We start from the raw sequence: 56627 nt of genomic DNA, 5'->3' as shown, positions 1-56627 counted from the left end.
GATCCTGCCCGTCGAGGACATGCCGTTCCTCCCGGACGGCACCGCGGTGGACATCGTCCTGAACCCGATGGGTGTCCCGGGCCGCATGAACGTCGGCCAGGTGCTGGAGGTCCACCTCGGGTGGATCGCCAAGCAGGGCTGGAACGTCGAGCTGGCCGAGGGCGACCTGTCGTGGGTCGACCAGGTCCCGGAGATCGCGAAGTCGTCGACGCCCGGCGTGCCGGTCGCGACGCCCGTGTTCGACGGCGTGCCGGAGGAGACCCTGACCGGTCTGCTCGGCTCGACGATCCCGAACCGCGACGGCGAGCGGATGGTCGGTCCCGACGGCAAGGCCCGCCTGTTCGACGGCCGCTCCGGCGAGCCGTTCCCGGACCCGGTGGCCGTCGGCTACATGTACATCCTCAAGCTGCACCACCTCGTGGACGACAAGATCCACGCCCGGTCGACCGGCCCGTACTCGATGATCACGCAGCAGCCGCTGGGTGGTAAGGCGCAGTTCGGCGGTCAGCGCTTCGGCGAGATGGAGGTGTGGGCCCTCGAGGCGTACGGCGCGGCCTACACGCTGCAGGAGCTCCTCACCATCAAGTCGGACGACATCCCGGGCCGCGTGAAGGTCTACGAGGCCATCGTCAAGGGCGAGAACATCCCCGACTCGGGCATCCCGGAGTCCTTCAAGGTGCTCCTGAAGGAGATGCAGTCGCTCTGCCTGAACGTCGAGGTGCTGTCGAGCGACGGCGTGTCCATCGACATGCGGGAGAACGACGACGAGGTGTACCGCGCGGCGGAGGAGCTGGGCATCGACCTGTCCCGCCGCCCGAACGCGGCCAGCTCCGTCGACGAGATCTGACGCCGAGCGTCCGCCGGCCCCCCAGGGGGCCGGCGGGCCGCCCGCACCCCTTGCAGCAACTCCATTCCGCCGGTCAGCGCCCCGCGCGACCCGGCAAGCGAAGGAAGTAGGACCCCTTGCTCGACGTCAACGTCTTCGACGAGCTGCGCATCGGCCTGGCCACGGCCGACGACATCCGGACCTGGTCGCACGGCGAGGTCAAGAAGCCCGAGACCATCAACTACCGCACCCTCAAGCCGGAGAAGGACGGGCTCTTCTGCGAGAAGATCTTCGGCCCCACCCGGGACTGGGAGTGCTACTGCGGCAAGTACAAGCGCGTGCGCTTCAAGGGCATCATCTGCGAGCGCTGCGGCGTCGAGGTGACCCGTTCCAAGGTGCGTCGTGAGCGCATGGGCCACATCGAGCTGGCCGCGCCCGTCACGCACATCTGGTTCTTCAAGGGCGTGCCCTCGCGCCTCGGCTACCTGCTGGACCTCGCCCCGAAGGACCTCGAGAAGGTCATCTACTTCGCGGCCTACATGATCACGTGGGTCGACGTCGAGGGTCGCCAGGAGGACCTCCCGAACCTCCAGAACGAGATCGACCTGGAGCGCAAGGAGTACGTCGACCGCCGCGACGACGCCATCAACACCCGCGCCCAGAAGCTCGAGGCCGACCTGGCCGAGCTCGAGGCCGAGGGCGCCAAGGCCGACGCGCGCCGCAAGGTGCGCGACTCCGCCGACCGCGAGATGGCGCAGATCCGCAAGCGCTCCGACGCCGAGATCGACCGCCTGGACCAGATCTGGGACCGCTTCAAGAACCTCAAGGTCGCCGACCTCGAGGGCGACGAGCTGCTGTACCGCCAGCTCCAGGACCGGTTCGGCAACTACTTCGAGGGCTCGATGGGCGCCGCGGCGATCCAGAAGCGCCTGGAGTCCTTCGACCTCGAGGCCGAGTCCGAGAACCTGCGCGAGATCATCCAGACGGGCAAGGGCCAGCGCAAGACCCGCGCCCTGAAGCGCCTCAAGGTCGTCAACGCGTTCCTCACCACGACCAACTCGCCCACGGGCATGGTCCTGGACGCCGTCCCGGTCATCCCGCCGGACCTGCGTCCGATGGTGCAGCTCGACGGCGGCCGCTTCGCGACCTCCGACCTGAACGACCTGTACCGCCGCGTCATCAACCGGAACAACCGCCTCAAGCGGCTCCTGGACCTGGGCGCGCCGGAGATCATCGTCAACAACGAGAAGCGGATGCTCCAGGAGGCCGTGGACTCGCTGTTCGACAACGGCCGTCGTGGTCGCCCGGTGACGGGCCCCGGCAACCGTCCGCTGAAGTCGATCTCCGACATGCTCAAGGGCAAGCAGGGCCGGTTCCGCCAGAACCTGCTCGGCAAGCGCGTCGACTACTCGGGCCGTTCGGTCATCGTCGTCGGCCCGCAGCTCAAGCTGCACCAGTGCGGTCTGCCCAAGCAGATGGCGCTCGAGCTGTTCAAGCCGTTCGTGATGAAGCGCCTGGTCGACCTGAACCACGCGCAGAACATCAAGTCGGCCAAGCGCATGGTCGAGCGTGCCCGCCCGGTCGTGTGGGACGTGCTCGAGGAGGTCATCACCGAGCACCCCGTGCTGCTGAACCGTGCGCCCACGCTGCACCGTCTGGGCATCCAGGCGTTCGAGCCCCAGCTGGTCGAGGGCAAGGCGATCCACCTGCACCCGCTCGTCTGCGGCGCGTTCAACGCCGACTTCGACGGCGACCAGATGGCCGTGCACCTGCCGCTGAGCGCGGAGGCGCAGGCCGAGGCCCGCCTGCTCATGCTGTCGAGCAACAACATCCTCAAGCCGTCGGACGGCCGTCCGGTGACCATGCCCTCGCAGGACATGATCATCGGCCTGTTCCACCTGACGTCGGACAAGGACGAGGCGCTCGGCGCCGGTCGCGCGTTCTCCTCGGTCTCCGAGGCGATCATGGCGTTCGACCAGGGCAGCCTGGACCTCAACGCGGTCGTCAAGATCCGCATGGAGGAGCTGGTGTTCGGCGCCGGCCAGGAGCCCGAGGGCTTCGTGGACGGCGAGCCGTTCCTGTTCGAGACCTCGCTCGGCCGGGCCCTGTTCAACGAGCTGCTGCCCGTGGACTACCCGTACGAGAACGGCGTCGTCGACAAGAAGCGCCTCTCGGTCATCGTCAACGACCTGGCCGAGCGGTACCCGAAGGTCGAGGTCGCCGCGTCGCTCGACGCCCTGAAGGAGGCCGGCTTCCGCTGGGCCACCCGCTCGGGCGTCACCATCGCCATCTCCGACGTGGCGGCGACGAACGACAAGGCCGAGATCCTCGCGGAGCACGAGGCGCGCGCGGCGAAGGTGCAGGGCCAGTACGACAAGGGCCTCATCACCGACGACGAGCGTCGTCAGGAGCTCATCGAGATCTGGACCCAGGCCACCGACAAGGTCGCCAAGTCCATGCAGGAGAACTTCTCCGCCCGCAACACCGTGTTCCGCATGGTCGGCTCCGGTGCGCGTGGTAACTGGATGCAGGTCCGGCAGATCGCCGGTATGCGTGGTCTCGTGGCGAACCCGAAGGGCGAGATCATCCCCCGCCCGATCAAGGCGAACTACCGCGAGGGCCTGTCGGTCCTCGAGTACTTCATCGCCACGCACGGTGCCCGCAAGGGTCTGGCGGACACCGCGCTGCGGACCGCCGACTCGGGCTACCTGACCCGTCGTCTGGTCGACGTGTCGCAGGACGTCATCGTCCGCGAGGAGGACTGCGGCACCGAGCGCGGCCTCACCATGCCGATCGGCGTCCCGGGGACGGGTGGCGCGCTGCGCCGCCACGACAAGGTGGAGACCTCGGTCTTCTCCCGCACCCTGGCCACCGACGCGGAGATCGACGGCGAGATCATCGGTCGAGCCGGCGAGGACATCGGCGACGTGCTGCTGGACCGCCTGCTGGCGGCCGGCGTCGAGTCGCTCAAGGTCCGCTCCGTGCTGACCTGCGAGTCCCGCGTGGGCACCTGCGCCAAGTGCTACGGCCGCTCGCTGGCCACCGGCAAGCTCGTCGACATCGGCGAGGCCGTCGGCATCATCGCGGCCCAGTCGATCGGTGAGCCCGGTACCCAGCTGACGATGCGGACCTTCCACACCGGTGGTGTCGCGTCGGCGGAGGACATCACGCAGGGTCTGCCGCGTGTCCAGGAGCTCTTCGAGGCCCGCACCCCCAAGGGTGAGAGCCCCATCGCGGAGTTCTCCGGCCGCATCACGATCGACGAGGCCGACCGGACGCGTCGCATCGTGCTGACGCCGGACGACGGCTCGGAGGAGATCGCCTACCCGATCACCAAGCGCTCGCGCCTGCTGGTCTCGGACGGCGACCACGTCGAGGTCGGCACGCAGCTCGTGCAGGGTGCGGTGGACCCGAAGAAGGTCCTGCGCATCCTCGGTCCCCGCGCCACCCAGAAGCACCTGGTGGACGAGGTCCAGGAGGTCTACAACTCCCAGGGCGTGGACATCCACGACAAGCACATCGAGGTCATCGTGCGGCAGATGCTGCGTCGCGTGACCGTGCTGGACTCCGGGGACACGGACCTGCTGCCGGGCGAGCTCGCCGAGCGCGGCCGCTTCGAGGACGCCAACCGCCGTGCGGTCGCCGAGTCGGGTCAGCCCGCCTCCGGCCGCCCGGAGCTCATGGGCATCACGAAGGCGTCGCTCGCAACGGACTCGTGGCTGTCGGCCGCCTCCTTCCAGGAGACGACCCGCGTCCTCACCGAGGCCGCGATGTCGGGCCGCAGCGACCCGCTGCTGGGCCTCAAGGAGAACGTCATCCTCGGCAAGCTCATCCCCGCCGGTACGGGCCTGCCCCGCTACCACCAGGTGGCGGTCGAGCCGACCGAGGAGGCCAAGGCGGAGCTCTACCCGTCCTTCGGCTACGACGAGATCGACTTCCCCGCCCTGGGCCTCGGCTCGGGCGAGGCGATCCCGCTCGAGGACATCGACTTCGGCGACTTCCGCTGATCTCGAGCTCCTGATCCGACCCGAAGGGGTCCGCCGCGCTGGTCGCGGCGGGCCCCCTCGGGCGTGGGGGACGTGAACCGGTGGTGAACCGCGCACGACCCCGGGAACACCGCGGCCCTGCCGGGTGTTGACCCCCACGAGCCCACCTCCCGGCCCGCCACCCAGTTGCTTTGACGGTGCGCGGACGCACCGGTAACGTGGGACACCGTGCCCGCGCCGTCGGGCCCTCGCGCGCGCTCGACATGGTCGGGCGCAGGCTGGCGAACCCCAGACCGCACCTCAGACCCCGGGAGACCGGGGGCCGGTGTGCGGAGCAGGAGGGGGACGACACGCCCGGGTGCGGGGGTCGGTTCGGGACGCAAGACCCCTCCGGGGTAGTCGCACGACGGGCGACGATCCGGGCCACGCCGGCCGTCCAGGGTGACGGGGAGCCGGTCAGACCAGAGTTCACCTAGCGACGGAGACGTAGTGCCTACGATCCAGCAGCTGGTCCGCAAGGGCCGGACGCCGAAGACGAACAAGTCGAAGACCCCTGCGCTGCAGGGCAGCCCGCAGCGCCGCGGCGTCTGCACCCGCGTGTACACGACCACCCCGAAGAAGCCGAACTCGGCTCTCCGGAAGGTCGCGCGCGTCAAGCTCTCCTCGGGCATCGAGGTCACGGCCTACATCCCCGGTGAGGGCCACAACCTGCAGGAGCACTCCATCGTGCTCGTCCGCGGCGGTCGTGTGAAGGACCTCCCCGGTGTGCGGTACAAGATCATCCGTGGCGCGCTGGACACCCAGGGCGTGAAGAACCGTAAGCAGGCGCGCAGCCGCTACGGCGCGAAGAAGGGCTGAACCGATGCCTCGTAAGGGTCCCGCCCCCCGCCGTCCGCTGATCGTCGACCCCGTCTACGGCTCGCCGGTCGTCACGCAGCTCATCAACAAGGTCCTCCTCGACGGCAAGAAGTCCGTCGCCGAGGCCATCGTCTACGGCGCCCTCGAGGGCGTCCGCGAGAAGACCCAGGGCGACCCCGTCGTCGTCCTCAAGCGCGCGCTGGACAACGTCCGCCCGTCGCTCGAGGTCCGCTCGCGTCGTGTCGGTGGCGCGACCTACCAGGTCCCGGTCGAGGTCCGCCCCGTCCGCCAGACCACCCTCGCGCTGCGCTGGCTCACCGACTACTCCCGCGCCCGTCGCGAGAAGACGATGACCGAGCGTCTGATGAACGAGATCCTCGACGCGTCCAACGGCCTCGGCGCCGCGGTGAAGCGTCGCGAGGACATGCACAAGATGGCCGAGTCCAACAAGGCGTTCGCCCACTACCGCTGGTAATCCCAGCAGTAGGGCGGACCCCACTACCGAGGGGCTGAACCTGTGGCACTGGACGTGCTGACGGACCTGAACAAGGTCCGCAACATCGGCATCATGGCGCACATCGATGCCGGCAAGACCACGACGACCGAGCGGATCCTGTACTACACGGGCGTCAACTACAAGATCGGCGAGACCCACGACGGCGCCTCGACGACGGACTGGATGGAGCAGGAGCAGGAGCGTGGCATCACGATCACGTCCGCTGCTGTGACCGCCTTCTGGAACAAGGGCAAGTCGAACGAGACGCAGATCAACGTCATCGACACGCCCGGTCACGTCGACTTCACGGTCGAGGTGGAGCGCTCGCTCCGCGTCCTCGACGGCGCGGTCGCGGTGTTCGACGGCAAGGAGGGCGTGGAGCCCCAGTCGGAGACCGTCTGGCGCCAGGCCGACAAGTACGAGGTCCCCCGCATCTGCTTCGTCAACAAGATGGACAAGCTGGGCGCGGACTTCTACTTCACGGTCGACACCATCGTGAACCGCCTCAAGGCCAAGCCGCTGGTCATCCAGCTGCCGATCGGTGCCGAGAACGACTTCATCGGCGTCGTGGACCTGGTTGAGATGCGCGCGCTCGTGTGGCGCGGCGAGACCGAGATGGGCGCCAAGTACGAGGTCGAGGAGATCCCCGCGGACCTCCAGGACCGCGTCGAGCAGTTCCGCAGCGAGCTGCTCGAGGCCGTCGCCGAGACCGACGACGCCCTCCTCGAGAAGTTCCTCGGCGGTGAGGAGCTCACGGTCGCCGAGATCAAGGCCGGCATCCGCAAGCTCACCATCTCCGGCGAGGCCTTCCCGGTCCTGTGCGGCTCGGCGTTCAAGAACAAGGGCGTCCAGCCCATGCTCGACGCCGTCGTCGACTACCTCCCGTCGCCCCTCGACGTCCCGGCCATCCAGGGCCACGACGTCAAGGACGAGGAGAAGGTCATCGAGCGTCACCCGGACGCCAACGAGCCGTTCTCGGCCCTGGCGTTCAAGATCGCCGCGCACCCGTTCTTCGGCAAGCTCACCTTCATCCGGGTCTACTCGGGCAAGGTCGTGCAGGGCGCCCAGGTCATGAACTCGACCAAGGGCAAGAAGGAGCGCATCGGGAAGATCTTCCAGATGCACGCCAACAAGGAGAACCCGGTCGACGAGGCCACCGCCGGCCACATCTACGCGTTCATCGGCCTGAAGGACGTCACCACCGGTGACACCCTCTGCGCCCTCGACGCGCCGGTGGTCCTCGAGTCCATGACCTTCCCGGAGCCCGTCATCGACGTGGCGATCGAGCCGAAGACCAAGGGCGACCAGGAGAAGCTCTCCACGGCGATCCAGAAGCTCGCCGAGGAGGACCCGACCTTCCGCGTCAAGCTGGACGAGGAGACCGGCCAGACCGTCATCGGCGGCATGGGCGAGCTCCACCTCGACATCCTCGTCGACCGCATGCGTCGCGAGTTCAAGGTCGAGGCCAACGTCGGCAAGCCGCAGGTGGCGTACCGCGAGACGATCCGCCGCACGGTGGAGAAGATCGACTACACGCACAAGAAGCAGACCGGTGGCTCCGGGCAGTTCGCCAAGGTCCAGATGACCTTCGAGCCGCTCGAGTCCGAGGACGGCTCGATGTACGAGTTCGTGAACGCCGTGACCGGTGGTCGCGTGCCTCGCGAGTACATCCCGTCCGTGGACCAGGGCATCCAGTCCGCGATGCAGCTGGGCGTGCTGGCCGGCTTCCCGCTGGTCGGGATCAAGGCCACGCTGCTCGACGGTGCCGCGCACGACGTCGACTCCTCGGAGATGGCGTTCAAGATCGCCGGTTCCATGATCCTCAAGGAGGCCGTCCGCAAGGCGGACCCCGTCCTCCTCGAGCCGATCATGGCCGTCGAGGTCCGGACGCCCGAGGAGTACATGGGTGATGTCATCGGCGACGTGAACTCGCGCCGCGGCATGATCCAGTCCATGGAGGACGCGACGGGCGTGAAGGTGATCCGCGCCCAGGTTCCTCTCTCCGAGATGTTCGGGTACGTCGGTGACCTGCGGTCGAAGACCCAGGGTCGCGCGGTGTACTCGATGCAGTTCGACAGCTACGCCGAGGTTCCTCGGAATGTTGCCGACGAGATCATCAAGAAGACCCGGGGCGAGTAGTCCCACAGGTCGAACCGAGTACGACCAATCAACCCGACCCGTAGGACCGCACGTCCGCGGGGGGCGATGAGCCCCCCCGCATCGTTCGGCAATCTCTACACCAGAGTCCTGAGGAGGACCCAGTGGGCAAGGCGAAGTTCGAGCGGACCAAGCCGCACGTCAACATCGGGACCATCGGTCACGTCGACCACGGCAAGACGACGCTGACCGCTGCCATCTCGAAGGTGCTGCACGACAAGTACCCGGAGCTGAACCCCTTCACGCCGTTCGACGAGATCGACAAGGCGCCCGAGGAGAAGCAGCGCGGCATCACGATCAACATCGCGCACGTCGAGTACCAGACGGAGAAGCGTCACTACGCTCACGTCGACGCGCCGGGTCACGCCGACTACATCAAGAACATGATCACGGGTGCGGCGCAGATGGACGGCGCCATCCTCGTGGTCGCCGCGACGGACGGCCCGATGGCCCAGACGCGTGAGCACGTCCTGCTCGCCCGCCAGGTCGGCGTGCCGTACCTGCTCGTCGCGCTGAACAAGTCCGACATGGTCGAGGACGAGGAGATCCTCGAGCTCGTCGAGATGGAGGTCCGCGAGCTGCTGTCGTCGCAGGGCTTCGACGGCGACGAGGCCCCGGTCATCCGGGTCTCCGGCCTGAAGGCCCTCGAGGGCGACGCCCAGTGGGTCAAGTCGGTCGAGGACCTGCTGGACGCCGTGGACGAGTCCGTCCCGGAGCCGGTCCGTGACATGGACAAGCCGTTCCTCATGCCGATCGAGGACGTCTTCACCATCACCGGTCGTGGCACCGTCGTCACCGGCAAGGTCGACCGCGGCAAGCTGCAGATCAACTCCGAGGTCGAGATCGTCGGCATCCGCCCGGCGCAGAAGACCACGGTCACCGGCATCGAGATGTTCCACAAGCAGATGGACGAGGCGTGGGCCGGCGAGAACTGCGGCCTCCTGCTCCGTGGCACCAAGCGTGAGGACGTCGAGCGCGGCCAGGTCGTCGTGAAGCCGGGCTCGATCACGCCGCACACCGAGTTCGAGGGTCAGGTCTACATCCTGGCCAAGGACGAGGGCGGGCGTCACAACCCGTTCTACTCGAACTACCGTCCGCAGTTCTACTTCCGCACCACCGACGTCACCGGCGTCATCACGCTGCCCGAGGGCACCGAGATGGTCATGCCCGGCGACAACACGGAGATCTCCGTGACGCTGATCCAGCCCATCGCGATGGAGGAGGGCCTCGGCTTCGCCATCCGCGAGGGCGGCCGCACCGTCGGGTCGGGCCGCGTCACCAAGATCATCAAGTGATCTGAGCCCCTCAGGGGCGACGTGATCGACCGGGAGGGCCCGGGTGCTTCGGCACCCGGGCCCTTCTGCCGTTCCCGGGCGGGTGTCGCCCGGACGGGGGAGCGGGGACGCCCGGTCGGAGCAGCGGGGCTGTGACCTGGGGCACGACCGGTCACCCGGCGCCCGGCGCGGACGATGGGACCTTCGTCCCCACCTGCGTCCCGAGGAGTCCGCCGTGCCTGCTGGCCGATCCACCCCCACGCCGTCAGCCCGGTTCTCCGGGATCGCGGCGAAGATCCTGCTGTGCGTCGCCATCATGGGCGCGGTCGCCGTCGCCACGGGTGCGGTCGCCCTCGCGCGCCTCGGGTCCCTGGACCAGCAGATGCAGCGGATCCAGAGCGAGAACGTCACGCGGCTCGACGCGCTGGTCGGCATCCAGCAGTCGCTGGCCGCGACGTACAAGGGCACCATCCGGTACACCACCCCGGGCGAGACCTTCGGGTCGCAGACCGCGCTGCAGCAGACCCTCGACGCCGAGGCCGGGGTCTCGGACTCGTTCGCGGCGTACGCCGCCGTGGTGGACACCGACCCGACGTGGCAGGCCAACGTCGACCGGTTCGACGCCGCCTGGTCCGCGTACCTGGACCTGTTCAACACCGAGGTCCTGGGGCAGACCGCCCCCGCGGGCTACACCTCCCCGGCGCCGACGGCGCTGGTCGCGGCGTTCGACGGCGCCGAGACCGAGCTCGCCGAGGCGGCCGACGCGCTCGGCGAGTACGAGACCACGCTGACCACCGAGGCCTCGGCCGCGGGTCACGCGCAGGCGCAGCAGTCGCAGGTCGTCGTGGTCGTGCTGCTCGTCGTCGGCCTCGCGGGCGCGGTGGTCGCGTCGCTGCTGGTCGGCCGGTCCACCGCGCGCCGCGTCGGCCAGGTCCGGGACGTGCTCGTCGCCCTCGCGGACGGCGACCTCACCGAGCGGCTCGTCCCCGCGGGCTCCGACGAGGTCGGCCAGATGGGCCGCGCCGCCCAGGCCGCGGCCGAGAGCCTGCGCGGCACGGTCTCCACCCTGTCGCAGAGCTCGACCGCGCTGTCCCAGGGCTCCGCGGCGCTGCTGGAGCGCGCCGAGGAGATCGCCGGGACCTCCGAGGCCACCACCGGCCAGACCCGCGCGCTGGGTGTCGCCGCCAAGGACGTGTCCGCCAACGTGCTGACGGTCGCCACGGGTGCCGAGCAGATGGGCGCGGCGATCCGCGAGATCTCGCAGTCCGCGCAGGAGGCCGCGCGCGTCGCCAACCAGGCCGTCGCCACCGCCGAGACCACCAACGCGACCGTCGGCAAGCTCGGCGACTCGTCCGCGGAGATCGGCAACGTCATCAAGGTGATCACCACGATCGCCGAGCAGACCAACCTGCTGGCCCTGAACGCCACCATCGAGGCGGCCCGCGCGGGTGAGGCCGGCAAGGGCTTCGCCGTCGTGGCGAGCGAGGTCAAGGAGCTCGCGCAGGAGACCGCGAAGGCCACCGAGGACATCGCGACGCGTGTCCAGGCCATCCAGGGCGACTCCGCCGACGCGGCCGGCGCCATCGCGGAGATCGCCGAGGTCATCGCCCGCATCAACGACTACCAGGCGACGATCGCCAGCGCCGTCGAGGAGCAGAACGCCACCACGACGGAGATCAGCCGCAGCATCGCCCAGACCGCGGCGGGCGCCACCCAGATCGCCAGCGGCATCGACGACGTCGAGTCCCAGGCCGCGGTCACGTCGGCGAGCGGCGAGGCCACCCGCCAGCAGGCCGAGACCATGGCCACCCTGGCGACCACCCTGGAGCGCGAGGTCACCCGCTTCCGCCTCTGACCCAGGTGCACGAGACACGTCGGGGGTGCCCTCACTGGGGGCACCCCCGACGTGTCTCGTGCACCCGGGGCGGACCGCTCGCAAGCCAACCTGTGGATAACCGGCCTACCCGTGTTTTCGCGCGGGAAGGTGGGCGCGTGGACAGGGACGTGCAGGTGCTGACGCCGGAGGACGAGCCGCGCACCGGGCTCTCGGGCGAGGACCTGCGGGATGCGCGCGACGCCGGGTCGCTCGTGCGCGTGCGGTACGGGGCCTACGCGGACGCGGACGGGTGGGCGGCGCTGGACGCCGACGGCCGCTACCGCGCCCTAGTGGTCGCCGCGTCCCGGCGGATGCGGCGCGCGGTCTTCAGCCACGCGTCCGCGGCCGCCCTGTGGCGGCTGCCGCGCCTGGGCGCCTGGCCGCAGTTCGTCGAGGTGCTCGTCGGGGCGTCCTCGACCGTGCGGTCGTCGCGCGGCGTCGTCCGGCACCGGACGGCACGTCGGCCCGCCGTCGTGCTCCAGGGCGGCGTGCACGTGACGGAGGCCGCGCGCACCGTCGTCGACCTGGCCCGCCGCGACCGGTTCGCCGGGGCCCTCGTGGCCGCGGACCACGCGTTGCGTACCGGCATCGCCACGCCGGACGAGCTGCGGCGGGAGTCGGAGGCCGCAGGGGGCGAGCCCGGCGTGCGCCGCGCCCGTCGGGTGGTCACGGAGGCACGCGCGGAGGCGGAGTCGCCGGGGGAGTCGCTGAGCCGTGCGCGCATGATCGAGCTCGGCGTGCCGCCACCGGTGCTCCAGCACGAGCTCCGTGACGCCGACGGCCTCGTCGCGCGGGTCGACTTCTGGTGGGAGCATCTCGGCCTCGTCGGAGAGTTCGACGGTCGCCTGAAGTACCGGACGGACGGCGTGCCCGACCGCCGCGCGGTCGAGGATCGGCTCTGGGCCGAGAAGCAGCGCGAGGACAGGATCCGTGCGCTGGGCCTACGGGTGGTGCGGTGGACCTGGGCGGACGCCCTGGACACCCCCCGCCTGGCGACCCGCCTCGCCACGGCCGGCCTCCGCCCGGCACCGTGACCACGACGGTGCACGAGACACGTCGCCGGTGCCCGCGCTGAGGGCACCGGCGACGTGTCTCGTGCACCCTGGTGGTCAGTGGGGGGTCGCGCGCTCGGCGCCCGCGCCCGTCAGGGCGCGGACCTCCATCTCCGCCTGCTTGCTCGCGTCCGCGTCGGGGCGGGTCATCGTGCCTAGCCAGCCGGCCAGGAAGCCGACCGGGACGCTGACCAGCGCGGGGTTGGACAGGGGGAACCACGCGATGTCCGCGCCCGGGAACATCGCCGTCTCCGAGCCCGTCACGACCGGGGAGAACACGATCAGCACCAGCGCCGAGACCAGGCCGCCGTAGATGCTCCACACGCTGCCCCGGGTGCTGAACCGCCGCCAGTACAGCGACAGCAGGATGGACGGCAGGTTCGCGCTGGCCGCGATGGCGAACGCCAGCGACACGAGGAACGCGACGTTCTGCCCGTTGGCGAGCACGCCGCCGACGATGGACACCAGCCCCACGACGACCGCGGTCGTCCGGGCGACGCGCACCTCCTTCTCCGGGCTCGCCTTCCCGTCCTTCAGGACGCCGTTGTAGACGTCGTGGGCGAACGACGCCGCCGCGGTGATGGTCAGCCCCGCCACCACGGCGAGGATCGTCGCGAAGGCCACCGCGGCGATGACCCCGAGCAGCAGCGTGCCGCCGAGCTCGTAGGCGAGCGCGGGGGCCGCGGAGTTGGCCCCGCCGGGCGCGGCGAGGATCTCGTCGACGCCGACCAGGTACGCCGCCCCGAACCCGAGGATGAGCGTGAACAGGTAGAACGCCCCGATCAGCCCGATCGCCCAGGTGACGGACCGCCGGGCCTCCTTGGCGGTGGGCACCGTGTAGAACCGCATGAGCACGTGGGGGAGCCCGGCGGCGCCGAGCAGAGCGCCAGCGCCAGGGAGATGAACCCGAGCTTGGACGCCTCCGAGCCGCCGTACTGCAGCATCGGCGCGAGGATGGCGTTGCCCTCGGGGTGGTCGGCGGCCGCGCGCTCGAGCAGCCGGGACAGGCTGCCGCCGTTGAGCACGAGCACCCACACGGTCATCGCCCCGGCGCCGACGATGAGCAGCACGGCCTTGATGATCTGCACCCAGGTCGTGCCCTTCATCCCGCCGACGAGCACGTAGACGATCATGAGCGCGCCGACGACGGCGATGACGAGCGACTGCCCCAACTGGTCCTGCACCCCGAGCAGCAGCGCGACGAGCCCGCCTGCCCCGGCCATCTGCGCGAGCAGGTAGAAGAACGACACCGCGAGCGTGGAGATCGCGGCGGCGGTGCGCACGGGGCGCTGCCGCATCCGGAAGGACAGCACGTCGGCCATCGTGTACTTGCCGGTGTTCCGCAGCGGCTCCGCGACGAGCAGCAGCGCGACGAGCCACGCGACGAGGAACCCGATGGAGTAGAGCAGCCCGTCGTACCCGTAGACGGCGACGGCGCCGACGATGCCGAGGAACGACGCGGCGGACAGGTAGTCGCCGGCGATGGCGATGCCGTTCTGCCGCCCGGAGAAGGCGCGGCCGCCGTGGTAGAAGTCCCCGGCCTCGCGCGGACCCCGGGAGACCCGGACGACGATGACGAGCGTGACGACGACGAACGCCGCGAAGATGGCGATGTTGACCCAGGCGTTGCCGACGTCCATCAGGCCCTGCCCTCCAGCCCGTGCCGCAGCGCCTCGGCGGGCGGGTCGAGCCGCCGGTCGGCGTGCCGGACGTACAGCCAGGTGATGAGGAACGTCGAGGCGAACTGGCCGAGGCCGAGCAGGAGGCCGACGTTGAGCGCGCCCACGACGGGCCTGGCCATGAGGTCGACCGCGTAGGTCGAGAGCAGGACGTACAGCAGGTACCAGGCGAGGAACGCCGCGGTCATGGGGAACGCGAACCGCCGGAACCGGCGGCGCAGGTCGGTGAACTCGGCGGACGCCTGGACCTGCTCCCAGTCGACCGGGTCGGGCTCGGGTCCGGGTGCGCGCCGGGGTTCGGGATCGGGGTGCTGCGACATCGTCGTCGCCCTTCCGTCGTGGACCCGCCCCCTCGCGGGTCCCTGCGCACGACCCTGACGGGCACCCCCACGGGTCCGCAACCCGTACCTGGCGCGCGGGCGGTCCGCGGGGGAGGATGGTGGGGGCCCTCCGCCGCGTGATCACGCGGGTGTGACGCAGGTCCGGTTGGACCTTTCGGCCCGGCCCTGGCACACTAGACAAGTTGCCCGACGACGGGGGTGCCTGCGCGCGTGCGCTCAGGACCCCGGGTCGACCGGGCAGGGACGCGTTGCGAGCCCAGCTCCAGCCCGGGGTCACCCGGCGTCGGGATCGCTCACCACCAACGACCTCGTCCCCGCCACCGCGCCCCGCGCACCGGCGGAGGACCGGCGTGAAGGTACGTCGCAAAACGCGACACGCCCGAGCGCGGGGGTCGGACCCCTGCAGTTCGAAGAGAGAGAAGAAGACGACGCCATGGCGGGACAGAAGATCCGCATCCGGCTCAAGTCCTACGACCACGAGGTCATCGACAGCTCGGCGCGCAAGATCGTCGACACGGTGAGCCGCGCTGGTGCGACGGTCGTGGGCCCGGTGCCGCTCCCGACGGAGAAGAACGTCTTCGTCGTCATCCGGTCGCCCCACAAGTACAAGGACAGCCGCGAGCACTTCGAGATGCGCACGCACAAGCGGCTCATCGACATCATCGATCCCACGCCGAAGGCGGTCGACTCGCTCATGCGTCTCGACCTGCCCGCCGACGTGAACATCGAGATCAAGCTCTGACGCTGGGAAGGAACTGATCTTCATGGTTACCCAGCAGAACGCGCGCCCCGTCACGGCGGTGCTCGGCACGAAGCTCGGTATGACGCAGGTCTGGGACGCCGACGGCCGTCTCGTCCCCGTCACCGTGGTCGCTGTCGGCACCAACGTCGTGACCCAGGTGCGCTCCGCTGAGGCCGACGGCTACGCCGCGGTGCAGCTGGCCTACGGCCAGGTGGACCCGCGCAAGGTCACGAAGCCGCTGAAGGGCCACTTCGAGAAGGCCGGGGTCACCCCCCGCCGGCACGTGGCCGAGATCCGCACGTCCGACGCCTCCGAGTTCACGCTCGGCCAGGAGATCACCGCGGAGGCCTTCGCGGCCGGCGCGCTGGTCGACGTGATCGGCACCACCAAGGGCAAGGGCACCGCCGGTGTCATGAAGCGCCACGGGTTCTCCGGTGTCGGCGCCTCGCACGGTGCGCACCGCAACCACCGCAAGCCGGGCTCGATCGGTGGCGCCTCGACGCCGTCGCGCGTGTTCAAGGGCCTGCGGATGGCCGGTCGCATGGGCGCCGCCCGCCAGACCACCCAGAACCTGACCGTGCACGCGGTCGACGCCGAGAAGGGTCTGCTGCTGCTCAAGGGCGCGGTTCCGGGCCCGAAGCGCGGCATCGTCGTCGTGCGTACCGCAGTGAAGGGGGCATGAACCCATGTCCGAGACGCTGACCGTCGACGTCGTCGACACCACGGGCAAGAAGGCCGGCACGGCCGACCTGCCCGGTGAGGTGTTCGACGCGCAGACGAACATCCCGCTGATCCACCAGGTCGTCGTGGCGCAGCGCGCCGCGGCGCGCCAGGGCACCCACGACACGAAGACCCGTGGCGAGGTCCGTGGTGGCGGCAAGAAGCCGTACAAGCAGAAGGGCACCGGCCGCGCCCGTCAGGGCTCGACCCGTGCGCCGCAGTTCGCCGGCGGTGGCACCGTCCACGGCCCGACCCCCCGCGACTACACGCAGCGGACCCCGAAGAAGATGAAGGCCGCGGCGCTCCGCGGTGCTCTCTCGGACCGCGCGCGTGCCGGCCGCGTCCACGTCGTGACCGGCTTCGGCATCAACGAGGCCCCGTCGACCAAGGCCGCCCTCGCGGTCCTGGACCAGCTGTCCGGCCGCAAGCACGTCCTCGTGGTCGTGGAGCGGGACGACGAGCTGGCGTGGAAGTCGCTGCGGAACGTCGAGCGGGTCCACCTGCTCGTCGCCGACCAGCTCAACACCTACGACGTGCTCGTCTCCGACGACGTCGTGTTCACCCAGGGCGCGCTCGACACGTTCCTCGCCGGTCCCACCAAGGGCCGCGGCGCCAGCGCCGTCGCGACGTCGTCCGAGGCCGAGGAGGACGCCAAGTGACCACCGTCGCCAAGGACCCCCGCGACATCCTGATCGCGCCGGTCGTCTCCGAGAAGAGCTACGGCCTGCTCGACGAGGGCAAGTACACCTTCATCGTCGACCCGCGGGCCAACAAGACCGAGATCAAGATCGCGGTCGAGCAGGTCTTCTCCGTGAAGGTCGACTCCGTCAACACGATCAACCGCAAGGGCAAGTCCCGGCGGACTCGTGCTGGCCTCGGCAAGCGCAAGGACACGAAGCGCGCGGTCGTCACCCTCCGCGAGGGCACGATCGACATCTTCGGCGGACCGGTCGGCTGACCGGGCCCGAGAGCAGATTGAGGACAGATCCCCATGGGAATCCGTAAGTACAAGCCGACGACGCCGGGGCGCCGCGGCGCGAGCGTCGCCGACTTCGTCGAGATCACGCGCTCCACGCCGGAGAAGTCGCTCGTCCGCCCGCTGCACAAGACGGGTGGTCGCAACTCGACCGGCCGCGTCACGATGCGGCACCAGGGTGGCGGGCACAAGCGCGCCTACCGCGTGATCGACTTCCGTCGTCACGACAAGGACGGCGTGCCGGCCAAGGTCGCGCACATCGAGTACGACCCGAACCGCACGGCGCGCATCGCGCTCCTGCACTACGCGGACGGCGAGAAGCGCTACATCATCGCGCCGAACAAGCTGAAGCAGGGCGACGTCGTCGAGAACGGCGCGGGTGCTGACATCAAGCCCGGCAACAACCTGCCGCTGCGCAACATCCCGACCGGTACGACCATCCACGCCATCGAGCTCAAGCCCGGTGGCGGCGCGAAGATCGCCCGCTCGGCCGGTGTCTCGGTGCAGCTGGTGGCGAAGGACGGCCCGTACGCGCAGCTGCGCATGCCGTCCGGCGAGATCCGCAACGTCGACCTGCGCTGCCGCGCGACGGTCGGCGAGGTGGGCAACGCCGAGCAGTCGAACATCAACTGGGGCAAGGCCGGCCGCATGCGCTGGAAGGGCAAGCGCCCCTCGGTCCGTGGTGTCGCGATGAACCCGATCGACCACCCGCACGGTGGTGGTGAGGGCAAGACGTCCGGTGGTCGTCACCCGGTGAGCCCCTGGGGCCAGCCGGAGGGCCGCACGCGTCGTCCGAACAAGCCGAGCGACAAGCTCATCGTCCGTCGCCGCCGCACCGGCAAGAAGCGCTGATAGGGAGCCGGGAGAATGCCTCGCAGCCTCAAGAAGGGGCCCTTCGTCGACGGGCACCTGCAGAAGAAGGTCGACGCGCAGAACGCGGCCGGCTCCAAGAACGTCATCAAGACCTGGTCGCGCCGATCGATGATCACGCCCGACTTCCTGGGTCACACGTTCGCGGTGCACGACGGTCGCAAGCACACGCCGGTGTTCGTCACGGAGTCGATGGTCGGGCACAAGCTCGGCGAGTTCGCTCCGACGCGGACGTTCCGCGGCCACGAGAAGGACGACCGGAAGGGCCGTCGCCGCTGACCCCCGGGTCAGCAGAGCGACTGCCCTGACGGCAGAGACAAGAAGGCAGGACAGCAATGGAAGCCAAGGCGAAGGCGCGGTTCGTCCGCGTCACGCCCCAGAAGGCCCGGCGCGTCGTGGACCTCATCCGTGGCAAGCAGGCCGGCGAGGCCGTGTCGACGCTGAAGTTCGCGCCGCAGGCCGCGGGCGAGACGGTCCTCAAGGTCGTCGAGTCCGCGATCGCCAACGCCCGTGAGGGCGCCAAGCGTGCCGGCGAGCGCTTCGACGAGGGCAACCTCTACGTCGCGGAGGCGTACGTGGACGAGGGCCCGACGCTCAAGCGGTTCCGCCCCCGGGCGCAGGGCCGTGCGAGCCAGATCCTCAAGCGGACGAGCCACATCACCGTGGTCATCGCTGAGCGTGAGACGAAGGGAAGGGCCTGACAGTGGGACAGAAGGTCAACCCGCTCGGGTACCGCCTGGGCATCACGACCGACCACCGTTCGCGGTGGTTCGCCGACTCGACCAAGCCGGGTCAGCGGTACCGGGACTACGTCCGCGAGGACGTGCAGATCCGCAAGCTCATGGCCACGGGCCTGGAGCGCGCGGGCATCGCGAAGGTGGAGATCGAGCGCACGCGTGACCGCGTCCGCGTCGACATCCACACCGCGCGCCCGGGCATCGTCATCGGTCGCCGCGGCGCCGAGGCGGACCGCATCCGCGGCGAGCTCGAGAAGCTCACGGGCAAGCAGGTCCAGCTGAACATCCTCGAGGTCAAGAACGCCGAGATCGAGGCCCAGCTGGTCGCCCAGGGCATCGCCGAGCAGCTGGCGAGCCGTGTGTCCTTCCGTCGTGCGATGCGCAAGGGCATGCAGTCCGCGCAGCGCGCCGGCGCCAAGGGCATCCGCGTGCAGGTCTCCGGCCGCCTCGGTGGCGCGGAGATGAGCCGCACGGAGTTCTACCGCGAGGGCCGCGTGCCCCTGCACACGCTCCGCGCGAACATCGACTACGGCTTCTTCGAGGCCCGCACGACCTTCGGCCGCATCGGCGTGAAGGTCTGGGTCTACAAGGGCGACATGACCGAGCGCGACTTCGCTCGCGAGCAGGCGACGCAGGCGCCCCGGCAGAACCGCGGCCCCCGCGGTGACCGTGGCGACCGCGGCGGCGACCGTGGCCCCCGTGGCGGCGGCCGTCGCACCGAGCGCACCGAGGCCCCCGCGGCCGAGGCCGCCCCGGCTGCTGCCGCTGCGGAGACGTCGGCTCCTGAGACCGGAACGGAGGCCTGAGCCGTGCTGATCCCGCGCAGGCTGAAGCACCGCAAGCAGCACCACCCGGGGCGCTCCGGCGCCGCGACCGGTGGCACCGCGATCTCGTTCGGCGAGTTCGGCATCCAGGCCCTGGAGCCGGCGTACGTCACGAACCGCCAGATCGAGGCTGCTCGTATCGCGATGACCCGCCACATCAAGCGTGGCGGCAAGGTCTGGATCAACATCTACCCGGACCGTCCGCTCACCAAGAAGCCTGCCGAGACCCGCATGGGTTCCGGTAAGGGTTCGCCGGAGTGGTGGATCGCCAACGTCAAGCCCGGCCGAGTGATGTTCGAGCTCGCCGGCGTCCCGGAGCCCCTGGCTCGCGAGGCCATGCGCCGCGCGCAGCACAAGCTCCCGATGAAGACCCGTTTTGTGGTTCGCGAGGGTGGTAACTGATGGCTATCGGCACCAAGGACCTGGCTCCCACCGAGCTGGACGCCTTCGACGACGAGCGCCTCGTGGCCGAGCTGAAGAAGGCCAAGGAGGAGCTGTTCAACCTGCGCTTCCAGTCGGCCACCGGTCAGCTCGAGAGCCACGGCCGCCTGAAGGCCGTGCGTCGCGACATCGCGCGGATCTACACGATCCTGCGTGAGCGCGAGCTCGGCATCCGGACCGCGCCCAGCGCGAGCGAGTGAGGGACTCGATGACTGAGAACACCAACGAGACCACCACCGCCGTCGCGGAGGCTCGCGCCTACCGCAAGACGCGTCGGGGCTACGTGGTCAGCGACAAGATGCAGAAGACCGTCGTGGTCGAGGTCGAGGACCGGGTCAAGCACCCGCTCTACGGCAAGGTCATCCGGCGCACGAGCAAGGTCAAGGCGCACGACGAGGCCGGCAACGCCGGTGTCGGCGACCTGGTCCTCATCATGGAGACCCGCCCGCTGTCCGCGACCAAGCGGTGGCGCGTGGTGGAGATCCTCGAGAAGGCGAAGTAGTCCGCGCCCTCCTCACCACTTATCCGTTCGGCCAGGCTCGCACCTCGTGCGAGAACCGGCAGACGACAGGAGTTCTGTAGATGATTCAGCAGGAGTCGCGACTTCGTGTCGCCGACAACACGGGTGCCAAGGAGATCCTCTGCATCCGCGTTCTCGGTGGCTCGGGCCGTCGCTACGCCGGTATCGGTGACACCATCGTCGCCACCGTCAAGGACGCGATCCCCGGCGGCAACGTCAAGAAGGGCGACGTCGTCAAGGCGGTCGTCGTGCGCACCCGCAAGGAGCGCCGGCGCGTGGACGGCTCGTACATCAAGTTCGACGAGAACGCCGCGGTGATCCTCAAGAACGACGGCGAGCCCCGTGGCACGCGCATCTTCGGCCCCGTGGGCCGCGAGCTGCGCGACAAGAAGTTCATGAAGATCATCTCGCTGGCGCCGGAGGTGCTCTGACCATGGCGAAGATCAAGAAGGGCGACCTCGTCGTCGTCATCTCCGGCTCCCGCAAGGACCGGGGCAAGCAGGGGCGCGTCCTCGAGGTCCTCACGGACCGCGACCGCGTCCTGGTCGAGGGCATCCACCGCGTCACGAAGCACACCAAGGTCGGCCAGAGCACCCGTGGCTCCCGCACCGGTGGCATCGAGACGGTCGAGGCGCCCATCCACATCAGCAACGTGATGCTGGTGGACCCGGAGACCAAGCGTGGTACCCGGGTCGGCTACCGCACCGAGCAGGTCGAGCGCGACGGCCGGACCCGCTCCGTGCGGGTCCGCGTCGCCAAGCGTTCCGGTAAGGACATCTGATGACCGTCGACGAGACCACCCGGGCCTACCCGGTGCCGCGCCTGAAGACGCGGTACAACGAGGAGATCCGCGGCGCTCTGCACACCGAGTTCGCGCACGAGAACATCAACCAGGTCGCGCGCCTGGTGAAGGTCGTCGTGAACATGGGTGTCGGTGACGCCGCCAAGGACTCGAAGCTGATCGAGGGCGCGATCCGCGACCTCCAGCACATCACCGGCCAGAAGCCGCAGGTCACCAAGGCCCGCAAGTCCATCGCGCAGTTCAAGCTGCGCGAGGGCATGCCGATCGGCGCGCACGTCACGCTGCGCGGCGACCGTGCCTGGGAGTTCCTGGACCGCCTGCTGTCGACGGCCCTTCCCCGCATCCGCGACTTCCGCGGCCTGTCGGCGAAGCAGTTCGACGGCCACGGCAACTACACCTTCGGTCTGACCGAGCAGTCGATGTTCCACGAGATCGACCAGGACAAGATCGACCGTGTCCGCGGCATGGACATCACGGTGGTCACCACCGCCACCACCGACGCGGAGGGCCGGGCGCTGCTGAAGCACCTGGGCTTCCCGTTCAAGGAGGACAACTGACATGGCGAAGACCGCCCTGATCAACAAGGCCGCGGGCAAGCAGAAGTTCGCCGTGCGGGCCTACACCCGGTGCCAGCGGTGCGGCCGTCCGCACTCCGTGTACCGCAAGTTCGGCCTGTGCCGCATCTGCGTGCGGGAGATGGCCCACGCGGGTCAGCTCCCCGGTGTGACCAAGAGCAGCTGGTAACAACGACGTCGAAGGTCCGCGGCGGACCGTCCCGTGAGGGCGGCCGCCGCGGAAACCGCGGCGAGGAAGGGCGATAGCCCCCATGACGATGACCGACCCGATCGCAGACTTCCTGACGCGTCTGCGCAACGCGAACTCGGCGCACCACGACACGGTGTCCATCCCGTACTCGAAGCTGAAGTCGCACATCGCGGAGATCCTGCAGGCCGAGGGGTACATCTCCGGCTGGACCGTCGAGGACGCCCGCGTGGGCAAGAACCTCGTGGTCGAGCTGAAGTACGGCCCGAGCCGCGAGCGTGCGCTCGCCGGCATCAAGCGCGTGTCGAAGCCCGGCCTCCGGGTGTACGCGAAGTCCACCAACCTGCCGAAGGTCCTCGGCGGCCTGGGCGTGGCGATCCTGTCCACGTCCTCCGGCCTCCTGACCGACAAGCAGGCCTCCAAGAAGGGCGTGGGTGGGGAAGTCCTCGCCTACGTCTGGTAAGTCCGAGACGGAAAGGAGCTAGCCAATGTCTCGTATCGGCAGAATTCCCGTCTCGGTCCCGGCCGGCGTGGATGTGTCCATCAACGGAGCCGTCGTGACGGTGAAGGGCCCCAAGGGCACCCTCACGCACACGGTGGCGTCCCCCATCGAGGTCGCGCGTGACGACGAGGGGGCCCTCGTGGTCACCCGTCCGAACGACGAGCGCCTCTCGCGGTCGCTGCACGGCCTCACGCGCACGCTGCTCGCGAACCTCGTCACCGGCGTCACCGCGGGCTACGAGAAGAAGCTCGAGATCGTCGGCACCGGTTACCGCGTGGCCGCGAAGGGCGACTCCCTGGAGTTCGCGCTCGGCTTCAGCCACCCCGTGTCCGTGACGCCGCCCGCCGGCATCACCTTCGCGGTCGAGAGCCCCACCAAGTTCTCGGTGTCGGGCATCGACAAGCAGCAGGTGGGCGAGGTCGCCGCGAACATCCGCAAGATCCGCAAGCCCGAGCCGTACAAGGGCAAGGGTGTGCGCTACGCGGGCGAGAACGTCCGCCGCAAGGTCGGAAAGGCTGGTAAGTAGCCATGGCGATCACGGTTATCGGCAAGGGCAAGTTCAAGGCCCGCAAGCGCCGCCACCTGCGTCTGCGCAAGAAGGTCGTCGGCACCGCCGCGCGTCCGCGCCTGGTCGTCACCCGGTCGAACCGCAACCTCGTCGCGCAGGTCGTCGACGACGCTGTGGGTCGCACGCTGGTCTCCGCCTCGACGCTCGAGGTCGACCTGCGCGGCGCCGAGGGCGACAAGACGGCCAAGGCCACGCGCGTCGGCGAGCTGATCGCCGAGCGCGCCAAGGCGGCCGGCATCGACGCGGTGGTCTTCGACCGCGGCGGCAACAAGTACCACGGCCGGGTGGCCGCTGTCGCAGACGCTGCTCGCGAGGGCGGGCTGTCCCTGTGACGACGACGACCATTCCCGCATCGAAGAAGAGGATCCACTGATGGCTGCTCCTCAGCGCAGCAACACGGGCGGTGCTCCCCAGGGTCAGGGCGGCGGTGACCGCCGCGACGGTGGTCGTCGTGACGGCCGCCGGGGCGACGCCGCAGAGAAGAGCGCGTTCCTCGAGCGCGTCGTGTCCATCAACCGCGTCGCCAAGGTCGTCAAGGGTGGTCGCCGGTTCAGCTTCACCGCCCTGGTGGTCGTCGGCGACGGCGACGGCACGGTCGGTGTCGGCTACGGCAAGGCCAAGGAGGTGCCCGCCGCGATCGCGAAGGGTGTCGAGGAGGCGAAGAAGAACTTCTTCCGCGTCCCCCGCATCCAGGGCACCATCCCGCACCCCATCCAGGGTGAGGCCGCTGCCGGTGTCGTCTTCCTGCGTCCCGCGTCGCCGGGTACCGGTGTGATCGCCGGTGGTCCGGTGCGTGCGGTGCTGGAGTGCGCCGGCGTCCACGACATCCTGTCGAAGTCCCTGGGCTCCTCCAACGCCATCAACATCGTGCACGCCACGGTGGCGGCGCTGCAGGGTCTCGAGGAGCCGGCGGCTGTCGCCGCTCGCCGTGGTCTGCCGCTCGAGCACGTCGCCCCGGCGCCGCTGCTCCGCGCGCAGGCTGCCGGCATCGCGGCCAAGACCGAGAAGGTGGGTGCCTGATGGCCCGTCTGAAGGTCACCCAGACCAGGTCCGCCATCGGCGGCAAGCAGAACCAGCGCGACACGCTGCGCACCCTGGGCCTGAAGCGGATCGGCGACGTCGTCGTCAAGGAGGACCGTCCTGAGATCCGCGGCATGGTCAAGACGGTGACGCACCTCGTCGCGGTCGAGGAGGTGGAGTGACGATGGCGGAGAAGGAGACCGAGAAGGTCGAGGAGACCGCTGCCGCGGCTCCGAAGACCACGCGCGCCAAGAAGGCGACGGCCACCGAGGCCGCCGCCGAGAAGCCGGCCGCGAAGAAGCCCGCCACCCGCACCACCAAGGCCAAGGCCGAGGCGGCTGCGGAGGAGAAGCCCGCCGCCAAGGCGAAGGCCGCTCCGAAGGCCAAGGCCGAGAAGCCCGCCGAGGAGGTGGGCGCGGGCGGCACCCTCAAGGTGCACCACCTGCGTCCGGCTCCGGGCGCCAAGACCGCCAAGACCCGCGTGGGTCGTGGTGAGGCGTCCAAGGGCAAGACCGCCGGTCGCGGTACCAAGGGCACCAAGGCCCGGTACCAGGTGCCGGAGCGCTTCGAGGGTGGGCAGATGCCGCTGCACATGCGGCTGCCCAAGCTCCGCGGCTTCAAGAACCCGTTCCGGGTCGAGTACCAGGTCGTGAACCTGGACAAGCTGTCGGCGCTGTACCCGCAGGGCGGCGACGTCACCGTCGCCGACCTCGTCGCGAAGGGCGCGGTCCGCAAGGGCCAGCCCGTCAAGGTGCTCGGCACCGGCGAGATCACGGTGAAGGTGGCCGTGGCCGTCGACGCGTACTCCGGTTCCGCCAAGGAGAAGATCCTGGCGGCCGGCGGCAGCGTCGCGCAGGACTGATCCTGACGAACGGGGTCGGCGAGGGCTCCACGCCTCGCCGGCCCCGTTCTGCGTCCCCGGGGGTCGCGCGCTCCGCGTGACCGCCACCTACCGGCTTCGTGGCCGGTGGGGCGTTCCCCACCCACGGACGGAAGTCCGTTAGGGTTCACGGCGGTGTGTGTCGCTCCGACGACACCGCAGAGGCCGGCCAGGTGCGCCGCGCCGGTCAGACGACATCCCGCTTCGGCGGAGCAGGAGGACACGTGCTCAGCGCATTCGTGCGGGCGTTCCGGACACCCGACCTGCGGCGCAAGCTGCTGTTCACCATCGGGATCATGGTGGTGTTCCGGGCGGGCTCGTTCCTGCCGACGCCCGGGGTGTCGTACCCCAACGTCCAGGTCTGCATCGACCAGATGGGCGAGGACAACACCCTGCTCGGGCTGGTGAACCTGTTCAGCGGCGGCGCCCTGCTGCAGCTGTCGGTGTTCTCGCTCGGGATCATGCCGTACATCACGGCGAGCATCATCATCCAGCTGCTGCGCGTGGTGATCCCCAAGTTCGAGGCCCTGCACAAGGAGGGCCAGTCCGGCACCGCGAAGCTCACGCAGTACACGCGCTACCTGACGATCGGCCTCGCGGTCCTGCAGTCGACGACCGTCATCATCACCGCCCGCAACGGCCAGCTGTTCGTCGGCTGCTCCGTGGACGTGATCCCGGACGGCAGCATCCTCACGACGCTCATCATGATCATCACGATGACCGCCGGTACCGGTCTGATCATGTGGCTGGGCGAGCTCATCACCGAGCGCGGTGTCGGCAACGGCATGTCGCTGCTCATCTTCACCTCGATCGCCGCGTCCTTCCCGGGCGCGATGTGGTCGATCGCGGGCGGCTCCGGCGGCATCGGCGCGTTCCTGATCATCATGGCGATCATCGTCCTGGTGATCGCGCTGGTCGTCTTCGTCGAGCAGTCCCAGCGCCGCATCCCGGTGCAGTACGCCAAGCGCATGGTCGGTCGGCGCACGTACGGCGGCTCGTCCACGTACATCCCGATCAAGATCAACATGGCCGGCGTGATCCCGGTGATCTTCGCGTCGTCGATCCTGCAGGTCCCCGCGCTGCTCGCCGGCTTCGGCGACCAGACCGCCGGGTGGCGGCAGTGGGTCGCGGTGAACATCGCCGACCCGGGCGCCCCGCTGCACGTCGCGCTGTACGTCGTGATGATCATCTTCTTCTGCTACTTCTACACGGCGATCACGTTCAACCCGGACGAGGTCGCGGACAACATGAAGCGGTACGGCGGCTTCATCCCGGGCATCCGCGCGGGCCGTCCGACGGCCGAGTACCTGGACTACGTGATCACCCGCATCACGGCCCCCGGCTCGCTGTACCTCGCCCTGGTCGCGCTCATCCCGACCATCGCGTTCATCGTGCTCGGCGTCGGCACCAACGTGCCGTTCGGCGGCTCGTCGATCCTCATCGTCGTGGGCGTCGGCCTGGAGACGGTGAAGCAGATCCAGTCGCAGCTCGAGCAGCGTCACTACGAAGGGTTCCTCCGATGACCGACGCGTCGACCGCGCCGCACACCGCCCGTCTCGTCCTGCTCGGCCCTCCCGGGGCCGGCAAGGGCACCCAGGCCGCGCGCCTGGCGGAGCACCTGGGCGTCCCCGCGATCTCGACCGGCGACATCTTCCGGGCGAACATCAAGGGCGGCACGGAGCTCGGCCGCACGGCGCAGGAGTACACCGCGCGCGGCGAGCTGGTCCCGGACTCGGTGACCAACGCGATGGTGCGGGACCGCCTGGCCCAGGAGGACGCCGCGGGCGGCTTCCTGCTGGACGGCTACCCCCGCAACGTGGCGCAGGTCGACGAGCTCGAGGCGATCCTCGCGGACCTGGGCACGACCCTGGACGCGGCGCTGGAGATCACCGCCGACGCGGACGTGGTCGTGGAGCGCCTGCTGAAGCGCGCCGAGATCGAGGGTCGCGCGGACGACACCGAGCCGGTGATCCGCCGCCGCCTGGACGTGTACGCCGAGCAGACCGCGCCGGTGTCCGGCCGGTACGCCGAGCGCGACCTGCTGGTGCGGGTCGACGGCATCGGCGAGGTCGACGCGGTGACGGAGCGGCTGCTGGCCGCCCTCGCGTCGCGCGTCGCCTGACACCGGGGGAGGGGACCGTGTTCGGCCGCGAGAAGATCGAGCTCAAGACGCCGGAGCAGGTGCTGCTGATGCGCCGTGCGGGCCTGGTCGTGGCGGACGCCCTGGCGGCGACCCGCGCGGCCGCGCGCCCGGGCGTGACGACGGCCGACCTGGACGCCGTCGCGGCGGGCGTGATCGCGGACGCGGGGGCGACCCCGTCGTTCCTGGGGTACCACGGGTACCCGGCGACGATCTGCGTGTCGGTGAACGACGAGGTCGTGCACGGCATCCCGGGCGACCGGGTGCTGGAGCCGGGCGACGTCGTGTCGATCGACTGCGGGGCCGTGGTCGAGGGCTGGCACGGCGACTCGGCGCTGACGGTGGTGCTGCCCGAGGCCGACCCGGCCGACGTGGCGCTGGCGGCGGTGACCGAGCGCGCCATGTGGGACGGCATCGCCGCCCTGGCGGGCACCCCGGGGGTCCCGGGCATCGCGGAGCGCCTCGGCGTGGTCGGCGACGCGGTCGAGGACGCCGTCGAGGCGTTCGGGTCCGCGGCGAACGACGGCGTCCCGTTCGGCATCGTGCAGGACTACGTGGGGCACGGCATCGGCTCGGCCATGCACCAGCCCCCGGACGTGCTGAACTACCGGACCCGCGAGCGGGGCCTGCGGCTGCGCCCGGGCATGTGCCTGGCGGTCGAGCCGATGATCACCCGGGGCGAGCAGGCCACCGAGGTGCTGGAGGACGACTGGACGGTCGTCACCGCCGACGGGTCCCGCGCCGCGCACTGGGAGCACTCGGTGGCGCTGCACGAGGGTGGCATCTGGGTGCTCACGGCCGTGGACGGGGGCGCGGCGGAGCTCGCGGCCCGCGGGGTCACGGTGGCCCCGCTGGCGTAGCGGGGGAGAGCGCTCGCCCGCCACGTGCGGGTGAAAGGGGTCCCCCGCGCGGGTGCTACCACCCGGGCGAAAACCGGACATAGGGCGCGTTCTGGGTGCTTTCACCCGATACCGGACTGAAGCGGGCGGCGCTCGCTGCCGAAGGTAGGTCGTCTCCCGCGTGAAGGCCTGTGTCGTCGCGCGCCCGCGCGACCTCCGGACCTGCCCCCATGCGCCTCTGGCACACCCTGCGCCGCCCTGCCGTGCTCGTCACGGTCGGCGCTCTCCTCGCCCCCCTCGCCCTCGCCGCGTCGGCCACCGTCGCCGTCGCGGCCGACGAGCCGACCCTCCAGGTCACCGGGTTCTCCGTGACCGCGGGTGCGGCCGCGACGACCCCGGCCCCCGCCGCGGACCCGGCCTACGCCTCGGACCTCGCGTACACCGCGACCCCGGCGGGCTCGACGACCACCACGCAGGTGGCGTACCGCTGCGCCAGCGACACCGAGGACTGCGTCGACGCCGCGGGCACGGTCGTGCTCGACCGGTTCCGCCTCACGGCGCCGGTGTCGGTCGCGGGCCTCGACCCGGCGCCGACGGTCACCTACTTCACCGACGCCGCGGCGACCCAGGTCACGGCCGACCCCGCGGCCGCGATCGCGTTCCGGGTGGCGTTCGCCGAGGAGCTCACCGAGGGCGGCTCCGGCCTGCTCGCGGGCACCACCGGGACGTTCACCTTCGCCGCCGCGCTGGTCACCCCGTCCGGAGGCGGGACCCAGCAGGGCAGCGCCGTGATCACCCCGTCGTCCGAGGTCGGCGCGGGCACCCCGTCGCGCGTCCGCGTCACGGGCGCGTTCCCGGTGAACCTCGCCACGACGACCGCGCTCGCCTGGGCGCGGACGGCGTACCTGTCCGGCGTGGACGACGGCACGGACAGCCCGACCAACACCGCGACCGTCACCGCCCGCCTCACGGGGGACCCGGCCGAGACGTTCACGGTCCAGTGGGGCGGCACCGACCCGACCCAGCGCCCGGCGGCGGGGACCGTCGGCATGCTCACGGACCTCACCGACGTGACGGTCACCGGCTGGCCCACCGACGCCGCGTCGGTCACGGTCACCGGTTGGCGCTGGACCGGTGCGTCCTCCGCCCCCGCCCAGGTCGCGATCGGCACCGTCGCCGCGGGCAGCCCGCAGGCGGCCGCCGACCTGCTCGCCGGGATCGACCCCGCGGTCCGCTCGGCCCTCACCGGCCTGCGCCTCGCGTTCACCGCCGCCTCCGGCAGCACCCTGCCGTCCGGCGCCACCGCGACGGTCGTCGTCGGCGTGCGCGAGCACGCCAGCGCGGGCTCGACCCCGGTGACCCGTGCGGGCGCCGCGGCGTCCTACGTCACCGACGCCCCCGCGGCGACGTTCGACCCGGCCTCGGACCTCAACACGCTCACCGTGACCGGCACCGCGACCTCCTCGGCCGTGCGCGGCGCCACGACCTCGTCGCCGGTGGCGGACAGCCGCGGGTTCCGCGTGCTCGACCCCCGGCCGTACGCCGGGTCCCGCACCGCGCTCACGGGTCTGGTCGCCGGGACGGTCTACGGCGGCGGGTTCGTCGCCGCGACCGCCGCGGGCACCAACTGGTCCCGCCGCGCGGTCGACCAGCTCGTGCTCACGGTCCCCGCGGCCACGGCCGACATCACCGCGACCAACGCCGCGCTCGACCCCGACCTGCCCGCGCGCGACACCCGCGTCCTCGGCTCCGGCCTGGCGTTCGCCGGCTTCGGCGCCGCCCGCGGCGGTGGCACGTCGGCCGACGGCTCCGGGGTCGTCGTCACCGGCCTGACCGGTCCCGCGCGCCTGCAGCTCACCGTGACCTCCGCGTCCGGCACCTCCCCGGTCGTCGACCTCGACGCCACCGCCCCGGCCGTCCCGACCGACCCCGCGGCGTTCGGGCTCACGTCCTGGTCCGAGGTCACCGGGTTCTCCGCCGTGCTGCGGGGCACCGGGGCCGCCGTGCCCCTGGGCGCGACCGTGACCCTGCCGTACCTGCTGCGGGCCGCGACGTCCGCGCAGGCGCAGACCTACGCCGCCCACACCTCCGTGCGCACCGTCCTCGGCGCCGAGACCTCCGCGATCACCCCGCGCGCGGCGCGCAGCGGCAACCGCCCGGTGACCGCCGCGACGATCCCCGTGGCCGTCCCGACGGTCGGCGTCGCGGGCTCGAAGTACGTGGTCGAGCCCTACGTCGCCGTCACCGGCGGCACCGCCACCGTGGTCCTCGAGGGGATCGCCCGGCCCGGTGCCAGCGGCCACCTGCCCGACACGCTGCTGGTCGAGGACAGCGCCCGCGCGGCCACCTCCGGCGGCACCACCGGCGCCGCCTGGTGGGACGTGTTCCGCCCGACCGCCGTCGACGGCGAGGCCCCCGCCGGGGCGGACGTGCGCGTCGAGTACTACACCAACACCACCGGGGCACCGGTGTGGCAGGAGTACGCCGCCTCGCTGACCGACCTGCAGGGCTCCGCCACCTGGCGCGGCATGCGGGTCGTCACCACGGCCGCCGACGGTACGACCTTCGCCGACGGCACCACCGCCCGCGCGCGGATCACCTTCGCGACCCGCGCGCCGTTCCTGAACGGCCGGACCTGGGCCGTCGACGGGCAGCTGACCAACGTCGCGCAGATCACCTCCTCGGCGTCGATCGAGGGCAACGTCGTCAGCAGCACGCCGACCCGCGTCTCCGACGTCGTCACCGGCGTCGCGCCCGGCCCGGACGGCACCACCGCCCTGGTCAAGGTGCTGAACAGCCGGACCGGCACCGAGGGCACGGGCACCACGCCCACCGCCACGCTCACCTGGGGCACCGACGGCCAGGCGCACACCTCCGTGGTGGTCGCCGACGCCAACGGCCTGGCCGCGGGCGACCGCACCCCGGCGACCGGGGGCGACCAGAGCTTCTGGGACTCCTTCGACCTGACCCGCGTGCTGCCCATCACCTCGGGCGCCGCGCCGGTCGGCGGCAGCGCCTATGACCCCTACCTCGTGTTCGACCAGATCACCGACGTCCGGGTGTTCGACACCGTGGACGGCACCTGGCACTCGCTGCGCACCGAGGAGTGGTCCGGCGGTGCCTGGGGCGCCGCCGCGGGCGGCCGGAACGACGTGACCTTCGCCGCCGGGACGTTCCCGTTCGTGGGGGCGTTCCCCGGCATGACGGTCGGCTCCGCGCTGCAGGGCCGCGTCGGCGGGATCGAGCTCGTCGTCGAGCCCCGCACCGGGCCGCAGCGCGACGCCGCCGTGCCCGCGGGCGACTGGCGCCGGGCGCTGCTCGGCACCCTCACCGACGGTGCCGTCGCCAGCACGGACGGCCCGGCCCGCGAGATCCAGCTCGGCCTGCGGCTGCGTGACCTGTCGCGCTCGACCGGGACCCCGGTGAACAACGCGTTCCGCTACACCACGGCATCCGCCGGGCACGTCGCGAACTCCGGCCGGGTCACCGGCTGGACCGCCGTCGGCGGCGCGGGCACGGCCACCGACCTGGGCGGGCCGATCAACCCCTCGGGCTGGTGGACCTACCGGATCCAGCCGGGCGCCCTGGGCGTCGCGACCAACAAGTCCTGGCTGCGCGTCGAGAACGGCACGCCGCTGGAGCCCAGCACCGACCTCGACCAGCTCGCGCTGCCCGTCGAGGGCCCGGGCGCACCGGCGGAGGCGTGGCCGTCGGCCCGCATGACCGTCACCGGGCGCAGCACCTCGACCACCCGCGTCGACTCGCTGACGCTCACCGAGCCCGCCGGCATCGACACCGCCACCGACCTCGACGCGGACTCGCCGTTCGCGCAGTTCGCGATCACCGACCTGTCGGTGCTCACGGACATCGACGGCGCCGCCGCGCCGATGGTGGTGCTGTACCGGTGGGACGCCCAGGACGGCCTCACCGCCGACGCCCCGGTCACCCGGGACGTCGCGCTGGCCGCCTCGGAGACGGACCTGGCCGACGTCGTCGGGGTCCAGGCGCGCTACACCGGCCGGATCACCACGGTCGGCACCGTCCGGCTGTCGGCCACCACGCGCCTGCTGGCCGAGAACCGGGTCACCGGCACCCCCACGCCCACCGGCCTGAGCGTCACCAACGAGGTCGAGACCCGCGTCTCGGACGCGCGCGTCTGCGCCGACGAGTCCGGTGACCCGACCGCCGCGGCCGGCTGCACCGCCGACGTGCTGCGGCGCACCGCGGCCGCCACGGTCACCGTGCGCGACCCCGAGGTCGTCGCGTTCCCCGAGCTCGACGTCACCCCCGTCGACGTCCAGCGTGACGCCACCGGCGGCGCGCCGGTCACGTCGGTGCTGTCCGCGCAGAACTTCGGCGTCACCGAGGCCGACCAGCTCGTGGTCACCGACGCCGACCCGCGCTACTTCAACGCGGTCGCCGCGCGCACCCTGCGCGTGGACCGGCTGCCCACCGGTGCGGAGGCCGCCACCCTGGAGGTGCTGGTCGCCGGGGACGCCCTCGACATCGGCGCCGACGGCGCCTACGACGGCACGCAGGCGTGGGCGACCTGGGCGACCGGCGCCACCGCCGGCGCCACCTGGGACCTCGCCGCGCTGGCCGGGGCGAACGGCGTCACCGCCGACGACGTCATCGGCGTCCGGATCCGGTTCGTCGACACCGGCGGCGGCCGCCTCACCGCGCCCGGCGAGGGCTACGGGCAGGCGACCCTCGCGGGCGTGCTGCGCACGGAGCTGCGCACGGGCGGGCTGCCCAGCGCGGTCGGCGCCGACGGCTGGCGTCACGACGGGGCCCCCGAGCTGACCGTGAACCCGGGCGAGTCCGTCCGCGGCGAGATCAGCAACCGGATCACCGCCCAGGCCGTGCGTGACCAGCTCGCGTCCACCGAGCAGACCACCGGCGACGTCACGACCGCGGTGCACGCCGGGGCGGCCACGGTGCAGGTCACCAAGGCCGAGGTCGACGCCGCCGCGCGCAAGCCCGGCGATGCCGTCCGCTACCGGATCACGGTGGCGAACACCGCGACGGGGACCGGCGCGGCCGACCTCACCGGCCTGGTCGTCACCGACCGGCTGCCCGAGGACGGCTCCCTGGTCTACGGCACGCCGCCCGACGGCGAGCAGCCGGTGGTCGTCCAGGCGCCCGGCGGCGGTGCGAGCCCGCTCGACGCCCCCGTGGTGACCGCCGACGAGGACACGATCGTGCTCACCTTCGGCGCCGACGACCGCCTGGCCCCGGGCCAGCAGGTCGAGGTGCTGCTCTGGGTGCGGATCGCGGACGCGCTGTCCACGACCTCCGTCGTGAACACCGCCACCGCGGGCTCCGCGTCCCGCCCGGTGGTCGCCGTGTCCGGCGGCACCGACGGCGGCACCACCTGCACCCCCGGCACCTACGACGCCGACGCGCAGGCGTGCCTCGCGACGGCGGGCGCGCTGACCATCGGCGGCGCCAACGTCTACGTGTCCGAGAAGTGGGTGCGCGACGCCGCGTCCACCGAGGGCGCCGTGCGCACCGTCCCCGCCAAGCCCGGCCGCTCGGCCGCCTGCGCGCCGCGCGGCACCGGCGCCGACGCGGGCTGGTACCGCTACCCGTGCTCCGTGGTCACCACCGCGGGCTCGCGCACCGACTGGCAGATCCAGGTCGCCAGCCGCGCCAGCGTGACCACCGACCGGCTCGAGATGGTCGACATGCTGCCGACCGTCGGCGACTACCCGGCGATGGACGGCAGCGCGTCCGGCCGCCGTGGCAGCCAGTGGCGCCCGGTGTGGGACGGCGTCGTGCCGACCCTCGCCGCCGTCAGCGGGCTGCCCGCCGGCGCGACCCTGCAGGTGTACACGACCACGGCCGACTACCGGGCGGGCGGCTCGGCGCCCAGCGGGTCGTTCGACCCCGTGCCCGGCACGTGGAGCGCGACGCCGCTGACCCCCGGGTCCACGGTGCCCGCCGCGCAGGCCGCGCGCGTCACCGGCTTCAAGTTCGTGGTGACGTTCGCGTCCGGCGACCGGTTCTCCAACGGCGAGCGCGTGCGGGTGGGGTGGTCCATGCGGACCCCGCTGACCGGCGCGCCCGTCGCGACCGACGCGTGGAACTCCTTCGCGTTCCGGGTGCCCGCCGACGCGGGCGCCGGGCGTCCGGCCGACGTCACCTCCGTGCCGCTGAAGGCGGGCGCGCGCTACGCCGTGGCCCCGCCCACCGGTGACCCGCTGCTCGCGGTGGGCGACCGGGTGTGGCTCGACACCGACCGCGACGGCGTGCAGGGCCCCGGGGAGAGCGGGGTCGAGGGCGCGCTGGTCGACGTCTTCCAGGGCAGCGGCCCGTCGGCCGTCTGGGCGGCCTCGGCCACCACGGACGCCGCGGGCGACTGGGTGGTGGACGGCCTCCCGGCCGGGACGTACCAGGTGCGCGTCACCCTGCGCCCGGCCCTGGCCGAGGTCTACCGGTTCACCACGACGGACGCCGGTGCCGACGACGTCGACTCCGACGTCGTCCCCGACGGCGCCGACCCCGCGGCGGGCAGCATCGCCGACGTCGTGCTGACCACCGCGCAGCCGACCGTCGTCGCCGTGGCGGACATGCCCGCCGCGTGGCGCGACGCCCACCCCGGGCTGACCGCGACGTCCGTGGACGCGACCCGCGACGCGGGCGTGCAGTGGCGGCCCGTCGCCGTGGGCGACCGGGTCTGGTTCGACGCCGACCGCGACGGCGTGCAGGGCCCGGGGGAGGACGCCGTGCCCGGCGCGACCGTGCGCCTGCTGGACGGCGGCGCGGACGGCACCGGCACCACGGTGCTGGCGACGACCACCACCGGCGCGGACGGCGGCTACCGGTTCGACGGCCTCGACCCCGGCACCTACCGGGTCGAGGTCGAGCTGCCCGACGCCCTCGCGGACCGGTGGACGTTCACCACCCCGCTCACGGGCGACATCGCCACCGACTCCGACGTCGAGGCCGTGACCGCGCGGCTCGGCCGGACGGCGGCGTTCGCGCTCGCCCCCGGCGCGGGCCTGGTCCGGGTGTCCGACCTGGCCGGTGACCCGGTCTGGTCCGGGGCCGACGCCGACTACGCCGACCCGACCCGCGACGCGGGCCTCGTGGAGCGCCCGGTGCGCGTCGGCGACCGCGTCTGGGCGGATCTCGACGGCGACGGCGTGCAGGAGACCGGCGAGCCCGGCCTGCCCGGCGTGGTCCTCGTCCTGACCACCCCGTCCGGCGACCCCGTCACCGACGCCGCCGGGCAGCCGGTCGGCCCGGTGACCACCGCCGCCGACGGCGCGTACCTGTTCGACGGGCTGCTCCCCGGCGCGTACGTCGTGACCGTGGACGAGGTCGCCTCGGCGCCCGCGCTCACCGGCTACGTCACCACGCCCGCGGGCGTCGGCGACCCGGCGACGGACTCCTCGACCGGCACGGCCACCTCCGCCACGCTGGTCGGCGGCGGGGCCGACCTGACGCTCGACTTCGGCTACCGGCCGCTGCGGGCGCTCGGCGACCGCGTCTGGCTCGACTCCGACCGGGACGGCGTGCAGGATCCGGGCGAGCCCGGGTTCGCGGGTGCGACCGTCCGGCTGCTCGACGCGGGCGGGGCGGTGCTCGGCACCACCACGACCGACGCCGACGGCCTGTGGTGGTTCGACCTGCTCGAGCCCGGCGACTACCGCGTCGAGGTCGAGCTCGCCCCGGCCGACGCCGCCCGCTACGGCTGGACCGTCCCGCGCTCGGCCGACGCGCCGCGCGCCGACGCCGACTCCGACGTCGAGGACGCCGGGACGCCCGGCCTCGGGCGCACCCCGCTGATCACGCTCGGCCCGGACGCCCCCGGGCTGCGCGCGACCACCCCCGCCGACGGCGTCACCGCGCCGTACGTCGACCCGACCTGGGACGCGGGCCTCGTGGAGCGCCCGGTCTCGGTGGGTGACCTGGTCTGGTTCGACCGGGACGGCGACGGCGTGCAGGACGCCGGCGAGCCCGGCATCGCCGGGGTCGTGCTGGAGCTCCGGACGCCGGACGGCCGCGACGTCGTCGCCGCCGACGGCACCCCGGTCGCCCCGGTCACCACGGACGCCGACGGGCGGTACGTGTTCACCGGGCTGCTGCCCGGCGAGTACGTCGTCCGCGTCGACCGGATCGCCTCGCGCACCGCGCTGGCCGGGTACGCCCCGACCGTCGCGGGAGCGGGCGCCGACCGCGCCCTCGACTCCTCGACCTGGTCCGCGGGCTCCCGCGTCCTGGTCGGCGGCGAGGACGACCCGACGCTCGACTTCGGCATGGTCCTCGCCAGCGACGTGCAGCTCGCGCTGCGCAAGACGGCGGTCGCCCGCACGGCGACGACCATCACCTGGGACGTCACGGTCGCCTCGACCGGCACCCAGGACGCCTACGCCGGGTTCACCGTCATCGACGCCCTGCCCGGGTCGCTGACCTTCCGGACCGCCCAGGGCACCGGGTTCGCGTGCGCCGCGGTGGACCGCCTGGTCACCTGCGACCACGACGGGTCGCTCGCCGCCGGGGAGTCCGCCACCGTGCGGATCGTCACGGGGGTCGCCGCCGGCGCCGCCGACGTCACCAACACCGCGTCGGTGAACGTCGACGGGCGCGGGTACCGGTTCGAGGTGCTGGCGGCCGAGGACGACGCGTGGAGCGACCCGGTCGCCGACCCGTCCGGCAGCGGCACCGGCGCGGCCGGCTCGCCGCTCGCGGTGACCGGTGCGACCCTCGCGGGCCCGCTCGGCCTAGCCGCCGCGCTGCTCGCGCTGGGGGCCGTGCTGCTCGCCGTCGGCGGGCGGACGCGGACTGTGGTCGGCACGCCCGCGCGGGTGGCGCGCCGTCGGCACCGCGCCTGAGGGCTGACGTCCGCGGGCCCCGGGGGAAGATCCCGGGGCCCGCGGGCGTTCTGCCCACGGACCCTGCCCGGCGTGTCACGCCCGGGTGCGGGGCGACCGGAGGCCTCGTGCCGTAGGGTCCCCGCCCCGGTTTCTCCGATGCGTCCCGATGGCGTACCATGGTCCGTTGGGTGTGCGCCCAGTCGTCGTCGCGCGTCCGTCCGAGCACGTCCGTCGCGTACGGGTGCGCCCGCGCGGGGGTCCGGCGGTCCGTGGGAGCCACGCGCACCCGACCACGCAGCAGCATCCCCGCCGGTCCGCCGGCGGCGCGGCCGCGTGGGTCCAGCAGCCAGACAACAGTTAGCGGAGGACATGGCGAAGAAGGACGGTGTCATCGAGATCGAGGGCAGCGTGGTCGAGGCCCTGCCGAACGCGATGTTCCGCGTGGAGCTCACCAACGGCCACAAGGTGCTCGCCCACATCTCGGGCAAGATGCGCCAGCACTACATCCGGATCCTCCCCGAGGACCGCGTGGTGGTCGAGCTGAGCCCGTACGACCTGTCCCGCGGGCGCATCGTCTACCGCTACAAGTAAATCGACCGCACGAGCATCGCCGTCGGTCGCCGGTCCGCGTGAGCGGGTCGGCGGCGCATCGGCGGCGGAGGAACAGGCCATGAAGGTCAAGCCCAGCGTCAAGAAGATCTGCGACAAGTGCAAGGTGATCCGCCGGCACGGTCGCGTCCAGGTGATCTGCGAGAACCTGCGCCACAAGCAGCGCCAGGGCTGATGCCCTGACGCTCGGCACGGTCCGAGCACAGCACCACCCGCCGGTCCCCGAGGGGCCCGGCACCAGCGCACCGCCGAACCGGCAGCGCACCCGCCCCGCGGGTCGCGACCGGTGAACCCCTGGCCCGGAGGCCGGGGCCCGCAGATCCGCGGGAGGACGGTGCGGCAGACCTCCGGACGAAGTCCAAGGAGCCGAAAGGCACATGGCACGTCTTGTCGGCGTCGACCTCCCCCGCGAGAAGCGGCTCGAGATCGCGCTCACCTACATCTACGGCGTCGGCCGTACCCGCGCCCAGCAGACGCTGGCCGCGACGGGCATCAGCCCGGACGTCCGGGTCAAGGACCTGGACGACGCCCAGCTCGTCACGCTGCGTGACTACCTCGAGGGCAACTTCAAGCTCGAGGGTGACCTCCGCCGTGAGGTCGCCGCGGACATCCGCCGCAAGGTCGAGATCGGCAGCTACGAGGGTCTGCGCCACCGTCGCGGGCTCCCCGTGCGCGGCCAGCGCACGAAGACCAACGCGCGTACCCGCAAGGGTCCGAAGCGCACCGTCGCCGGCAAGAAGAAGGCCGGCCGGAAGTAGCCCGCCGCGGTCCGCCGCGCCGCCGTCCGCACGGACGAGCCGGCCGGGACCGCCCGGCGCACCGACCCGACTGAGCAGCAGCGAGAGAGAACGAGCAGATGCCTCCCAAGACCCGCAGTTCCGTGCGCAAGCCGCGCCGCAAGGAGAAGAAGAACATCTCCCACGGCCAGGCGCACATCAAGAGCACCTTCAACAACACGATCGTGTCGATCACCGACCCGAGCGGCGCCGTGATCTCCTGGGCGTCGGGCGGCGACGTGGGCTTCAAGGGCTCGCGCAAGTCCACCCCGTACGCCGCGGGCATGGCCGCCGAGGCCGCCGCGCGCAAGGCCGCGGAGCACGGCATGAAGAAGGTCGACGTCTTCGTCAAGGGCCCCGGCTCGGGCCGCGAGACGGCGATCCGCTCGCTGACGGCCGCCGGCCTCGAGGTCGGCTCCATCCAGGACGTGACGCCCCAGGCGCACAACGGCTGCCGTCCGCCGAAGCGCCGCCGCGTCTGACATCCCGTAGCCGGGCCCCGGTGGGCGGGGGAGCGATCCCCCGCCCACCGCGGTGCCGGCCGGTCGTCCGGGTGGACCGAGACCCGAGTCGGCCAGCGAGTACCTGCGCTGCGTCATATGGCGGACGCACGCTGAGAGGAACCCCGAAGTGCTCATCGCACAGCGCCCCACCCTGACCGAAGAGGTCATCTCGGAGTACCGGTCGCGGTTCTCCATCGAGCCGCTCGAGCCCGGCTTCGGCTACACGCTCGGCAACTCCCTGCGCCGCACGCTGCTGTCGTCCATCCCGGGCGCGGCCGTGACCAGCATCCGGATCGACGGTGTGCTGCACGAGTTCAGCACCGTGCCGGGCGTCAAGGAGGACGTCACCGAGATCATCCTCAACATCAAGAACCTCGTCGTCTCCTCGGAGAACGACGAGCCGGTCGTGATGTACCTGCGCAAGCAGGGTGCGGGTGACGTGACCGCGGCGGACATCGTCCCGCCGGCCGGCGTCGAGGTGCACAACCCCGACCTGCACCTGGCCACCCTGAACGAGAAGGGCAAGCTCGAGATCGAGCTGACCGTCGAGCGCGGTCGTGGCTACGTCTCGGCGAACCAGAACAAGTCGTTCGAGGCCGAGATCGGCCGCATCCCGGTCGACTCGATCTACTCGCCGGTCCTCAAGGTGACCTACAAGGTCGAGGCCACCCGTGTCGAGCAGCGCACCGACTTCGACAAGCTGATCGTCGACGTCGAGTCCAAGCCGGCCATCAGCCCGCGGGACGCGCTCGCCTCGGCGGGCAAGACCCTGGTCGAGCTGTTCGGTCTCGCCCGCGAGCTGAACGTCGAGGCCGAGGGCATCGAGATCGGCCCGTCGCCGACGGACGCGGCGCTGGCCGCGGACCTGGCGCTGCCGATCGAGGACCTGCAGCTGACCATCCGGTCGTACAACTGCCTCAAGCGCGAGGGCATCCACACGGTGGGCGAGCTCGTGGCGCGTTCCGAGGCCGACCTGCTCGACATCCGCAACTTCGGTGCGAAGTCGATCACCGAGGTCAAGGAGAAGCTGTCCGAGCTGAACCTGTCCCTCAAGGACAGCCCGCTCGACTTCGACCCGAGCGCCGCCGCGTACTACGACGGCGACGAGGGCGACTTCACCGAGGACGAGCAGTACTGACGCCGGGGAGGCGGGCACGCTGACCGCGTGACCCGCCGGCCCATCACTGGAACCAAGGAGTAACGACATGCCTACGCCCACCAAGGGTCCCCGGCTCGGTGGCGGCCCGGCGCACGAGCGGCTGATCCTGGCCAACCTGGCCACGGCGCTGTTCGAGCACAAGCGCATCACGACGACGGAGGCCAAGGCCAAGCGCCTGCGCCCCCTCGCCGAGCGCCTCGTCACCTTCGCGAAGCGCGGCGACCTGCACGCCCGTCGTCGCGTCCTGACCGTCGTCCGCGACAAGTCGGTCGTCCACGAGCTGTTCGTGGAGATCGCCCCGCAGATGGCCGAGCGTCAGGGCGGCTACACCCGCATCACGAAGATCGGCCCCCGCAAGGGCGACAACGCCCCCATGGCCGTGATCGAGCTCGTGCTCGAGCCCGTCTCGCCGAAGCAGGCCGTCGTCCGCGAGGCCACCAAGGCCGCCGCGAAGGCCGCGCCGAAGGCGGAGGAGCCGAAGGCCGAGGAGACCACCGAGGCGACCGAGGCTCCGGCCGAGGAGACCACGGCGGACGAGGCCGACAAGGCCTGACCGACCGGTCCACGCACGCGAGGGCCCGGTCCGCACGAGCAGCACGCTCGTGGGGGCCGGGCCCTTCGTCGTGTCAGTCGTCGTCGCCGGTGAGGCCGAGCCGGGACAGGGCGGTCCCGAGCGCCCCGGTGGCGTCCACGTGCACGGACCCGTCGGGGTCGCGGCGCGACACCTGCTCGAGGCGGCCGTCGGGGGAGCGGTAGTACACGTGCGGGCTCAGCGGGCCCGGCCCGTCGACCTGCGCCTCGGCGAACGCCAGCAGCGCGGGGACGGCCCGCAGCACGGCTGCGGAGTCGACCACGTGCACCGCGAGCACGTGCCGGTTGGGCAGCGCCACCAGCGTGCCGTGCGCGGGACGCTCCAGCCGGAGCACGGCGGCGAGCAGGTGGTCCAGGTCCAGCACCCGGCTGGCCCCGAAGAAGTCGTCCGAGCGGAACACGTGCACCCGCGCCGACGGCACCGTCTCGGTGTCCACCGGCAGGTGCTCGGGCAGCGGCAGGTGGCGCAGGTTCGCCGTGGCGACCGGCCAGATCGCGTCCCAGCCGCCGAGGTCGTCCACGGCGGACAGCGTCGCGACCGTCGCGGGACGGTCGAGCGCGGGCAGCACCGTCAGCCCGGGCGCGAGCGGCCGACCCGCGGCGAGGGCCGCGGCGGGCAGGGTCCCACCCGCCGCGCCGGTGTCCACCACCCGCGGCAGCAGGATGTCCCGCACCTTCTCGACCGAGGTCGGGGCCTCGTCCTCGCGGGCGGCGGCCATCGTGCGGGCGTGGTGGTCGACGATCCGCGGCCACTGCGCGCGCGGCGCCGTCCGCAGGACCAGCTCCAGGTTGTGCAGCCCGTACACGTGACCGTCGGACGTGCGCAGCTCGCCGTCGGCGCCCGGGGTCACGGGCACGCCGGCGCGACCGAAGGCGGCCACCGCCTCGGTGACCAGGTCCCACGGTTCCGGCTTCCGGCGCCGCCTGCGGAAGAGGCCCACCGCGGCACCGTAGCGCGGGTGCGCCCGCCGCACAGGGCGAAGCGGGAGCCCCGGTCTCGCTAGCCTCGGGTGATGACCCTGCCCGTCGTCCTCGTGCACGGCCTGCGGACGTCCCGGACCATGTGGCGCGCGCAGCAGGACGCGCTCGCCCGCGCGGGGGTCCCCGCCCTGGCCGTCGACCTGCCCGGGCACGGCGAGCGGCGCGGCGAGCGGTTCACGCTCGACGGCGCCGTGGCCGCGGTCGGCGACGCGGTCGACGCCGTCGGGGGCCGGGCGTTCGTCGTGGGCCTGTCCCTCGGCGGGTACGTGGCGATCGCCCACGCCGCCCGGAACCCGCGGCAGGTCGCGGGGCTGCTCGCCGCGTCCTGCTGCACCCGCCCGCTCCCGGCGCTGGTCGGCGGGTGGGCCGTCGCGGCCCGCGGCATCGCGCGCCTGCCCGACCGGGGCGCGAGCCTGAACCAGCGGATGGTGGACCGGGTGCTGACCGCGGACGCCGCGCAGGACGCCGCCGCCGGGGGGTTCGCGCTGGACGTCGTGGACGACGTGCTGCGGGAGATGCGGGCCGCCACGCCCGTCGCCGACCTCGCGCGCGTCGCGGCGCCGGTGTGGCTCGTCAACGGGCGGTACGACCACTTCCGCGGCGAGGAGCGCCGGTTCCTGCGCGCGTGCCGCGACGGGCGGCTGGTGGTCGTCCCGGGGGCCACCCACCTGGTGTCCCTGGTGCGCCCGGTGGGGTTCACCCGGGCCCTCCTGGTGGCCCACGCGGAGGTGGCCGCCCGGACCGAGGTAGGTGGTGACCGGCCGGTACGCTCGACCAGTGATAGTATCGTTCCGCGATAGTACGACGGAGCGGGTGTGGCGGCGTCAGCACACCCCGAGGCTCGGTGTCGCCGAGCACCGTGCTGCGCACAAGAAGCTGCTCCAGCTCGCGTGGGCCGAAGGGCTATCCGACCTGCGGGTGCCGCCGGGGAACCGGCTGGAGAAGCTGGCCGGGGACCGGGTCGGGCAGCACTCGATCCGGGTGAACGACCAGTACCGCATCTGCTTCACGTGGACCCCTTCGGGGCCGGCCGACGTCGAGATCACCGACTACCACTGAGGAGGACGCCGTGGACGAGACGCTCTACCCGCCGGTACACCCCGGCGAGATCCTGCGCGACGAGTTCCTGACCCCCCTGGGGATCAGTGCCTACCGCCTCGCGCAGGCGACCGGGCTGTCCCAGACGCACCTCGGGCAGATCCTGCGCGGACGCCGCTCGATCACCCCGCACGCCGCGCTGCGCCTGTCCAAGGCGCTCGGGTTGTCCGAGCGCTACTGGCTGACCGCGCAGAACGGCTACGACATCGAGGTCGAGCGGAGCCGCGACGCCGCGGCGCTCGCCGAGGTCACGGTGCTCGTCGGAGCCGCCTGACCGGGGTCAGACCCCGAGCTGCCAGGCGCGGACGCCGCCGACGATGCCCGCCTGGTTGGGGACCACGACGACGTCGTCCCCGAGCCGGGCGAGCACCTGCGGGGTGATCTGCCGGGAGTTCCCGCCGCCGAGGTAGAGCCGGTCCCACAGCACGACCGGTCGCAGCCCCTCGACCACCTGGCGCACGCGCCGGGACCACAGGGCGTCGCCGAGGCGGGCGCGCTGGATCTGCCCGATGTACTCGTCGTAGGTGGTGCTGCGCCGCACGGGCGCGTGCGACCACTCCAGGTGCGGGGCGACCCGGCCGCCGTCGAACAGCGCGGAGCCGAGACCGGTGCCGAGCGTGAGGACGAGCTCGACCCCGGTGCCGGAGACGACGCCCGCGCCGTGCACCTCGGCGTCGTTGAGGACCAGCGTAGGCACCGCGAGGCGGTGCTCGACGGCCGCGCGGATGTCGTAGCCGGACCAGGCCGCGACGAGCTCGGGGTCGACGCGGGTGTGCGGTCCGGAGCGGGTCACGTAGTGCGGGGTGGCGACGACGACGCCGTGCCGGATCATCCCCGGCATGCCGACGGTGGCGCGCTGGAACGGCGGCAGGCGCGAGCCGATCTCCGCGATGGTGTCCACGAGGCGCTCGGGCGGCAGCGGGTACGGCGTCGGGACGCGCACGGCAGGGGCGTGCAGGGTGCCGGACGCGTCGAGGACGGACGCCTTGATGCCCCCGCCCCCGCAGTCGACGGCGAGCGTGTACGGGGTGGGGGGCGGCACGGGCACCGGACGAGGGTAGAGCAGCGGGCGCACCGTACGCTCGGCGGGTGCCCGACCTGAGTGCTGACCCGACCCCGGACCTGACCCCGAGCGACGAGACCGACGTGGCCGCCGTGGTGCGGGTGCGGGTCGACCTCGCCTACGACGGGACGGACTTCGCGGGCTGGGCCCGGCAGCCGGGGCTGCGCACGGTCCAGGGCGTCGTGGAGGACGGGCTGGCGCTGGTGCTCCGCTCCGCGCACCGGGGGGACCCGCCGCCGCGGGTGACGGTGGCGGGGCGGACCGACGCCGGTGTGCACGCGCGGGGTCAGGTGATCCACGTGGACGTCCCCGAGGCGGCGTGGCGGCTCGTCCCCGGCCGCTCCGACCGCACCCCCGCGGCCTCGCTGCTCACCCGCCTGGCGGGGGTCCTGCCGGACGACGTCGTCGCCCGGCGGGTGGCGGTCGCGCCGGCGGGGTTCGACGCGCGGTTCTCGGCGGTCGCCCGGCGGTACGTGTACCGGGTGTGCGACGACCCGGCCCGGCGGGACCCGCTACGGCGGCACGACGTGCTGTGGAGCCGGCGCCCGCTGGACGAGGCGGCGATGCACGAGGGGGCGCAACGGGTGCTGGGGCTGCACGACTTCGCGGCGTACTGCAAGCCGCGCGAGGGGGCCACGACGATCCGCACGCTCGACGAGCTCACGTGGGAGCGGCCCGCCGACGGGCCGGACGCGGGGCTGGTGGTGGCGACGGTGCGGGCGGACGCGTTCTGCCACTCGATGGTGCGGGCGCTGGTCGGCGCCAGCCTCGCCGTGGGGGAGGGGCGCCGCCCGGTCGACTGGCCCGCGGAGCTGCTGGTGGGCGGGCGCCGCGACCCCGGCAGCGCGGTGGTCGCGGCGCACGGCCTCACGCTGGAGGAGGTCGTCTACCCGCCGGACGCGGAGCTCGCGGCGCGCCAGGAGCGCACCCGCGCGCCCCGCGTCGCGGCGGAGGTCGACCCGCACCCCCTGCGGGGCTAGTCCTCCTCGACCAGGTGGACGGCGGCCTCCTCGGCGCTCGCGGCGCCGCCGTCGACGCCGGAGTCGACCGCGAACTGGTCGTTGCCGCCCGCCTCGACGGCGTCGTCGTCCTCCGCGAGCCGACCCGCGCGGTCGGTCTGGCGGCTGGCGTCCGCGGGGCGGTCGTCCTCCCAGACCTCGGGCTCCTCCTGGGCGACGCGCTGGTCCAGGGTCTCGCCGCGCGACTCCTCCCAGGGCGTCTCGCCCCAGTGGCTCGCGGCCGGGCGGGGGCGCTCCGGGACGGTGTAGCCCTCGTCCAGGAGGTCGTCCACGCCGCGGTCGGCGAGCGTGTCCTCCGCGGGGAGCTGGTCGGCGTCGCCCTCGGTGCCGGTGGCCGGGTCGGTGCTGGTGGCAGGGGTGTCCTCGCTCATGTCCCGAGCGTGGCACCGGCACCCGCCGCCTGCCACCGGGCGATATGGATTGGGTCCCCGGGCGCCGGGCTGGGACGATCGGCGCATGGGTCATCTCGAGGTGCACGACGTGCGCTACGTGCTCCCCGACGGACGTCCGCTGCTCGGCGGGATCGACCTGCGGGTGGGCGAGGGGCAGCGCACGGCGCTGGTCGGGCCGAACGGCGCGGGCAAGTCGACGCTGCTGCGGATCGTCGCGGGCGACGAGCAGCCGCACGAGGGCGCGGTCGTCCGCACCGGCGGCCTCGGGGTGATGCGGCAGGACGTCGGGCGGATCGCCGACGACCGCTCGGTGCGTGACCTGCTCGCCTCGCTGACGCCCGGCGCGGTCGGCGCGGCGGCGCGCGAGCTCACGCTCGCCGAGCTGCACATGCTGGAGGTCGACGACGAGCCCTCGCAGATGCGGTACGCGCAGGCGCTCGCGGACTGGGCGGACGTCGGCGGCTACGAGGTCGAGGCGGACTGGGACCGGGTGACGGACGCGGTGCTGTCGCTGCCGTTCGACCGCGTCCAGGACCGTTCGGTGCGGACGCTGTCCGGCGGCGAGCAGAAGCGCCTGGTGCTGGAGGCGCTGCTGCGCGGCCCGCAGGAGGTGCTGCTGCTGGACGAGCCGGACAACGCCCTGGACGTCCCGACCAAGCGCTGGCTGGAGGAGCGCCTGGTGGCGAGCCCCAAGACCGTGCTGCTGGTCAGCCACGACCGCGAGCTGCTGTCCCGGGTGCCGACGCACGTCGCGACGCTGGAGCCCACCCGCACCGGCGCGGGCCTGTGGATCCACGGCGGGACGTTCACGACCTACCAGGCGGCGCGCGAGGCGCGGATCGAGCGCCTGGCGGAGCTGCAGCGCCGCTGGGACGAGGAGCACGCCAAGCTCGTCACGCTGGTGAACACGCTCAAGAACAAGGCGGCCTTCAACGACGGCCTCGCCTCGCGCTACCAGGCCGCCCAGACGCGGCTGCGCAAGTTCGAGGAGGCGGGGCCGCCCGAGGTGGTGGCGCGTGAGCAGCAGGTCCGGGTGCGGCTGCGCGGCGGGCGCACGGCCAAGCGGGCCGTGGTGGCCGAGCGCCTCGAGCTCACCGGGCTGATGCAGCCGTTCGACCTCGAGGTGTGGTTCGGCGAGCGCGTCGCGGTGCTGGGGTCCAACGGCTCGGGCAAGTCGCACTTCCTGCGGCTGCTCGCCGCGGGCGGCAGCGACCCTGAGCCGGGCTCGGGCGCGCAGGACGCGGACGGCGGGCCGCCGGTCGAGCCGGTGCGGCACACGGGCGTGGCCCGGCTGGGCTCGCGCGTCGTCCCCGGGTTCTTCGCGCAGAACCGGCAGCACGCGCAGGACGCGGCGTTCGCCGGGCGGACGCTGCTGGAGATCCTGCACCGCGGCGAGGGCCGCCGGGCGGGGATGGGCCGGGAGCCCGCGAGCAAGGCGCTGGACCGCTACGAGCTCGTCGCGCAGGCGGAGCAGCGGTACGAGACGCTGTCCGGCGGGCAGCAGGCGCGGTTCCACATCCTGCTGCTGGAGCTCGGCGGGGCGACGCTGCTGCTGCTCGACGAGCCCACCGACAACCTGGACCTGCACTCGGCGGAGGCGCTGGAGGCGGGGCTCGCGGCGTTCGAGGGGACGGTGCTCGCGGTGACCCACGACCGGTGGTTCGCGCGCGGCTTCGACCGGTTCCTCGTGTTCGGCGAGGACGGCGCCGTGGTGGAGACGCCGGAGGCCCGGTGGGACGCCGGTCGGGTGCAGCGGACCCGGTGACCGAGGTCGCTTTGACCGCTGCCTGCCACGGCGGCTACCCTGGTGAGTCGTTGTGCGTCCGTCGGTGTCGACCCTGGTGCGTTCCCACTCACCGGTCCACGGACGACGCACGGACGGTACTCATCGGCTGACCCCGGCTTCTACGGGATTGCCGTGGACACAGTCAGAGACATAGAGAAGGCAACGACCGTGCGCACGTACACCCCGAAGCCCGGCGACGTCCAGCGGAACTGGTACGTCGTCGACGCGACCGACGTCGTCCTGGGCCGCCTGGCCTCCCACGTGGCAGTCCTGCTGCGCGGCAAGCACAAGGCGACCTTCGCCCCGCACGTGGACGGCGGCGACTTCGTCATCGTCATCAACGCGGACAAGGTGGCCCTGACCGGCAACAAGCGGGAGACCAAGCTCGCCTACCGCCACTCGGGATTCCCGGGCGGTCTGCGGGCGACCACGTACTCCGACCTGCTCGACAAGCACCCCGAGCGTGCGATCGAGAAGGCCGTGCGTGGCATGCTCCCGAAGACCTCGCTGGCCCGCCAGCAGCTCACCAAGCTCAAGGTCTACGCCGGTGCGGAGCACCCGCACGCCGCCCAGCAGCCGAAGCCCTTCGAGATCACCCAGGTCGCGCAGGGCTGACGCCCTCGAGCACACCGGAACAGGACGCGAGACACATGGCCGAGACCACGGTCGACATCGACCTCGAGGGCGGCGAGACGCCCAGCAGCTACACCTCCGAGACGCAGGCCCCCACGGGCCGCGGCCAGAGCCTGACGGCCCCCGGCCGCGCGCTGGGCCGCCGCAAGGAGGCCATCGCCCGCGTGCGCCTGGTGCCCGGCACCGGCCAGTGGACGATCAACGGCCGCACCCTCGAGGACTACTTCCCGAACAAGGTGCACCAGCAGCTCGTCAACTCCCCGCTGAAGCTGGTCGACGTCGAGGGTCGCTTCGACGTCATCGCCCGCATCAACGGCGGCGGCGTCACCGGCCAGGCCGGCGCGCTGCGCCTGGGCATCGCCCGCGCGCTGAACGCGATCGACGAGGAGCACAACCGCCCGGCGCTGAAGAAGGCCGGCTTCCTGACCCGCGACCCCCGCGTCGTGGAGCGCAAGAAGGCCGGTCTCAAGAAGGCCCGCAAGGCTCCGCAGTACTCCAAGCGCTGATCCGCGGATCAGCGACGACGGCCGATGGCCCCGGGGGTCCGACCCCGGGGCCATCGGCCGTTCTGGTGCCCGACGCGTCTGCGCGGGCGCCGACCGCCCCCGCGCAGGCGCGGAGGGCGGCATGATGCTGGGGGTCGCGCGTGCGGCCACGACGAGGGGGTCCGATCCCATGGGACGACTGTTCGGCACCGACGGGGTGCGAGGTCTCGCGAACCGCGACGTGACGGCGGAGCTCGCGCTCGACCTGTCCGTCGCCGCGGCGCACGTGCTGGGCTCGCGCGGCGAGTTCGCCGGGCACCGGCCGCGCGCTGTCGTCGGCCGCGACCCGCGGGCGTCGGGCGAGTTCCTGTCGGCCGCCGTCGCCGCGGGCCTCGCCAGCGCCGGCGTCGACGTGCTCAATGTCGGCGTGCTGCCGACCCCGGCCGTCGCGCACCTCACCGCCGCCCTGGGCGTCGACATCGGAGTGGTGCTGTCCGCGTCGCACAACCCCATGCCGGACAACGGCATCAAGTTCCTGGCCCGCGGCGGGCACAAGCTCGACGACGAGCTCGAGGACGCCATCGAGCAGCGGCTGCGCGAGGACTGGGAGCGCCCCGTCGGCGCCGCCGTCGGCCGCATCCGCTCGGACACCGGCCGCGCGGGCGAGCAGTACGTCGAGCACCTCGTCTCGACGCTGGGCCACGACCTCACCGGCCTGCGCGTCGCGGTGGACTGCGCGAACGGCGCGGCCTCCGAGGTCGGCCCCGCCGCCCTGCGCGAGGCGGGCGCGGACGTCGTCGTCATCAACGCGTCGCCCGACGGCCGCAACATCAACGAGGCCTGCGGGTCCACGCACCCCGAGCAGCTGCAGGCCGCCGTCGTCGCCTCCGGGGCGGACCTCGGCGTGGCGTTCGACGGGGACGCCGACCGCTGCCTCGCGGTCGACCACACCGGTGCGCTGGTCGACGGCGACCAGATCATGGGCGTCCTCGCCCTCGACCTGCGCGAGCGCGGGCTCCTCGCCCACGACACCCTCGTCGTCACGGTCATGAGCAACCTCGGCCTGCGCCTCGCGATGCAGGCGGCGGGCGTCCGCACCGTCGAGACCGGCGTCGGCGACCGGTACGTGCTGGAGGCCATGCGCGCCGGGGGCTACAACCTCGGCGGCGAGCAGTCCGGGCACGTCATCCTGGCCGACCACGCCACCACCGGCGACGGCGCGCTCACCGCGCTGCAGCTGGCCGCGCGCGTCGCGGCCACCGGGCAGAAGCTCAGCGAGCTGGCGGCCGTCGTGCGCCGCCTGCCGCAGACCCTGATCAACGTCCCCGGCGTCGACAAGGCCCGCGCGGGAAGCGACGAGCACGTCGCCGCCGCGGTCGCGGACGCCGAGGCCGTCCTCGGCACCACCGGCCGGGTGCTGCTGCGCTCCTCGGGTACCGAGCCGCTGGTGCGGGTCATGGTCGAGGCCGCGACGCAGGACGACGCCGACCGCGTCGCCGGGGGCCTCGCCGAGGTCGTCCGCGCCCGCCTGGCGCTCTGAGGGGCGGCGGCGTGGCAGCCGACCACGACGACCCCTCGCCGCTCGCGCCGCGCGCGACGTGGCCCGCGGCGGTCGTCCGCGAGCACGTGCTGCGGCTGATCGACACCGCCGCGGCCGACCCGTCCGGCACGGTCCCGATCGTGCAGGCCGGGCACCCGGCGCTGCGCCTGCGCGCGGTGCCGTTCGACGGGCAGGTGGACGACGCCGAGCTCACCGCGCTGGTCGCGCTGATGCGCCGCACCATGCACGCCGCGCCCGGCGTGGGCCTCGCCGCCCCGCAGGTCGGGCTGCCGCTCGCCCTCACGGTGCTCGCCGACCCCGGCGCCGAGGGCACCGAGCACGGCGAGGTCCGCGAGCGGCCCGCGATGCCGTTCCGGGTGCTGGTCAACCCGCACTACGCACCCGTCCCCGACGAGCCGGTCGAGCAGGTGTCGTTCTACGAGGGCTGCCTCAGCGTCGTCGGGTACCAGGCGGTCGTGCCGCGCCTGCGCCGCCTGCGGCTCACCGGGCAGGACGAGCACGGGACCGCCCTGGACGAGGTCGTCACCGGGTGGCCCGCGCGGATCGTGCAGCACGAGACCGACCACCTGAACGGCACGCTGTACCTGGACCGCGCGCACACCCGATCGCTCGCCGCCACCGACGACCTCGGTGCGCACTGGGCGTCGCAGCCCCGCCCCGAGGACGCGGCGCGCACCCTCGGCTTCCCGCTCGCCTGACGCCGGCGAGCGTTCACCCTCCCGTCACGGAAAGGGCGTGAGCCCTGTCGGCACCCCGTGGTGCACTGGTGCGCACGGGCTCGTTCCTGGCCCGTGCCGGGGTCCGTCGCAGGGCGGACGAGGTGCGCCCGGACGTCGCCCCCGGGGCTGACGCGCCGCGCGAGGCCCCGGGCGAGGATGGGGGGAGGACCAGGGGGGACTCGGGGGAGTCCCCCATGTCGCGGCCCGCGGCGCGCACCTAGCGTGGACGTCGCCGGTCGGCCCCGAGGCCGATGCAGGCCAGCCGCCACGACCCAGGAGCTGATGACCCGTGCTGCAGGACTGGATCAGCGCCGTCGAGGGGTGGGTGCCCACCCTCGCGGAGTCGCTCTGGGTCTACCCCGCTCTCGTGCTGTTCGCGACCGTCGACGGCTTCTTCCCGCCCGTGCCGAGCGAGTCCGTCGTGATCGCCCTCGCCTCGCTCGCCGTCGCGCACGGCTCGCCGAACCTCGCGCTGGTCGCCCTCGCCGGTGCGGTCGGCGCGTTCGTGGGCGACCAGATCGCCTACGCCATCGGCTCCCGGGTCGACGTGCACCGGCTGCGGATCTTCCGGACCGAGCGCGGCCGCAAGGCCCTCGCGTGGGCCGAGAACGCGCTCGCGCAGCGCGGGTCGTCGTTCATCCTCGCGGCGCGGTACATCCCCGTGGGCCGGGTCGCGGTGAACATGACCGCCGGGGCGCTCGGCTTCCCCCGCAAGCGGTTCGTGGGGCTCACCGCCCTCGCCGCGGTGACCTGGGCGGCCTACGGGACGCTCGTCGGCGCGGGGGCCGGGCTGTGGCTGGAGGACCACCCGCTGATCGCCGTCGTCGCGGGCGTGGTCGTCGGCACCCTGGTCGGCCTGCTGATCGACTGGGTGCTGCGGCGCTGGACCGGGCTGGGCCGCCGGCGGGCGGACGCGGCGGCGGCGGCGGACGCGTCGGTGGTGACCGAGGAGGCCGACGCCGACGCCCGGGGCGTCGCCGCGCTCGCCACCCCCGCCGTCGCCTGCGCGGGCCCCGCACCGTCCGACGCCCGGGTCACGCCGCGGCAACGATCCGCGCCGCCCCGCTAACGATCCGGTCTCGTCGGCGTCCCGCACCGGGGTGCGCCCCTAGGCTCGATCCGGGCCACGACGGAGTCGCCCCCAGCGACGGAGGCCGGGCCCAGCGCCCGCCTCCGTCCCGGGCAGCACGGGCGACGAGAGGGCGGCACCAATGGCACGACCGCACCTCGGCCTGCCCGCGCGCACCCGCCTGGTCGCGGCCGTCGCGGTCGTGCTCCTGGGCCTCGGCGCGTGCTCCGGCGGCGGCGACGCGAGCACCGCCGGCGAGGCCGGGGCCAGCAGCGTCGGCCAGCCCGGCACGGTCGAGGCCGGGGCCGACTGCCTCGCCCCGCAGGTGCTCGCCGACCTGGGCTTCGACCCGGCGGCCTACACGGGTGCCCGGCACCCCGAAGTCCCCGACGCGGCCGGCCTGCCGGAGGGGTTCACCGCCGCCTCCGCCGTGCGGTGCAGCACCGGCGAGACGCTGACCGACGCCGCCGGGACCTGGGCCGCGGTCACCGCGAGCCGCCTGGAGGGCGACGTGCGCCCCCTCGTCGAGGCCGTGTCCGGGCGCTCGACCCTGTCCGCCGCGGGCGGGGCGACCCCGACCTGCGCGCCGGACGGCGACCGCAGCGAGCTGTGGCTGGTCGACGCGCTCGGCGTCGCGGTCCGCGTCGTGCTCCCCGGTGGCGGGTGCGAGCCGCTGCCGACGCCCGTCGCCGACGGGCTCGCCGCCCTGGACGCGGTCGACGTCGAGCACTACCCGGTCGCGCTCGTCGCCCCGACGCCCGGTGCCTCGACCGGACCGACGACGGACTGACGCCTCAGAGCTTGCGCAGACGGGCCCGCTGCACCGCGTGGTCCGTGCCCTTGGTCAGCACCAGCGTCGCGCGGCTGCGGGTCGGCAGGATGTTCCGCACCAGGTTGGGGGCGTTGATCGCGTCCCAGATGCCCTCCGCGCGGGCGCGCGCCTCGTCGTCGCTCAGCGACGCGTACCGGTGGAAGTACGACTCCGGCCGCGCGAACGCCGTGGACCGCAGCGACAGGAACCGGTCGACGTACCACTGCCGGACGTCCTGCGTGCGGGCGTCGACGTAGATCGAGAAGTCGAAGAAGTCGCTCACCGCGAGGTTCGACGTCGTCGACGTCCCCGCCGCGGACGGCGCGGGCTGCAGCACGTTCAGGCCCTCGACGATCAGCACGTCCGGGCGGCGCACCACGACCTCCGCGCCAGGCACGATGTCGTACGTCAGGTGGTCGTACACGGGTGCGCGGACCTCGGCCTGACCGGACTTCACGCGGGAGACGAACTGCAGCAGCGCCCGGCGGTCGTACGACTCCGGGAAGCCCTTGCGGTCCAGCAGCCCCCGGCGCTCCAGCTCGGCGTTGGGGTGCAGGAACCCGTCGGTGGTCATCAGCGCCACGTTCGGGGTCGCGGGCCAGCGGGCCATCAGCTCCCGCAGCAGGCGCGCCGTCGTGGACTTGCCCACCGCGACCGAGCCCGCGACGCCGATCACGAACGGCGTGCGGGGCGTGTCCTCGCGCAGGAACGTCGAGGACGCCGCGTGCAGGCGCCGGGTCGCGGTCACGTGCAGGTCGAGCAGCCGGGACAGCGGCCGGTAGATCGCGTCCACCTCGGCCAGGTCGATGGGGTCCCCGAGGCCGCGCAGCCGGGTCACGTCGTCGTCGGTCAGCGGCAGCGGCGTCGACTCCGACAGGCGCGCCCACGCGTCGCGGTCGAGCTCGACGTAGGGCGAGGGCTGGACGTCGGTGGCGCGCACCCGACGATTCTGCCCGATGGCCCGGCCACCGCCTGCACACGACGTCCACAGGCGCGGGCCGGGGGCGCGGGAGCGCACGGCTAGACTCGCGCCCATGTGTGGAATCGTCGGGTATGTCGGGGACCACGAGCCGGACGCGCGTCCGCTCGGCGTCGTCATGGAGGGTCTGCGCCGCCTGGAGTACCGCGGGTACGACTCGGCCGGGGTCGCACTGGTCACCGGGGCCGGCGGCCTCGCCACGGCCAAGAAGGCGGGCAAGCTCGCGAACCTGGTCGGGCTGCTGGACGAGCAGCCGCTGCCGGGCGCGACCGCGGGCATCGGGCACACCCGGTGGGCGACCCACGGCGGTCCCACCGACGTCAACGCGCACCCGCACGTCGCGGGCGGCCTCGCGCTGATCCACAACGGCATCGTCGAGAACTACGCCGTGCTGCGCGAGGAGCTCCTCGCGACCGGCGCCGAGCTGCTGTCCGAGACCGACACCGAGGTCGTCGCCCACCTCGTGTCCCGCGCCTACGACGACGTCAAGGACCTCGCCGAGGCCATGCGGACCGTCGTGCGCCGCCTGCACGGCACGTTCACGCTGCTCGCCGTGCACGAGGACCACCCGGACACCGTCGTCGGCGCCCGCCACGACTCCCCGCTCGTCGTCGGCCTCGGCGACGGCGCGAACTACCTGGGCTCCGACGTCGCCGCGTTCATCGCGGAGACCCGCCGGGCGCTCGAGCTCGCGCAGGACCAGGTCGTCGTCATCACCCCGCGCTCGGTCGCCGTCACCGACTTCGACGGCAACCCCGCGCAGGGCCGCGAGTACACGATCGACTGGGACGCCGCCGCCGCCGAGAAGGGCGGCTTCCGCTCCTTCATGGAGAAGGAGATCGCGGACCAGCCGCAGGCCGTGCAGGACACCCTGCTCGGCCGCACCGACACCCAGGGCCGCCTGGTCCTCGACGACCTGAAGATCGACGAGTCCGTGCTGCGCGCGGTCGACAAGATCATCGTCATCGCCTGCGGCACCGCGGCGTACTCCGGCCACGTCGCGAAGTACGCCATCGAGCACTGGTGCCGCATCCCCGTCGAGGTCGAGCTCGCGCACGAGTTCCGCTACCGGGACCCGATCCTCAACGCCCGCACCCTGGTCGTCGCGATCTCGCAGTCCGGCGAGACCATGGACACCCTCATGGCCGTCCGGCACGCCCGCGAGCAGGGCGCGAAGGTCCTCGCGATCTGCAACACCCACGGCTCGACGATCCCGCGCGAGTCCGATGCCGTGCTCTACACGCACGCCGGGCCCGAGGTCGCGGTCGCGTCGACCAAGGCGTTCCTCGCGCAGATCACCGCCGCCTACCTGCTGGGCCTGTACCTGGCGCAGCTGCGGGGCAACAAGTTCGCCGACGAGATCGCCGAGATCCTCGAGGACCTGCGGGCCATGCCCGGCAAGATCCAGGAGGTCCTCGACCGGTCCGGGCGCGTGCGGGAGATCGCGCGCTGGATGGCCGACACCTCCTCGGTGCTGTTCCTCGGCCGGCACGTCGGGTTCCCGGTGGCCCTGGAGGGCGCGCTCAAGCTCAAGGAGATCGCGTACATCCACGCCGAGGGCTTCGCGGCGGGCGAGCTCAAGCACGGCCCGATCGCCCTGATCGAGCCCGGGCAGCCGGTGTTCGTCATCGTCCCGAGCCCGCGCGGCCGCGACTCGCTGCACTCCAAGGTCGTCTCCAACATCCAGGAGATCCGCGCCCGCGGCGCCCGCACCCTGGTCATCGCGGAGGACGGCGACGACGCGGTGAAGGCGTTTGGGGACGAGGTGTTCTTCGTGCCGCAGAGCCCGACGCTGCTCGCCCCGCTGCTGTCCGTCGTGCCGCTGCAGATCTTCGCGTGCGAGCTCGCGACCGCCCGCGGCCTGGACGTCGACCAGCCGCGCAACCTCGCGAAGTCGGTCACCGTCGAGTGATCGTCGGGGTGGGGATCGACGTCGTCGACGTCGCCCGGTTCCTGGCGACCGTCGAGCGCGTGCCCGCGCTGCGGGAGCGGTTGTTCACCCCCGAGGAGCGGGACCTGGCGCCCGCCTCCTTGGCCGCGCGGTTCGCGGCCAAGGAGGCGATCGCCAAGGCGCTGGGCGCTCCCGCGGGGATGTCGTGGCAGGACGCCACCGTCCGGCGCGTCCGCGGCCAGCAGCCGGTGGTGGAGGTCCGCGGGACGGTCGCCGCCGCGGCGGCGGCCGCCCGGGTCACCCGGTTCCACCTCAGCCTGAGCCACGACGCGGGCATCGCGTCGGCCATGGTCGTCGCCGAGCGCGACTGACGCGCGCCGCCGCCCGTGCGGTGCGGCGCCCCGCGTCGTCCGTCAGCGCAGGGCCGGGACGACCTCGCGCGCGAACAGGTCGATGCCGCTGCGGTCGTAGGCGGCCTCCGCGAAGTACGTGATCGCGTAGGTCATCCCGAGGTCGCGCAGCGTCGTCAGGGTGTCCACGATCTGCTCCGGGGTGCCCACGAGCGGCCCACGCCGGAACTGCTCGGCGACCTCCGGGGCCTTGGCGGGCACGGTGCGGGCGTAGTGCTCCTCGATCCAGGCGATCCGGTCGTCCACCTCGGCCTCGGTCCGCCCGATGACGACGTTGTAGTTGGCGGACCGCGTGATCTCCTCGAACGGGCGCCCGATGGCCGCGCAGTGCTCGGCGAGCACGGCCGACTTGTGGGCGAAACCCTCGGGGCTGCCGTCGAAGTTCGTGTACTGCGCGTGCTCCGCGGCCACCCGCAGGGTCTTGCGCTCGCCGCCGCCCGCGATCCACAGCGGGGGACCGTCGACCTGCAGCGGCAGCGGCGCGAGCTGCGCCCCGTCGACCTGGTAGTGCACGCCGTCGAGGGTCGCGACCCCGTTGGTCCACATCTGCTTCATGATCTGCACGCCCTCGTCGAGCATGGCGATGCGCTCGCCCGCGGACGGGAAGCCGTAGCCGTAGGCGCGCCACTCGTGCTCGTACCAGCCCGCGCCGATGCCCATCTGGACGCGCCCTCCGGAGATGACGTCGGCGGTCGCGGCGACCTTCGCGAGGTAGGCCGGGTTCCGGTAGGCCATGCAGGTGCACATCTGGCCGAGCGTGACGCGCCGGGTCGTCGCGGCGTACGCGTTGATCAGGCTCCACGCCTCGTGGGTGGCCTCGCCGTTCGGCTCGGGGACGGCGTGCACGTGGTCGTAGACCCAGATCGAGTCGAAGGCGTCGCCCTCGTCGGCGTACGTCGCGAGGCCGCTCATGACGGACCAGTGGTCGCGCGGCTCGATGCCGGTGAGGTCCTGCCGCCAGCCCTGGGGGATGAAAAGTCCGAATCGCATGCGCCGAACGTAGCGCCGCGGCGCCCCGGTCGCGCGAGCCGCACGGCGGTCGGCAGGATGGGTGGATGATCCTGGCGTACACGTCGTCCGAGGTCCGCGCGGCGGAGGCCCCGCTGCTCGCCCGCGGGGAGCCACTGATGCAGCAGGCCGCCACCGCGCTCGCCACCCACGTCCTGGGCGCCCTGGCCGAACGCGCCGGGGGAGCGCGCGGGGCGTCCGTGGTCGCGCTCGTCGGCGCGGGGAACAACGGCGGGGACGCGCTGCACGCGCTCGCGGTGCTGGCCCGGCGCGGGGTGCAGGTGCTCGCCGTCTGCACGACCGACACCCCGCACGCCGAGGGTCTGGCGGCGCTGCGGGCGGCGGGCGGCCGGGCGGTGCGCGCGGTCGACCCG

At 72.6% G+C, this 56627-nt stretch carries 59 protein-coding genes and 1 pseudogene (1 of these 60 running past the window's edge); 53 read left to right on the top strand and 7 right to left on the bottom strand.

Going from position 1 to position 56627, the window contains the following annotated elements; translation table 11 throughout:
• From rpoB to EBM89_RS01525, 8 genes are all read left to right on the top strand, one after another.
• Window positions 1-847: the final stretch of a DNA-directed RNA polymerase subunit beta gene (gene rpoB / locus EBM89_RS01560; protein WP_122147702.1), read on the top strand. It extends 2660 nt beyond the left edge of the window; the window shows 847 of its 3507 coding nt (coding positions 2661-3507); its start codon lies off the left edge, out of view; the stop codon is at window positions 845-847.
• A 116-nt stretch (window positions 848-963) separates the two neighbouring features.
• Window positions 964-4833, top strand: a complete 3870-nt coding sequence (locus EBM89_RS01555) for a DNA-directed RNA polymerase subunit beta' (protein WP_122147701.1) — start codon at window positions 964-966, stop codon at window positions 4831-4833.
• A 468-nt stretch (window positions 4834-5301) separates the two neighbouring features.
• The gene (rpsL, locus tag EBM89_RS01550) at window positions 5302-5670 is read left to right on the top strand and encodes a 30S ribosomal protein S12 (RefSeq protein WP_122147700.1); all 369 of its coding nucleotides are present in this window, start codon (window positions 5302-5304) and stop codon (window positions 5668-5670) included.
• A 4-nt stretch (window positions 5671-5674) separates the two neighbouring features.
• Window positions 5675-6145 (top strand): 30S ribosomal protein S7, encoded by a 471-nt coding sequence (gene rpsG / locus EBM89_RS01545; RefSeq protein WP_122147699.1) that lies wholly within the window; start codon window positions 5675-5677, stop codon window positions 6143-6145.
• A gap of 42 nt (window positions 6146-6187) precedes the next feature.
• Window positions 6188-8305, top strand: coding sequence for an elongation factor G (gene fusA / locus EBM89_RS01540; protein WP_122147698.1), 2118 nt, complete (start codon window positions 6188-6190; stop codon window positions 8303-8305).
• 122 nt (window positions 8306-8427) lie between these two features.
• Window positions 8428-9618, top strand: coding sequence for an elongation factor Tu (gene tuf, locus EBM89_RS01535; RefSeq protein ID WP_122147697.1), 1191 nt, complete (start codon window positions 8428-8430; stop codon window positions 9616-9618).
• Window positions 9619-9832: 214 nt separating this feature from the next.
• Window positions 9833-11452 (top strand): methyl-accepting chemotaxis protein, encoded by a 1620-nt coding sequence (locus EBM89_RS01530; RefSeq protein WP_122147696.1) that lies wholly within the window; start codon window positions 9833-9835, stop codon window positions 11450-11452.
• Window positions 11453-11589: 137 nt separating this feature from the next.
• Entirely contained in the window at window positions 11590-12507 is a 918-nt protein-coding gene (locus EBM89_RS01525) for a type IV toxin-antitoxin system AbiEi family antitoxin domain-containing protein (protein WP_122147695.1), read from the top strand.
• Window positions 12508-12582: 75 nt separating this feature from the next.
• Here the strand turns inward: EBM89_RS01525 and EBM89_RS01520 are convergent.
• Both EBM89_RS01520 and EBM89_RS01515 read right to left on the bottom strand, forming a co-directional pair.
• Window positions 12583-14165 (bottom strand): annotated as a pseudogene (locus EBM89_RS01520) (monocarboxylic acid transporter).
• A complete protein-coding gene (locus EBM89_RS01515) occupies window positions 14165-14524 on the bottom strand; it encodes a DUF485 domain-containing protein (RefSeq protein ID WP_122147694.1) in 360 nt (119 codons plus the stop codon). The pseudogene EBM89_RS01520 and the gene EBM89_RS01515 overlap by 1 nt, the downstream one beginning before the upstream one ends.
• A 454-nt stretch (window positions 14525-14978) precedes the next feature.
• Between EBM89_RS01515 and rpsJ the strand changes: the two genes are divergently transcribed.
• The 31 genes from rpsJ (at window position 14979) to rplQ (ending at window position 40310) form a co-directional block, all read left to right on the top strand.
• Complete coding sequence (rpsJ, locus tag EBM89_RS01510; protein ID WP_122147693.1) at window positions 14979-15287, top strand: 30S ribosomal protein S10; 309 nt, start codon at window positions 14979-14981, stop codon at window positions 15285-15287.
• Between the two features lie 22 nt (window positions 15288-15309).
• Entirely contained in the window at window positions 15310-15969 is a 660-nt protein-coding gene (gene rplC / locus EBM89_RS01505) for a 50S ribosomal protein L3 (protein ID WP_122147692.1), read from the top strand.
• A gap of 4 nt (window positions 15970-15973) precedes the next feature.
• Entirely contained in the window at window positions 15974-16666 is a 693-nt protein-coding gene (gene rplD, locus EBM89_RS01500; protein WP_122147691.1) for a 50S ribosomal protein L4, read from the top strand.
• On the top strand, window positions 16663-16965 hold the full coding sequence (gene rplW, locus EBM89_RS01495) for a 50S ribosomal protein L23 (RefSeq protein ID WP_122147690.1): 303 nt from the start codon (window positions 16663-16665) through the stop codon (window positions 16963-16965). The genes rplD and rplW overlap by 4 nt, the downstream gene beginning before the upstream one ends.
• A 33-nt stretch (window positions 16966-16998) precedes the next feature.
• On the top strand, window positions 16999-17835 hold the full coding sequence (gene rplB / locus EBM89_RS01490) for a 50S ribosomal protein L2 (RefSeq protein ID WP_122147689.1): 837 nt from the start codon (window positions 16999-17001) through the stop codon (window positions 17833-17835).
• Between the two features lie 15 nt (window positions 17836-17850).
• Window positions 17851-18132 carry a 30S ribosomal protein S19 gene (gene rpsS / locus EBM89_RS01485; RefSeq protein WP_122147688.1) on the top strand — a complete coding sequence of 94 codons (282 nt, stop codon included), beginning with the start codon at window positions 17851-17853 and terminating at the stop codon, window positions 18130-18132.
• A 56-nt stretch (window positions 18133-18188) separates the two neighbouring features.
• Window positions 18189-18554, top strand: a complete 366-nt coding sequence (rplV, locus tag EBM89_RS01480; protein ID WP_122147687.1) for a 50S ribosomal protein L22 — start codon at window positions 18189-18191, stop codon at window positions 18552-18554.
• Between the two features lie 2 nt (window positions 18555-18556).
• Entirely contained in the window at window positions 18557-19396 is an 840-nt protein-coding gene (gene rpsC / locus EBM89_RS01475; RefSeq protein WP_122147686.1) for a 30S ribosomal protein S3, read from the top strand.
• 3 nt (window positions 19397-19399) lie between these two features.
• Window positions 19400-19816 carry a 50S ribosomal protein L16 gene (gene rplP, locus EBM89_RS01470; protein ID WP_122147685.1) on the top strand — a complete coding sequence of 139 codons (417 nt, stop codon included), beginning with the start codon at window positions 19400-19402 and terminating at the stop codon, window positions 19814-19816.
• Window positions 19816-20055: a 50S ribosomal protein L29 gene (gene rpmC, locus EBM89_RS01465; RefSeq protein ID WP_109130752.1), complete on the top strand. Its 240-nt coding sequence runs from the start codon at window positions 19816-19818 to the stop codon at window positions 20053-20055. Before rplP ends, rpmC begins: the two co-directional genes overlap by 1 nt.
• Window positions 20056-20063: 8 nt before the next feature.
• A complete protein-coding gene (rpsQ, locus tag EBM89_RS01460; RefSeq protein ID WP_199731931.1) occupies window positions 20064-20357 on the top strand; it encodes a 30S ribosomal protein S17 in 294 nt (97 codons plus the stop codon).
• 80 nt (window positions 20358-20437) lie between these two features.
• Entirely contained in the window at window positions 20438-20806 is a 369-nt protein-coding gene (rplN, locus tag EBM89_RS01455) for a 50S ribosomal protein L14 (protein ID WP_122147683.1), read from the top strand.
• 2 nt (window positions 20807-20808) lie between these two features.
• Window positions 20809-21156: a 50S ribosomal protein L24 gene (gene rplX, locus EBM89_RS01450; protein WP_122147682.1), complete on the top strand. Its 348-nt coding sequence runs from the start codon at window positions 20809-20811 to the stop codon at window positions 21154-21156.
• Window positions 21156-21734, top strand: coding sequence for a 50S ribosomal protein L5 (rplE, locus tag EBM89_RS01445; RefSeq protein WP_122147681.1), 579 nt, complete (start codon window positions 21156-21158; stop codon window positions 21732-21734). The genes rplX and rplE overlap by 1 nt, the downstream gene beginning before the upstream one ends.
• A gap of 1 nt (window position 21735) precedes the next feature.
• Window positions 21736-21921, top strand: a complete 186-nt coding sequence (locus tag EBM89_RS01440) for a type Z 30S ribosomal protein S14 (protein WP_122147680.1) — start codon at window positions 21736-21738, stop codon at window positions 21919-21921.
• A gap of 82 nt (window positions 21922-22003) precedes the next feature.
• Window positions 22004-22402: a 30S ribosomal protein S8 gene (gene rpsH, locus EBM89_RS01435; RefSeq protein ID WP_122147679.1), complete on the top strand. Its 399-nt coding sequence runs from the start codon at window positions 22004-22006 to the stop codon at window positions 22400-22402.
• Window positions 22403-22427: 25 nt separating this feature from the next.
• On the top strand, window positions 22428-22967 hold the full coding sequence (gene rplF, locus EBM89_RS01430) for a 50S ribosomal protein L6 (protein ID WP_122147678.1): 540 nt from the start codon (window positions 22428-22430) through the stop codon (window positions 22965-22967).
• Window positions 22968-22969: 2 nt separating this feature from the next.
• Entirely contained in the window at window positions 22970-23341 is a 372-nt protein-coding gene (gene rplR / locus EBM89_RS01425) for a 50S ribosomal protein L18 (protein WP_122147677.1), read from the top strand.
• A 40-nt stretch (window positions 23342-23381) separates the two neighbouring features.
• A complete protein-coding gene (rpsE, locus tag EBM89_RS01420; protein WP_122147676.1) occupies window positions 23382-24029 on the top strand; it encodes a 30S ribosomal protein S5 in 648 nt (215 codons plus the stop codon).
• Complete coding sequence (gene rpmD, locus EBM89_RS01415; protein ID WP_013117860.1) at window positions 24029-24211, top strand: 50S ribosomal protein L30; 183 nt, start codon at window positions 24029-24031, stop codon at window positions 24209-24211. Before rpsE ends, rpmD begins: the two co-directional genes overlap by 1 nt.
• A 2-nt stretch (window positions 24212-24213) precedes the next feature.
• Complete coding sequence (gene rplO, locus EBM89_RS01410; protein ID WP_122147711.1) at window positions 24214-24891, top strand: 50S ribosomal protein L15; 678 nt, start codon at window positions 24214-24216, stop codon at window positions 24889-24891.
• A gap of 242 nt (window positions 24892-25133) precedes the next feature.
• Window positions 25134-26432: a preprotein translocase subunit SecY gene (secY, locus tag EBM89_RS01405; protein WP_122147675.1), complete on the top strand. Its 1299-nt coding sequence runs from the start codon at window positions 25134-25136 to the stop codon at window positions 26430-26432.
• Window positions 26429-27031 carry an adenylate kinase gene (locus EBM89_RS01400; RefSeq protein WP_122147674.1) on the top strand — a complete coding sequence of 201 codons (603 nt, stop codon included), beginning with the start codon at window positions 26429-26431 and terminating at the stop codon, window positions 27029-27031. Before secY ends, EBM89_RS01400 begins: the two co-directional genes overlap by 4 nt.
• 17 nt (window positions 27032-27048) lie before the next feature.
• Window positions 27049-27909, top strand: coding sequence for a type I methionyl aminopeptidase (map, locus tag EBM89_RS01395; RefSeq protein ID WP_122147673.1), 861 nt, complete (start codon window positions 27049-27051; stop codon window positions 27907-27909).
• Between the two features lie 209 nt (window positions 27910-28118).
• Window positions 28119-36728 (top strand): SdrD B-like domain-containing protein, encoded by an 8610-nt coding sequence (locus tag EBM89_RS01390; RefSeq protein ID WP_122147672.1) that lies wholly within the window; start codon window positions 28119-28121, stop codon window positions 36726-36728.
• Between the two features lie 351 nt (window positions 36729-37079).
• Window positions 37080-37301 (top strand): translation initiation factor IF-1, encoded by a 222-nt coding sequence (gene infA / locus EBM89_RS01385; protein ID WP_013770189.1) that lies wholly within the window; start codon window positions 37080-37082, stop codon window positions 37299-37301.
• A gap of 79 nt (window positions 37302-37380) precedes the next feature.
• Window positions 37381-37494 (top strand): 50S ribosomal protein L36, encoded by a 114-nt coding sequence (gene rpmJ / locus EBM89_RS01380; protein ID WP_013117849.1) that lies wholly within the window; start codon window positions 37381-37383, stop codon window positions 37492-37494.
• Window positions 37495-37696: 202 nt separating this feature from the next.
• A complete protein-coding gene (rpsM, locus tag EBM89_RS01375) occupies window positions 37697-38077 on the top strand; it encodes a 30S ribosomal protein S13 (protein WP_122147671.1) in 381 nt (126 codons plus the stop codon).
• A 98-nt stretch (window positions 38078-38175) separates the two neighbouring features.
• Window positions 38176-38577 carry a 30S ribosomal protein S11 gene (gene rpsK / locus EBM89_RS01370; protein ID WP_122147670.1) on the top strand — a complete coding sequence of 134 codons (402 nt, stop codon included), beginning with the start codon at window positions 38176-38178 and terminating at the stop codon, window positions 38575-38577.
• A 148-nt stretch (window positions 38578-38725) separates the two neighbouring features.
• The gene (locus EBM89_RS01365; protein ID WP_122147669.1) at window positions 38726-39736 is read left to right on the top strand and encodes a DNA-directed RNA polymerase subunit alpha; all 1011 of its coding nucleotides are present in this window, start codon (window positions 38726-38728) and stop codon (window positions 39734-39736) included.
• Between the two features lie 67 nt (window positions 39737-39803).
• Entirely contained in the window at window positions 39804-40310 is a 507-nt protein-coding gene (rplQ, locus tag EBM89_RS01360; RefSeq protein WP_122147668.1) for a 50S ribosomal protein L17, read from the top strand.
• A 73-nt stretch (window positions 40311-40383) separates the two neighbouring features.
• Here rplQ and EBM89_RS01355 read toward each other — a convergent pair whose 3' ends face one another.
• A complete protein-coding gene (locus tag EBM89_RS01355) occupies window positions 40384-41289 on the bottom strand; it encodes a hypothetical protein (protein ID WP_147463418.1) in 906 nt (301 codons plus the stop codon).
• A 72-nt stretch (window positions 41290-41361) separates the two neighbouring features.
• On the opposite strand from EBM89_RS01355, the gene EBM89_RS01350 reads away from it, so the two are divergent.
• Genes EBM89_RS01350 through EBM89_RS01340 form a run of 3 tightly spaced genes read left to right on the top strand, consistent with a single transcriptional unit; the run spans window position 41362 to window position 42701 of the window.
• Complete coding sequence (locus EBM89_RS01350) at window positions 41362-42129, top strand: alpha/beta fold hydrolase (protein ID WP_122147666.1); 768 nt, start codon at window positions 41362-41364, stop codon at window positions 42127-42129.
• A gap of 13 nt (window positions 42130-42142) precedes the next feature.
• The gene (locus EBM89_RS01345; protein ID WP_305038136.1) at window positions 42143-42388 is read left to right on the top strand and encodes a type II toxin-antitoxin system RelE/ParE family toxin; all 246 of its coding nucleotides are present in this window, start codon (window positions 42143-42145) and stop codon (window positions 42386-42388) included.
• Window positions 42389-42398: 10 nt separating this feature from the next.
• A complete protein-coding gene (locus EBM89_RS01340) occupies window positions 42399-42701 on the top strand; it encodes a HigA family addiction module antitoxin (RefSeq protein ID WP_122147664.1) in 303 nt (100 codons plus the stop codon).
• 6 nt (window positions 42702-42707) lie between these two features.
• Here EBM89_RS01340 and EBM89_RS01335 read toward each other — a convergent pair whose 3' ends face one another.
• Entirely contained in the window at window positions 42708-43469 is a 762-nt protein-coding gene (locus EBM89_RS01335; RefSeq protein ID WP_122147710.1) for an ROK family protein, read from the bottom strand.
• Window positions 43470-43525: 56 nt separating this feature from the next.
• Here EBM89_RS01335 and EBM89_RS01330 point away from each other — a divergent pair, with 56 nt between their 5' ends.
• Window positions 43526-44470, top strand: coding sequence for a tRNA pseudouridine synthase A (locus EBM89_RS01330; RefSeq protein WP_233571467.1), 945 nt, complete (start codon window positions 43526-43528; stop codon window positions 44468-44470).
• Here the strand turns inward: EBM89_RS01330 and EBM89_RS01325 are convergent.
• Window positions 44467-44880: a DUF5709 domain-containing protein gene (locus EBM89_RS01325; RefSeq protein ID WP_122147663.1), complete on the bottom strand. Its 414-nt coding sequence runs from the start codon at window positions 44878-44880 to the stop codon at window positions 44467-44469. The genes EBM89_RS01330 and EBM89_RS01325 overlap by 4 nt on opposite strands.
• 85 nt (window positions 44881-44965) lie before the next feature.
• Here EBM89_RS01325 and EBM89_RS01320 point away from each other — a divergent pair, with 85 nt between their 5' ends.
• From EBM89_RS01320 to EBM89_RS01290, 7 genes are all read left to right on the top strand, one after another.
• Window positions 44966-46666, top strand: coding sequence for an ABC-F family ATP-binding cassette domain-containing protein (locus EBM89_RS01320; protein WP_122147662.1), 1701 nt, complete (start codon window positions 44966-44968; stop codon window positions 46664-46666).
• A 189-nt stretch (window positions 46667-46855) separates the two neighbouring features.
• A complete protein-coding gene (gene rplM / locus EBM89_RS01315) occupies window positions 46856-47302 on the top strand; it encodes a 50S ribosomal protein L13 (RefSeq protein ID WP_122147661.1) in 447 nt (148 codons plus the stop codon).
• Window positions 47303-47337: 35 nt separating this feature from the next.
• The gene (rpsI, locus tag EBM89_RS01310) at window positions 47338-47826 is read left to right on the top strand and encodes a 30S ribosomal protein S9 (protein WP_122147660.1); all 489 of its coding nucleotides are present in this window, start codon (window positions 47338-47340) and stop codon (window positions 47824-47826) included.
• A gap of 169 nt (window positions 47827-47995) precedes the next feature.
• On the top strand, window positions 47996-49345 hold the full coding sequence (gene glmM, locus EBM89_RS01305; RefSeq protein ID WP_122147659.1) for a phosphoglucosamine mutase: 1350 nt from the start codon (window positions 47996-47998) through the stop codon (window positions 49343-49345).
• An 11-nt stretch (window positions 49346-49356) separates the two neighbouring features.
• Window positions 49357-50064, top strand: a complete 708-nt coding sequence (locus tag EBM89_RS01300; RefSeq protein WP_122147658.1) for a peptide deformylase — start codon at window positions 49357-49359, stop codon at window positions 50062-50064.
• Window positions 50065-50374: 310 nt separating this feature from the next.
• Window positions 50375-51154, top strand: a complete 780-nt coding sequence (locus tag EBM89_RS01295; RefSeq protein ID WP_233571465.1) for a DedA family protein — start codon at window positions 50375-50377, stop codon at window positions 51152-51154.
• Between the two features lie 142 nt (window positions 51155-51296).
• The gene (locus tag EBM89_RS01290; protein ID WP_122147657.1) at window positions 51297-51944 is read left to right on the top strand and encodes a hypothetical protein; all 648 of its coding nucleotides are present in this window, start codon (window positions 51297-51299) and stop codon (window positions 51942-51944) included.
• 4 nt (window positions 51945-51948) lie between these two features.
• Here EBM89_RS01290 and coaA read toward each other — a convergent pair whose 3' ends face one another.
• Entirely contained in the window at window positions 51949-52905 is a 957-nt protein-coding gene (gene coaA / locus EBM89_RS01285; RefSeq protein ID WP_233571464.1) for a type I pantothenate kinase, read from the bottom strand.
• Window positions 52906-52999: 94 nt separating this feature from the next.
• On the opposite strand from coaA, the gene glmS reads away from it, so the two are divergent.
• Together glmS and EBM89_RS01275 are read left to right on the top strand one after the other, a co-directional pair.
• Window positions 53000-54856, top strand: coding sequence for a glutamine--fructose-6-phosphate transaminase (isomerizing) (gene glmS / locus EBM89_RS01280; RefSeq protein ID WP_122147655.1), 1857 nt, complete (start codon window positions 53000-53002; stop codon window positions 54854-54856).
• On the top strand, window positions 54853-55206 hold the full coding sequence (locus tag EBM89_RS01275) for a holo-ACP synthase (RefSeq protein WP_122147654.1): 354 nt from the start codon (window positions 54853-54855) through the stop codon (window positions 55204-55206). Before glmS ends, EBM89_RS01275 begins: the two co-directional genes overlap by 4 nt.
• A 42-nt stretch (window positions 55207-55248) precedes the next feature.
• Here EBM89_RS01275 and EBM89_RS01270 read toward each other — a convergent pair whose 3' ends face one another.
• A complete protein-coding gene (locus EBM89_RS01270) occupies window positions 55249-56235 on the bottom strand; it encodes an LLM class F420-dependent oxidoreductase (RefSeq protein WP_122147653.1) in 987 nt (328 codons plus the stop codon).
• Between the two features lie 65 nt (window positions 56236-56300).
• Here EBM89_RS01270 and EBM89_RS01265 point away from each other — a divergent pair.
• The coding region (locus EBM89_RS01265) for an NAD(P)H-hydrate epimerase (RefSeq protein ID WP_305038135.1) at window positions 56301-56627 on the top strand (327 nt) is incomplete at its 3' end.

This window comes from Cellulomonas triticagri (assembly GCF_003696205.1).
Taxonomy (GTDB): domain Bacteria; phylum Actinomycetota; class Actinomycetes; order Actinomycetales; family Cellulomonadaceae; genus Cellulomonas; species Cellulomonas triticagri.
Note: the sequence above shows the minus strand (reverse complement) of the source record. Positions and strands in the feature narration are given on the sequence as shown.

Excerpts from the sequence above, each read along its gene's own strand:
- rpsG (WP_122147699.1), top strand. The coding sequence starts at position 5,675 with ATGCCTCGTAAGGGTCCCGCCCCCCGCCGTCCGCTGATCGTCGACCCC.
- EBM89_RS01515 (WP_122147694.1), bottom strand. The coding sequence starts at position 14,524 with ATGTCGCAGCACCCCGATCCCGAACCCCGGCGCGCACCCGGACCCGAG.
- rpsJ (WP_122147693.1), top strand. The coding sequence starts at position 14,979 with ATGGCGGGACAGAAGATCCGCATCCGGCTCAAGTCCTACGACCACGAG.
- rplC (WP_122147692.1), top strand. The coding sequence starts at position 15,310 with ATGGTTACCCAGCAGAACGCGCGCCCCGTCACGGCGGTGCTCGGCACG.
- rplD (WP_122147691.1), top strand. The coding sequence starts at position 15,974 with ATGTCCGAGACGCTGACCGTCGACGTCGTCGACACCACGGGCAAGAAG.
- rplB (WP_122147689.1), top strand. The coding sequence starts at position 16,999 with ATGGGAATCCGTAAGTACAAGCCGACGACGCCGGGGCGCCGCGGCGCG.
- rpsS (WP_122147688.1), top strand. The coding sequence starts at position 17,851 with ATGCCTCGCAGCCTCAAGAAGGGGCCCTTCGTCGACGGGCACCTGCAG.
- rplV (WP_122147687.1), top strand. The coding sequence starts at position 18,189 with ATGGAAGCCAAGGCGAAGGCGCGGTTCGTCCGCGTCACGCCCCAGAAG.
- rpmC (WP_109130752.1), top strand. The coding sequence starts at position 19,816 with ATGGCTATCGGCACCAAGGACCTGGCTCCCACCGAGCTGGACGCCTTC.
- rpsQ (WP_199731931.1), top strand. The coding sequence starts at position 20,064 with ATGACTGAGAACACCAACGAGACCACCACCGCCGTCGCGGAGGCTCGC.
- rplN (WP_122147683.1), top strand. The coding sequence starts at position 20,438 with ATGATTCAGCAGGAGTCGCGACTTCGTGTCGCCGACAACACGGGTGCC.
- rplX (WP_122147682.1), top strand. The coding sequence starts at position 20,809 with ATGGCGAAGATCAAGAAGGGCGACCTCGTCGTCGTCATCTCCGGCTCC.
- rplE (WP_122147681.1), top strand. The coding sequence starts at position 21,156 with ATGACCGTCGACGAGACCACCCGGGCCTACCCGGTGCCGCGCCTGAAG.
- EBM89_RS01440 (WP_122147680.1), top strand. The coding sequence starts at position 21,736 with ATGGCGAAGACCGCCCTGATCAACAAGGCCGCGGGCAAGCAGAAGTTC.
- rpsH (WP_122147679.1), top strand. The coding sequence starts at position 22,004 with ATGACGATGACCGACCCGATCGCAGACTTCCTGACGCGTCTGCGCAAC.
- rplF (WP_122147678.1), top strand. The coding sequence starts at position 22,428 with ATGTCTCGTATCGGCAGAATTCCCGTCTCGGTCCCGGCCGGCGTGGAT.
- rplR (WP_122147677.1), top strand. The coding sequence starts at position 22,970 with ATGGCGATCACGGTTATCGGCAAGGGCAAGTTCAAGGCCCGCAAGCGC.
- rpsE (WP_122147676.1), top strand. The coding sequence starts at position 23,382 with ATGGCTGCTCCTCAGCGCAGCAACACGGGCGGTGCTCCCCAGGGTCAG.
- rpmD (WP_013117860.1), top strand. The coding sequence starts at position 24,029 with ATGGCCCGTCTGAAGGTCACCCAGACCAGGTCCGCCATCGGCGGCAAG.
- rplO (WP_122147711.1), top strand. The coding sequence starts at position 24,214 with ATGGCGGAGAAGGAGACCGAGAAGGTCGAGGAGACCGCTGCCGCGGCT.
- EBM89_RS01400 (WP_122147674.1), top strand. The coding sequence starts at position 26,429 with ATGACCGACGCGTCGACCGCGCCGCACACCGCCCGTCTCGTCCTGCTC.
- EBM89_RS01390 (WP_122147672.1), top strand. The coding sequence starts at position 28,119 with ATGCGCCTCTGGCACACCCTGCGCCGCCCTGCCGTGCTCGTCACGGTC.
- infA (WP_013770189.1), top strand. The coding sequence starts at position 37,080 with ATGGCGAAGAAGGACGGTGTCATCGAGATCGAGGGCAGCGTGGTCGAG.
- rpmJ (WP_013117849.1), top strand. The coding sequence starts at position 37,381 with ATGAAGGTCAAGCCCAGCGTCAAGAAGATCTGCGACAAGTGCAAGGTG.
- rpsM (WP_122147671.1), top strand. The coding sequence starts at position 37,697 with ATGGCACGTCTTGTCGGCGTCGACCTCCCCCGCGAGAAGCGGCTCGAG.
- rpsK (WP_122147670.1), top strand. The coding sequence starts at position 38,176 with ATGCCTCCCAAGACCCGCAGTTCCGTGCGCAAGCCGCGCCGCAAGGAG.
- rplQ (WP_122147668.1), top strand. The coding sequence starts at position 39,804 with ATGCCTACGCCCACCAAGGGTCCCCGGCTCGGTGGCGGCCCGGCGCAC.
- EBM89_RS01350 (WP_122147666.1), top strand. The coding sequence starts at position 41,362 with ATGACCCTGCCCGTCGTCCTCGTGCACGGCCTGCGGACGTCCCGGACC.
- EBM89_RS01325 (WP_122147663.1), bottom strand. The coding sequence starts at position 44,880 with ATGAGCGAGGACACCCCTGCCACCAGCACCGACCCGGCCACCGGCACC.
- EBM89_RS01320 (WP_122147662.1), top strand. The coding sequence starts at position 44,966 with ATGGGTCATCTCGAGGTGCACGACGTGCGCTACGTGCTCCCCGACGGA.
- rpsI (WP_122147660.1), top strand. The coding sequence starts at position 47,338 with ATGGCCGAGACCACGGTCGACATCGACCTCGAGGGCGGCGAGACGCCC.
- glmM (WP_122147659.1), top strand. The coding sequence starts at position 47,996 with ATGGGACGACTGTTCGGCACCGACGGGGTGCGAGGTCTCGCGAACCGC.
- EBM89_RS01290 (WP_122147657.1), top strand. The coding sequence starts at position 51,297 with ATGGCACGACCGCACCTCGGCCTGCCCGCGCGCACCCGCCTGGTCGCG.
- glmS (WP_122147655.1), top strand. The coding sequence starts at position 53,000 with ATGTGTGGAATCGTCGGGTATGTCGGGGACCACGAGCCGGACGCGCGT.
- EBM89_RS01270 (WP_122147653.1), bottom strand. The coding sequence starts at position 56,235 with ATGCGATTCGGACTTTTCATCCCCCAGGGCTGGCGGCAGGACCTCACC.